This window comes from Ruegeria sp. HKCCD6604 (assembly GCF_013110635.1).
Taxonomy (GTDB): domain Bacteria; phylum Pseudomonadota; class Alphaproteobacteria; order Rhodobacterales; family Rhodobacteraceae; genus Ruegeria.
This window is the reverse complement of record NZ_WVQW01000006.1, coordinates 1-56827: the sequence shown is the minus strand read 5'-3', so window position 1 is coordinate 56827 and position 56827 is coordinate 1. Positions and strand designations below refer to the sequence as shown.

56 protein-coding genes (1 of these 56 cut by a window edge) are annotated in these 56827 nt (G+C 58.8%); 30 read left to right on the top strand and 26 right to left on the bottom strand.

Going from position 1 to position 56827, the window contains the following annotated elements:
• The 3 genes from GS614_RS14635 to miaB form a co-directional block, all read right to left on the bottom strand.
• Positions 1-435, bottom strand: the beginning of a protein-coding gene (locus GS614_RS14635; protein WP_152457164.1) for a PhoH family protein. Its footprint begins 588 nt before the window's first position; the window shows 435 of its 1023 coding nt (coding positions 1-435); its start codon is at positions 433-435; its stop codon lies off the left edge, out of view.
• Between the two features lie 135 nt (positions 436-570).
• The gene (locus GS614_RS14630; protein ID WP_367396956.1) at positions 571-1335 is read right to left on the bottom strand and encodes an outer membrane protein; all 765 of its coding nucleotides are present in this window, start codon (positions 1333-1335) and stop codon (positions 571-573) included.
• Positions 1336-1507: 172 nt separating this feature from the next.
• Positions 1508-2827, bottom strand: a complete 1320-nt coding sequence (miaB, locus tag GS614_RS14625) for a tRNA (N6-isopentenyl adenosine(37)-C2)-methylthiotransferase MiaB (RefSeq protein WP_171726655.1) — start codon at positions 2825-2827, stop codon at positions 1508-1510.
• A gap of 123 nt (positions 2828-2950) precedes the next feature.
• On the opposite strand from miaB, the gene GS614_RS14620 reads away from it, so the two are divergent.
• A complete protein-coding gene (locus GS614_RS14620) occupies positions 2951-3814 on the top strand; it encodes a hypothetical protein (protein ID WP_171726654.1) in 864 nt (287 codons plus the stop codon).
• Here GS614_RS14620 and GS614_RS14615 read toward each other — a convergent pair.
• Positions 3797-4618, bottom strand: a complete 822-nt coding sequence (locus GS614_RS14615) for a phytanoyl-CoA dioxygenase family protein (protein WP_171330052.1) — start codon at positions 4616-4618, stop codon at positions 3797-3799. The genes GS614_RS14620 and GS614_RS14615 overlap by 18 nt on opposite strands.
• Positions 4619-4701: 83 nt before the next feature.
• Here GS614_RS14615 and GS614_RS14610 point away from each other — a divergent pair, with 83 nt between their 5' ends.
• The gene (locus GS614_RS14610) at positions 4702-5598 is read left to right on the top strand and encodes a LysR family transcriptional regulator (RefSeq protein ID WP_171330050.1); all 897 of its coding nucleotides are present in this window, start codon (positions 4702-4704) and stop codon (positions 5596-5598) included.
• A gap of 6 nt (positions 5599-5604) precedes the next feature.
• Here GS614_RS14610 and irrA read toward each other — a convergent pair whose 3' ends face one another.
• Positions 5605-6021 carry an iron response transcriptional regulator IrrA gene (gene irrA / locus GS614_RS14605; protein ID WP_117872833.1) on the bottom strand — a complete coding sequence of 139 codons (417 nt, stop codon included), beginning with the start codon at positions 6019-6021 and terminating at the stop codon, positions 5605-5607.
• Positions 6022-6207: 186 nt separating this feature from the next.
• On the opposite strand from irrA, the gene fabA reads away from it, so the two are divergent.
• The 3 genes from fabA to GS614_RS14590 are packed head-to-tail and all read left to right on the top strand — an operon-like array spanning position 6208 to position 8775.
• Positions 6208-6717: a bifunctional 3-hydroxydecanoyl-ACP dehydratase/trans-2-decenoyl-ACP isomerase gene (gene fabA / locus GS614_RS14600; RefSeq protein ID WP_152457158.1), complete on the top strand. Its 510-nt coding sequence runs from the start codon at positions 6208-6210 to the stop codon at positions 6715-6717.
• Positions 6718-6748: 31 nt separating this feature from the next.
• On the top strand, positions 6749-7978 hold the full coding sequence (gene fabB / locus GS614_RS14595; RefSeq protein WP_171117367.1) for a beta-ketoacyl-ACP synthase I: 1230 nt from the start codon (positions 6749-6751) through the stop codon (positions 7976-7978).
• 5 nt (positions 7979-7983) lie between these two features.
• A complete protein-coding gene (locus GS614_RS14590; RefSeq protein WP_171117365.1) occupies positions 7984-8775 on the top strand; it encodes an enoyl-ACP reductase in 792 nt (263 codons plus the stop codon).
• A gap of 271 nt (positions 8776-9046) precedes the next feature.
• Here the strand turns inward: GS614_RS14590 and GS614_RS14585 are convergent, their stop codons facing one another.
• Positions 9047-9475 (bottom strand): peptidylprolyl isomerase, encoded by a 429-nt coding sequence (locus tag GS614_RS14585; protein WP_171726653.1) that lies wholly within the window; start codon positions 9473-9475, stop codon positions 9047-9049.
• A 126-nt stretch (positions 9476-9601) separates the two neighbouring features.
• Here GS614_RS14585 and GS614_RS14580 point away from each other — a divergent pair, with 126 nt between their 5' ends.
• From GS614_RS14580 to GS614_RS14540, 9 genes are all read left to right on the top strand, one after another.
• Positions 9602-10288 carry a haloacid dehalogenase type II gene (locus GS614_RS14580; RefSeq protein ID WP_171726652.1) on the top strand — a complete coding sequence of 229 codons (687 nt, stop codon included), beginning with the start codon at positions 9602-9604 and terminating at the stop codon, positions 10286-10288.
• Complete coding sequence (locus tag GS614_RS14575) at positions 10288-11118, top strand: alpha/beta fold hydrolase (RefSeq protein WP_171726651.1); 831 nt, start codon at positions 10288-10290, stop codon at positions 11116-11118. Before GS614_RS14580 ends, GS614_RS14575 begins: the two co-directional genes overlap by 1 nt.
• On the top strand, positions 11115-12089 hold the full coding sequence (locus tag GS614_RS14570) for a threonine/serine dehydratase (RefSeq protein ID WP_171726650.1): 975 nt from the start codon (positions 11115-11117) through the stop codon (positions 12087-12089). The genes GS614_RS14575 and GS614_RS14570 overlap by 4 nt, the downstream gene beginning before the upstream one ends.
• 60 nt (positions 12090-12149) lie before the next feature.
• Positions 12150-12938, top strand: coding sequence for a 3-oxoadipate enol-lactonase (gene pcaD / locus GS614_RS14565; RefSeq protein WP_171726649.1), 789 nt, complete (start codon positions 12150-12152; stop codon positions 12936-12938).
• 12 nt (positions 12939-12950) lie between these two features.
• Positions 12951-13664: an alpha/beta fold hydrolase gene (locus tag GS614_RS14560; RefSeq protein WP_171726648.1), complete on the top strand. Its 714-nt coding sequence runs from the start codon at positions 12951-12953 to the stop codon at positions 13662-13664.
• A 100-nt stretch (positions 13665-13764) separates the two neighbouring features.
• Positions 13765-14964, top strand: a complete 1200-nt coding sequence (locus GS614_RS14555; RefSeq protein ID WP_171232641.1) for a TCR/Tet family MFS transporter — start codon at positions 13765-13767, stop codon at positions 14962-14964.
• Between the two features lie 82 nt (positions 14965-15046).
• A complete protein-coding gene (locus GS614_RS14550) occupies positions 15047-16141 on the top strand; it encodes a Zn-dependent alcohol dehydrogenase (protein ID WP_171726647.1) in 1095 nt (364 codons plus the stop codon).
• A 19-nt stretch (positions 16142-16160) separates the two neighbouring features.
• Positions 16161-17393 (top strand): mandelate racemase/muconate lactonizing enzyme family protein, encoded by a 1233-nt coding sequence (locus GS614_RS14545; RefSeq protein ID WP_171726646.1) that lies wholly within the window; start codon positions 16161-16163, stop codon positions 17391-17393.
• Between the two features lie 111 nt (positions 17394-17504).
• On the top strand, positions 17505-17792 hold the full coding sequence (locus tag GS614_RS14540; RefSeq protein ID WP_171726756.1) for a helix-turn-helix transcriptional regulator: 288 nt from the start codon (positions 17505-17507) through the stop codon (positions 17790-17792).
• A 3-nt stretch (positions 17793-17795) separates the two neighbouring features.
• Here the strand turns inward: GS614_RS14540 and GS614_RS14535 are convergent, their stop codons facing one another.
• Positions 17796-20792, bottom strand: coding sequence for a cyclic nucleotide-binding domain-containing protein (locus GS614_RS14535; RefSeq protein WP_171726755.1), 2997 nt, complete (start codon positions 20790-20792; stop codon positions 17796-17798).
• 244 nt (positions 20793-21036) lie between these two features.
• Here GS614_RS14535 and GS614_RS14530 point away from each other — a divergent pair, with 244 nt between their 5' ends.
• Positions 21037-21399: a DUF3307 domain-containing protein gene (locus tag GS614_RS14530; RefSeq protein ID WP_371809406.1), complete on the top strand. Its 363-nt coding sequence runs from the start codon at positions 21037-21039 to the stop codon at positions 21397-21399.
• Here GS614_RS14530 and GS614_RS14525 read toward each other — a convergent pair.
• From GS614_RS14525 to GS614_RS14495, 7 genes are all read right to left on the bottom strand, one after another.
• Positions 21354-22136 carry a hypothetical protein gene (locus tag GS614_RS14525; protein ID WP_171726644.1) on the bottom strand — a complete coding sequence of 261 codons (783 nt, stop codon included), beginning with the start codon at positions 22134-22136 and terminating at the stop codon, positions 21354-21356. The genes GS614_RS14530 and GS614_RS14525 overlap by 46 nt on opposite strands.
• Before the next feature lie 56 nt (positions 22137-22192).
• On the bottom strand, positions 22193-23497 hold the full coding sequence (locus GS614_RS14520; RefSeq protein ID WP_171726643.1) for an FAD-binding oxidoreductase: 1305 nt from the start codon (positions 23495-23497) through the stop codon (positions 22193-22195).
• Positions 23494-24168: a TetR/AcrR family transcriptional regulator gene (locus tag GS614_RS14515; protein ID WP_171170961.1), complete on the bottom strand. Its 675-nt coding sequence runs from the start codon at positions 24166-24168 to the stop codon at positions 23494-23496. Before GS614_RS14515 ends, GS614_RS14520 begins: the two co-directional genes overlap by 4 nt.
• Positions 24169-25713, bottom strand: coding sequence for a trimethylamine methyltransferase family protein (locus GS614_RS14510; RefSeq protein WP_171726642.1), 1545 nt, complete (start codon positions 25711-25713; stop codon positions 24169-24171). It lies immediately after the preceding gene.
• Between the two features lie 2 nt (positions 25714-25715).
• A complete protein-coding gene (locus GS614_RS14505; protein WP_171726641.1) occupies positions 25716-28118 on the bottom strand; it encodes an FAD-dependent oxidoreductase in 2403 nt (800 codons plus the stop codon).
• A gap of 111 nt (positions 28119-28229) precedes the next feature.
• Positions 28230-28859, bottom strand: a complete 630-nt coding sequence (locus tag GS614_RS14500; RefSeq protein ID WP_171117336.1) for a glutathione S-transferase family protein — start codon at positions 28857-28859, stop codon at positions 28230-28232.
• Between the two features lie 18 nt (positions 28860-28877).
• Positions 28878-29399 (bottom strand): class I SAM-dependent methyltransferase, encoded by a 522-nt coding sequence (locus GS614_RS14495; protein ID WP_171616393.1) that lies wholly within the window; start codon positions 29397-29399, stop codon positions 28878-28880.
• A gap of 209 nt (positions 29400-29608) precedes the next feature.
• Between GS614_RS14495 and GS614_RS14490 the strand changes: the two genes are divergently transcribed.
• The 5 genes from GS614_RS14490 to GS614_RS14470 are packed head-to-tail and all read left to right on the top strand — an operon-like array spanning position 29609 to position 36833.
• A complete protein-coding gene (locus tag GS614_RS14490) occupies positions 29609-31381 on the top strand; it encodes an ABC transporter ATP-binding protein (protein WP_171726640.1) in 1773 nt (590 codons plus the stop codon).
• Positions 31374-33287 carry an ABC transporter substrate-binding protein gene (locus GS614_RS14485; RefSeq protein WP_171726639.1) on the top strand — a complete coding sequence of 638 codons (1914 nt, stop codon included), beginning with the start codon at positions 31374-31376 and terminating at the stop codon, positions 33285-33287. The genes GS614_RS14490 and GS614_RS14485 overlap by 8 nt, the downstream gene beginning before the upstream one ends.
• Before the next feature lie 14 nt (positions 33288-33301).
• Positions 33302-34330 carry an ABC transporter permease gene (locus tag GS614_RS14480; RefSeq protein ID WP_152457137.1) on the top strand — a complete coding sequence of 343 codons (1029 nt, stop codon included), beginning with the start codon at positions 33302-33304 and terminating at the stop codon, positions 34328-34330.
• Complete coding sequence (locus GS614_RS14475; RefSeq protein WP_171726638.1) at positions 34327-35481, top strand: ABC transporter permease; 1155 nt, start codon at positions 34327-34329, stop codon at positions 35479-35481. Before GS614_RS14480 ends, GS614_RS14475 begins: the two co-directional genes overlap by 4 nt.
• Positions 35478-36833 (top strand): CoA transferase, encoded by a 1356-nt coding sequence (locus GS614_RS14470; protein ID WP_171726637.1) that lies wholly within the window; start codon positions 35478-35480, stop codon positions 36831-36833. Before GS614_RS14475 ends, GS614_RS14470 begins: the two co-directional genes overlap by 4 nt.
• An 86-nt stretch (positions 36834-36919) precedes the next feature.
• On the opposite strand, the gene GS614_RS14465 is transcribed toward GS614_RS14470, so the two are convergent.
• A complete protein-coding gene (locus GS614_RS14465) occupies positions 36920-39295 on the bottom strand; it encodes a mechanosensitive ion channel family protein (protein ID WP_171726636.1) in 2376 nt (791 codons plus the stop codon).
• Between the two features lie 386 nt (positions 39296-39681).
• On the opposite strand from GS614_RS14465, the gene GS614_RS14460 reads away from it, so the two are divergent.
• The 7 genes from GS614_RS14460 to GS614_RS14430 are packed head-to-tail and all read left to right on the top strand — an operon-like array spanning position 39682 to position 46175.
• Entirely contained in the window at positions 39682-40896 is a 1215-nt protein-coding gene (locus tag GS614_RS14460) for a glycosyltransferase family protein (protein WP_171205574.1), read from the top strand.
• Positions 40893-42140 carry a glycosyltransferase family 4 protein gene (locus tag GS614_RS14455; RefSeq protein ID WP_171726635.1) on the top strand — a complete coding sequence of 416 codons (1248 nt, stop codon included), beginning with the start codon at positions 40893-40895 and terminating at the stop codon, positions 42138-42140. Before GS614_RS14460 ends, GS614_RS14455 begins: the two co-directional genes overlap by 4 nt.
• Positions 42140-43216, top strand: coding sequence for a glycosyltransferase family 4 protein (locus tag GS614_RS14450; protein WP_171726634.1), 1077 nt, complete (start codon positions 42140-42142; stop codon positions 43214-43216). The genes GS614_RS14455 and GS614_RS14450 overlap by 1 nt, the downstream gene beginning before the upstream one ends.
• On the top strand, positions 43213-43797 hold the full coding sequence (locus GS614_RS14445) for a histidine phosphatase family protein (RefSeq protein WP_171726633.1): 585 nt from the start codon (positions 43213-43215) through the stop codon (positions 43795-43797). The genes GS614_RS14450 and GS614_RS14445 overlap by 4 nt, the downstream gene beginning before the upstream one ends.
• Positions 43794-44936: a glycosyltransferase family protein gene (locus tag GS614_RS14440; RefSeq protein ID WP_171726632.1), complete on the top strand. Its 1143-nt coding sequence runs from the start codon at positions 43794-43796 to the stop codon at positions 44934-44936. The genes GS614_RS14445 and GS614_RS14440 overlap by 4 nt, the downstream gene beginning before the upstream one ends.
• Complete coding sequence (locus GS614_RS14435; RefSeq protein WP_171205570.1) at positions 44933-45688, top strand: polysaccharide deacetylase family protein; 756 nt, start codon at positions 44933-44935, stop codon at positions 45686-45688. The genes GS614_RS14440 and GS614_RS14435 overlap by 4 nt, the downstream gene beginning before the upstream one ends.
• Positions 45689-45698: 10 nt before the next feature.
• The gene (locus GS614_RS14430) at positions 45699-46175 is read left to right on the top strand and encodes a class I SAM-dependent methyltransferase (protein ID WP_152457128.1); all 477 of its coding nucleotides are present in this window, start codon (positions 45699-45701) and stop codon (positions 46173-46175) included.
• Here GS614_RS14430 and GS614_RS14425 read toward each other — a convergent pair whose 3' ends face one another.
• Positions 46176-47318 (bottom strand): alpha-D-ribose 1-methylphosphonate 5-triphosphate diphosphatase, encoded by a 1143-nt coding sequence (locus GS614_RS14425; RefSeq protein ID WP_171726754.1) that lies wholly within the window; start codon positions 47316-47318, stop codon positions 46176-46178.
• 52 nt (positions 47319-47370) lie between these two features.
• Between GS614_RS14425 and GS614_RS14420 the strand changes: the two genes are divergently transcribed.
• The gene (locus GS614_RS14420) at positions 47371-48054 is read left to right on the top strand and encodes a DUF1045 domain-containing protein (RefSeq protein WP_171726631.1); all 684 of its coding nucleotides are present in this window, start codon (positions 47371-47373) and stop codon (positions 48052-48054) included.
• Here the strand turns inward: GS614_RS14420 and phnN are convergent.
• Genes phnN through phnG form a run of 8 tightly spaced genes read right to left on the bottom strand, consistent with a single transcriptional unit; the run spans position 48036 to position 53629 of the window.
• Positions 48036-48584, bottom strand: a complete 549-nt coding sequence (phnN, locus tag GS614_RS14415) for a phosphonate metabolism protein/1,5-bisphosphokinase (PRPP-forming) PhnN (RefSeq protein ID WP_171726630.1) — start codon at positions 48582-48584, stop codon at positions 48036-48038. The genes GS614_RS14420 and phnN overlap by 19 nt on opposite strands.
• The gene (gene phnL, locus GS614_RS14410; RefSeq protein ID WP_171726629.1) at positions 48581-49264 is read right to left on the bottom strand and encodes a phosphonate C-P lyase system protein PhnL; all 684 of its coding nucleotides are present in this window, start codon (positions 49262-49264) and stop codon (positions 48581-48583) included. Before phnL ends, phnN begins: the two co-directional genes overlap by 4 nt.
• 22 nt (positions 49265-49286) lie before the next feature.
• Positions 49287-50057: a phosphonate C-P lyase system protein PhnK gene (phnK, locus tag GS614_RS14405; protein ID WP_171726628.1), complete on the bottom strand. Its 771-nt coding sequence runs from the start codon at positions 50055-50057 to the stop codon at positions 49287-49289.
• Complete coding sequence (locus GS614_RS14400) at positions 50054-50914, bottom strand: alpha-D-ribose 1-methylphosphonate 5-phosphate C-P-lyase PhnJ (RefSeq protein WP_171726627.1); 861 nt, start codon at positions 50912-50914, stop codon at positions 50054-50056. The genes phnK and GS614_RS14400 overlap by 4 nt, the downstream gene beginning before the upstream one ends.
• Entirely contained in the window at positions 50911-51507 is a 597-nt protein-coding gene (locus GS614_RS14395) for an HAD family phosphatase (RefSeq protein WP_171363632.1), read from the bottom strand. Before GS614_RS14395 ends, GS614_RS14400 begins: the two co-directional genes overlap by 4 nt.
• On the bottom strand, positions 51504-52592 hold the full coding sequence (locus GS614_RS14390) for a carbon-phosphorus lyase complex subunit PhnI (protein ID WP_171726626.1): 1089 nt from the start codon (positions 52590-52592) through the stop codon (positions 51504-51506). The genes GS614_RS14395 and GS614_RS14390 overlap by 4 nt, the downstream gene beginning before the upstream one ends.
• Before the next feature lie 3 nt (positions 52593-52595).
• Positions 52596-53171, bottom strand: coding sequence for a phosphonate C-P lyase system protein PhnH (gene phnH / locus GS614_RS14385; RefSeq protein WP_171329998.1), 576 nt, complete (start codon positions 53169-53171; stop codon positions 52596-52598).
• Positions 53171-53629, bottom strand: coding sequence for a phosphonate C-P lyase system protein PhnG (phnG, locus tag GS614_RS14380; RefSeq protein ID WP_171232667.1), 459 nt, complete (start codon positions 53627-53629; stop codon positions 53171-53173). Before phnG ends, phnH begins: the two co-directional genes overlap by 1 nt.
• 103 nt (positions 53630-53732) lie before the next feature.
• Between phnG and phnF the strand changes: the two genes are divergently transcribed.
• On the top strand, positions 53733-54443 hold the full coding sequence (phnF, locus tag GS614_RS14375) for a phosphonate metabolism transcriptional regulator PhnF (RefSeq protein ID WP_171726625.1): 711 nt from the start codon (positions 53733-53735) through the stop codon (positions 54441-54443).
• A gap of 169 nt (positions 54444-54612) precedes the next feature.
• Positions 54613-55302, top strand: a complete 690-nt coding sequence (gene rpe, locus GS614_RS14370) for a ribulose-phosphate 3-epimerase (RefSeq protein ID WP_171232669.1) — start codon at positions 54613-54615, stop codon at positions 55300-55302.
• 332 nt (positions 55303-55634) lie between these two features.
• Here rpe and GS614_RS14365 read toward each other — a convergent pair whose 3' ends face one another.
• Both GS614_RS14365 and GS614_RS14360 read right to left on the bottom strand, forming a co-directional pair.
• On the bottom strand, positions 55635-56582 hold the full coding sequence (locus GS614_RS14365) for an aldo/keto reductase (RefSeq protein WP_171363627.1): 948 nt from the start codon (positions 56580-56582) through the stop codon (positions 55635-55637).
• A gap of 177 nt (positions 56583-56759) precedes the next feature.
• Positions 56760-56827: hypothetical protein (locus GS614_RS14360; RefSeq protein ID WP_199491037.1), on the bottom strand; the 68-nt coding region annotated here is incomplete at its 5' end.

Below are 56827 nucleotides of genomic sequence, written 5' to 3'. Positions count from 1 at the left end.
TTGAAACAGTGACTGCACATAAGCCTTCTGGGCGTCCGTGCGCGGTTCCACCAGTTTCTTGCGGGTTTTGATTTCGACTGAACCGCCCTTAAACATTTCCAACTGATCGCCGTCGCGGCTGCCGGTCCCCTGTTCCGAACCACCCATCCGCAGTTCTCGGTCCACGTCCGCGGCCTCGACCTCGCGCCCGCCTTCCAATCGCGTGTAAAGCGATTGAAGCACCTCAATAGCCTGCTTCTGGGCGTCTTCATCGCCCATCACGACAAGCTGATTGCCGCGGCGTACGATCTGGACGGAAAGCTTGCTTTCGATGTCGGTCAGATTGCGGTCGTATTCGCCGCACAGGTCAATCAACAATCGGTTGTCGGGAAACTCTAAAAACGCCTCGCGTTGGGGCATTTCGTCTTGCGGTGGGGTCAGGGCACCGATGGCCAATCCGTTCTCCTGTCTTGGCAGTTCACCCTGAGCGTAGACAACAAATCTCGGTGGGCGCAAGCCACAGTTTCAAAAATAAGCCCACAGATGACAAAAGCGCCGATCATACAAAAGAAAAAGCCTGTCAGACGCGCATCAGAACGTATAGTTCAGCCCGAATCTCAAGCCGCCGTATTTCGGTGTGGACTTCGTGGAAAAGCCCGAACCGAATTGAACGTCTTCGGATTTGAACTGGACGTATTCGTATTCGCCGGTGACCGACCAATTGTCTGTCAGCTTGTGTTCGGCACCGATGCTTGCGGTATATCCGCCCCGCCGATCCGACACCGCAAAATTCTGTGTCGAAGTCCCCGTTGCGATATTGTTGGTTGTCTCAACATCCCCCCACAAGTAACCGACACTGAAAAAGTACAGAACCCGACCGTTTCGACTTGTCAGGCCGCTTCGGTACCTGAGGGACAAAACGTCAGAAACCTCTGTCCCACCCTGAACATCGGCACCAGAGATCTGGGTTCTGACACTATCGTCCAAGGATCCGAAATCATAACTGACTTCAAAACCATAAACGAAATCACGCCCCCACCTTGAAGGCAGAACACCACGCCAGCCACCACGAAAGCCACCGTATGCGCCGGATACGTTCAGGTCGCCAATATCAAACAGCCCGGCGGGCGTTCTCAGACCAAATCGATCGTCCCAGCCAGATGCGTAGCCGCCAGCAATCCCCAGGTAAAATGCACTGACGTCACTGCTGAACTTCTTGGGGCTGATAACGACAGGATCGGTTGTCGTGCCCTTCAGGTCTCCGGCAATCGTCGCGCTGGCAAAAAAAGTGACAACCGAGGCCAAAGGCAAGGTTTTCACTAGGCTCAGGGTCCTGAAGCTGTTCAAGATTGGCACTCGTACCTCCATCACTCCGATCTCGGGATCGGCGAATAATCGTTTTTTTGACGCAAAAACGGCGCCTGAAAAAACATGGCTCCTCTCCGAGCATAGTTCCAAGCAATAAATCAAGGGTAAATTTTCGAAACAAACACCAACTATGGTGTCTGAACGGCGGAATCTTACCGACTCAGAGCAGCTCACCCGCCAAAGAATTGGCGCCCGAGTCGGTGATCCGGACCTCTTTCAGATCACCAACGGCAATCCCGGTGCCCTTCACGTGCACCGAATGCAGATACTCGGATTTTCCGACCATCTGGCCCGGCAGGCGGCCCGGTTTTTCAAACAAAACGCGGACTGTACGACCGACCATACCGTCCTGAATTTCCCTTTGGTGTCTTGTGATAAGGGCCTGAAGGCGCTGCAATCGATCATCCGCCGCAGCCGGATCAACCTGAGCCCGTTCGGCCGCCGGTGTTCCCGGGCGTGTGGAATACTTGAAGGAATAGGCGTAGCCGTATTTGACCTCTTCAACCAAATCCAACGTTGCCTGAAAATCCTCTTCGGTTTCTTCGGGGAAGCCGACGATGAAATCCCCTGACATCACGATATCCGGGCGCGCCGCACGAATGCGTTCGATCAGGCGCAGATAGCTTTCTGCCGTGTGGCTGCGATTCATTCGCTTGAGGATACGGTCCGAGCCCGACTGAACCGGCAGGTGCAGATACGGCATCAGTTTCTCACAGCTGCCATGTGCCTCGATCAGGTCGTCGGCCATGTCATTGGGGTGCGACGTGGTGAAACGAATACGTTCCAGCCCGTCAACCTTGTTCAGTTCCCAGATCAGCCCTGCCAGGGTCATGTCTCCGTCGGGGCCGGCCCCGTGATAGGCGTTCACGTTCTGACCTAGCAGCGTGATCTCGCGCACGCCGCGTTCAACCAGATCATGGGCTTCGCGGATGATGCGATCCGCGGGGCGGCTGACTTCGGCCCCACGCGTATAAGGCACCACGCAGAAGGCGCAGAACTTGTCGCACCCTTCCTGAACAGTCAGAAACGCCGTCGGGCCGCGCTTGGCCTTGGGACGGTTTTTCAGTTTTTCGAACTTGTCTTCCTCGGGGAAATCGGTGTCCAGCGCCTTTTCGCCCGCACGGGTCCTGGCCTCCATCTCGGGCAAACGGTGATAGCTTTGCGGACCGACGACCAGATCGACCAGCGGCTGGCGGCGCATGATTTCTTCACCTTCGGCCTGCGCAACACAGCCTGCCACACCGATCTTCAGGTCAGGCTTTTCGGCCTTCAGACCCTTGAAGCGACCGAGTTCCGAATACACTTTCTCAGCCGCTTTTTCGCGGATGTGACAAGTGTTCAGCAGAATCATGTCGGCATCGTCAGGCGTTTTGGTTTCGACATAGCCCTGCCCGCCCAGCGCCTCGGACATGCGTTCACTGTCATAGACGTTCATCTGACAGCCATAAGTCTTGATAAACAGCTTCTTCGGTTCGGACATGGGACGGGCCTTTGCATTCGCTGGATCGGCGTCATCTATACGCTTCGAACGCCGCTTGCAATGCGGGCGCAATTACCCGAATTTGGCAGGACTTTCCAGCAAGACCGGACCAAAAAGCACCCGATGACGTACGATTCCCTCGACCATTTCCTGAAATCGGGACAGGCCGCACTGGCCAAAGGCCCCGTAGCATTGATTTTTGCCGAGGACGACGTGGAGCTGGCCAGCACGCTGCACCATCATCTAAGGCTCGGCTTCAAATCCGTGATCGTCTTTGCCCCGGACGAGTTTCACCTGACAGAGGACCTGTCCGCCAAGGTACATCGGGTCAATTTGAAATGTGTTCCCCGGCTGGTCGTGTTCGAAACCATAAACAGGATAATTCAGGCCGCACCCGGCATCTGGATGTATTATTGCTACAACGCCGAATACCTATTCTTTCCCTACTGCGAAACGCGCAGCGTGGGCGAGATGCTTGTCTTTCATGGTGAAGAGCGTCGCAATGCGATGCTCAGCTATGTCGTTGACCTATACGCTGAGGATCTGACCGCACATCCCAATGGAGTGGCCCCCGATCAGGCCATGTTCGACAGCGTTGGCTATTATGCCCATACCCGCCACGACCCAAGCGGCCAACCGCTGGACCGTCAGGTGGATCTTTCAGGCGGGTTGCGATGGCGGTTCGAGGACCACATCCCCTACGAACGTCGCAGGATCGACCGCATCGCATTGTTCAAAGCGCAAAAAAACCTGGTGCTGAGACCCGATCACACGTTCAACGAACCGGAATACAATACCTATTCCTGTCCCTGGCATCACAACCTGACGGCCGCCATTTGTTCCTTCCGTGCCGCGAAGGCGCTGAAATCCAATGCAGGGTCAACCTTTGACATCCGAAGCTTTCGCTGGCGCAACTCGGTGCCGTTTGAATGGCAGTCCCGCCAGCTGCTGGATCTCGGGCTGATCGAATCAGGTCAGTGGTTCTGAGCCGGCCTGGCGCTGCAACAAGATCGGAAACCAATCCTCGCGCAGGCGCTGTCCCGGCGTCATGTCATGACCGGGAAACGGGGGCGAGGTTCGGCCGGGGCGCTCTACATACCGGGCATCGTCGCCCACCAGCCGCAGTGAAAAGGCGCGGCGACGGCTGTCCGACTGGTTTCCGCGCGCACCGTGTAGCGTGCGATAGTTGAAAGCAACGGCATCGCCGGGCTCCATCTCGAATTCGACGATCTTCATACCTTCGGCATCCGGATCCGGCACGGGGATGTACTGACCTTCATCCGGGAAAAAGCCGTCCTCGGAAACCCATCGGGTCGGCAGAACTTCTTTCTCCCATCGGTGCGACCCGGCGACACACCGCAGCGTCGCCTGCCTGACCGGATCAAGCGGAGACCAGAAGCTGATCGTCTGCCGCCCCTCGACGAAATAATATGGGCCGTCCTGATGCCACGGTGTCGCCATCGACGTACCGGGTTCCTTGACCAGCACGTGATCGTGAAACATCTGAACGCGTCTCGATTGCATCAGATCCGCGGCAACCTCAGCTGCGGGAGACGTCTCGATCACGTCGCGGAACTGCGGAATCCGAGTCCAATTGCAGTAATCATCAAAGAAACGACCTGTTTCACCCGCCTTCTTGTTTTCCGAGGCATAGGGACCGGGATCGGCCATATTCACGGCCACACCATCGCGCAGTTGATCCACGTGATCCGCAAACAGCCCTTTGACCAGTACGACGCCGTCGGCCTGATAAGTGTCGATCATCTGCTGAGAAACAAGAGGGTGTGGCATCGGAAGCTCCTGAAGTTTTTTTGTTTTTGCCCGGAAAAATGTATTCTGTTCAAATCATATCTTTCAAAGTTATTATTAAGCTCATGTTATATATTTCACTGCGCCAATATGAATATGTCTGTGCAGTCGGGCGTCACGGCAGTTTGTCGGCGGCAGCCCAGCATCTCAATGTTTCGCAACCGGCCTTGTCCACTGCGCTGACGCGTGTTGAAGCCCATTTGGGGTATCCGCTGTTCGTTCGCCGCCGAGGTGCAGCCATGGCACTGACACCCCAGGGACGTGCGTTCATAGACCAGGCCGAGGTCTTGTTGAAAAATGCTGCGCGAATCGAAACGTCCGATACCTCTGCGCCGGGCACCACCAGGCTGAGATTGGGCTGCTTTACGGACCTGGCCCCCTTCCTTTTGGCCCCGGCCCTGCAACTTCTCCGAGACAGGTTCACTGATATCAACCTTACATATGTGGCCGGGTCCTTCGAAGGGCTGCTGAATGGATTGATGGATGGCCAGATTGACATTGCAATCACATACGACCTGACCATGGATGCGGGGTTCGCCCGTACAAAGCTGTTCGACAGCAAACCGAAGGCGTTGATGTCCCCGGATCATCCATTGGCGACAACCACGGAAGTCACCCTTGCGTTGCTGGAGGGTTATCCGCTGATTCTGTCTTCGGAAGGTTTGTCCGCCCAACACATTCTCGGCCTGTTCCGGCAGAACGGGCTGCGCCCTACCGTCGCGCACCGGGCCGCATCCCTTGAAATCCAACGCAGCCTTGCCGCCCATGGTGAGGGAATCGGGATCAGCTATACCAGCCCACCCAGCAGCGTCAGCTATGACAACAAGCATCTGGTCAGCGTACCGATTGCCAATCCGGACACAGCAGAATCCGTCGTTCTGGCACGGCACGGTACAGGGCCCTCTGACACGGTCATAGAAAAGGCCGAACGTGTTTTGGTGGCCGGGCTGACAGGCGTTTAAGGTCTGTTACTTCCTGCGCAAGCGAATGACGACATCGACAGAGGCGATTTCGACACCTTCCGGCGCCTCGGGAAGGCGCTGAATGACCAGCTGATCCGACGGCGCATCACTTAGCCTTGCGTCGTCTTCCCAATAAAAGTGAGGATGATCGTGTGTGTTCGTGTCGAAATAGCTTTTCGATCCGTCCACTGTGATTTCTTGCAGGACGCCTGCATCGCAGAAAGCACGCAGGGTGTTGTAGACCGTTGCCAGAGACACCGCATCCCCATTCGCCTTTGCCGATTCAAAAAGGCTTTCTGCGGTGACATGGCGATGGCGGCCGTCGCCCACCAGAAGCTCGGCCAGCGCCACGCGCTGACGCGTCGGTCGCAAGCCGGCATTCACCAGCCAACCTGTTGCGATTTCGCGGCTCTGAGGTGTCATCGATCCGATACCCGTTATTGCTGCCTATATATATAGGGGCGCATCACCGGCAATTACAAATGAAATTCATTCGCAAGATAAGAACCAACACAACATGATGTGGCGCGCCGCTCTTGCAGGACCTTGCAAACGGGTGTTAGACGAAGCCAGATGAAAAGACAGACCCCCGGCAGGAAAGGTGGCAGAATGGCCCAGTTCCCTAGCAGTTTTGACAAAGATGATCTGCTGAAATGCGCTCGCGGTGAGTTATTTGGCCCCGGCAACGCACAATTGCCCGCCCCACCGATGCTGATGATGGACCGGATCACCGACATCTCTGCCGATGGTGGTCTGCACGGCAAGGGCCATGTGCTGGCCGAATTCGACATCACACCCGACCTTTGGTTCTTTGAGTGCCACTTTCCGGGCAACCCGATCATGCCGGGCTGTCTGGGGCTGGACGGGCTTTGGCAACTGACCGGTTTCAACCTTGGCTGGCGTGGATGGCAGGGGCGCGGCATGGCCGTTGGCGTCGGCGAAGTAAAGCTGACCGGCATGGTGCGCCCGGACCGCAAGATGCTGACGTATAAAATCGATTTCAAAAAAGCGATTCAAACGCGCCGCCTGACAATGGGTGTGGCGGATGGCATTGTCGAAGCCGATGGCGAGATGATTTATGATGTCAAGGACATGAAGGTCGTTCTGTCCGAGGCCTGAGCCTGAACGGTCTGAAACAAGGAGTGCGCACATGCGTCGAGTAGTCGTCACCGGTCTGGGGGTTGTGTCCTCGATCGGGAACAATGCCGAAGAGGTACTGACCTCGCTCAAAGCAGGTAAATCCGGGATCGTGGCCAGCGAACAGATGGCGGAACATGGTTTTCGCAGCCAGATCGCAGGAACGCTCAAGATCGACGTGGCCCAGCATGTGGACAAGCGCACATTGCGCTTCATGGGTCCAGGGGCGGCCTATGCACATATCGCCATGAGCCAGGCGATTGCCGATTCTGGTCTGACCGAAGACCAGATCGTCAATCCACGCACCGGGCTGGTTGCGGGCTCTGGCGGACCTTCGACCAGCGCGATGCTGACGGCGCATCAGACCGTTCTGAAAACGGGCGCGACCAAGCGCATCGGGCCGTTCGCCGTGCCGAAATGCATGTGCTCGACGATCTCGGCCAATCTGGCGACCGCGTTCAAGATCAAGGGCATCAACTATTCGATCACGTCGGCCTGCTCGACCTCGCTGCATTGCATCGGCAACGCGGCAGAACAGATCATGCTTGGCAAGCAGGACGTGATGTTCGCCGGCGGCGGTGAAGAACTGGACTGGACGCTTTCCTGCCTGTTCGATGCAATGGGCGCGATGTCGTCGAAATATAATGACACACCCGACAAAGCCTCGCGCGCGTTCGACGAAAACCGCGATGGTTTCGTGATTTCGGGCGGCGGTGGAATCGTTGTTCTGGAAGAGCTGGACCACGCCCTGGCCCGCGGCGCCAAGATTTATGCTGAAGTTACGGGTTATGCCGCAACTTCAGACGGCCACGACATGGTTGCTCCTTCAGGTGAGGGCGGCGAGCGCGCGATGAGACTTGCTCTGAGTACCCTGCCCGAGGGGCGCAAGGTCGGCTATATCAATGCCCACGGCACCTCGACCCCCGTCGGCGATGTGGGTGAGGTAGAGGCGGTGCGCCGCATCTTTGGCGAAGGCAACGTACCCCCCATCTCCTCGACAAAGTCGATGACAGGCCACGCTCAGGGCGCGGCGGGCGCGCTTGAAACTATTTTCTGCCTGCTGATGCTGGAAAATGATTTCATTACACCATCGATCAATGTCGACACGCTTGCCGAAGGCATTCAGCCCGGTGAAATTGCAACTCAAGTGGTTGAAAACGCAGGACTGGACAGTGTCATGACCAACAGCTTCGGCTTTGGCGGCACAAACGGGTCCATGGTTCTTTCAAAGTATAACGGGTGAAAGTAATGTCGGATCTTCTCAAAGGTAAACGCGGCCTGATCATGGGCGTGGCCAATGACCGCTCGATTGCGTGGGGCATTGCCAAGGCCATGCACGAGGCTGGCGCCGAACTGGCATTCACCTATCAGGGCGAGGCATTCGGAAAGCGGCTGGAGCCGTTGGCTCAGAGCCTGGGCAGCGATTTCATGGTCGATGCGGATGTTACCGACGACGAGTCTCTGGATCGCGCTTTTGGCGAGCTGGCCGAACGTTGGCCCACCATAGATTTCCTGGTCCATGCTATCGCCTATTCGGATAAGTCCGAGTTGACAGGTCGGTTCCTGAATACCACACGGGCGAATTTCAAGCATTCGATGGATGTTTCGGCCTATTCCTTCATCGAGGTCGCGCGTCGCGCCTATCCGATGATGAAAGACAATGGCGGGTCTCTGTTGACCCTGACTTATCAGGGTTCCAACCGGGTTGTGCCCAACTACAACGTGATGGGTGTCGCAAAGGCTGCGCTGGAATCAGCAACGCGCTATCTGGCCAACGATCTTGGCCCCGATGGCATCCGCGTGAATGCGATTTCCCCGGGGCCGATGAGAACCCTTGCCGGTGCAGCCATCGGCGGCGCACGCAAGACCTACAAATTCTGCGATCAGAATGCACCGATGCGCTCTAACGCCACACTTGAAGCTGTCGGCGGAACGGCTGTGTACCTGACGTCAGATGCCGGTGCCTGCACGACGGGTGAGATCATCCGCGTTGACGGTGGTTTCCACGTTCTGGGCATGCCTCAACCCGAATCCATGTGACCATATCTTTCCCTGCCGCTGCCCAGATTTTACCATCATTTAGCGGCAGGTAATCGATATGAGCAAACTTGACCAAATCATTGCAAATAATGCACGCGTGACGCAAAGTCGGCGAAAACCCGGCTTTCTCAGCCAACGGGCCAGGGTGCTATTGCTTACGTTGACTTCGCTGCTGCTGGTGTTTGTCTTCTTTACGCAGCCACAGGTGCGGGCCGCGTTTCACGCTCTGATAGGGTGAGATCCGGGCCGGACATCCGGCCCGAACCATGTCTCAGTTGACTGAAACGACTTCGATCTCGAAAACCAGATCCTGCCCTGCCAGCGGATGATTTGCATCCAGGGTAACGGTGGCGTCGTTTGAATCGACAACCGTTACAGGCACGGCCTGACCTTCTGGCGTTTGCATCTGCAACTGTGTCCCGGGATCCAGGGGGATGTCGTCTGGAATGCCTTCACGGGGAATTTCCTGACGCATCGCCGGGTTGATCGGGCCGTAGGCGTCGGTGCAGGCAATCTCGACCCGCGTCTTGTCCCCGGTGGACAGACCCGGCATGGCACTGTCCAAACCTGGGATGATCTGGCCCGACCCGACCACGAATTCCAGCGGATCACGCCCGTCCGAGCTGTCAAAGACTTTGCCGTCCAGCAACGTCCCGGTGTAGTGGATGCGAACCGTGTCGCCCTGTTTTATTTCAGTCATCGTGGCCTCCGGCCGTTCTAAGGGGTTAAGCAGCCAACCCTAGGGGTTGACACAATGTTGTAAAGCCTCGGCCCTTTCACCCCATTCCCCGATGTGCCAACCTGCGCGCAATCAGAGGAGGATCATATGGCGATCACGACCTGTGTGTTCGACGCCTACGGAACACTGTTCGACGTTGCTGCCGCTGCCCGACAGGCGGCAGACGAGCCGGGTTTCGAAGGCCTGAAAGACAAGTGGACCACAGTTGCGGCGCATTGGCGTCTGAAACAACTGCAATACACATGGCTGCGCGCCGTGGCGGATGCACATGCGGATTTCTGGGACGTCACCCAGGACGGGCTGGATTGGGCTCTGGAGGCCACAGGCCTGCAAGGCGACCCGGACCTGCGCCAACGTCTGCTTGATCTCTATTGGGAATTGCAGGCCTATCCCGAAGTTCCGGCCATGTTGAAAGCCCTCAAGGAAGCCGGGCTGCAAACGGCGATCCTGTCCAACGGGTCGCCACCCATGCTGGATGGAGCCGTGAAATCCGCCGGAATCGGGGATGTATTGGATGATGTGCTGTCGGTCGAAAGCGTCGGCGTCTTCAAACCCCATGCACGCGTCTATGATCTGGTGCAAGACAGGTTTGGCTGCGCACGCGGTGACGTGTTGTTCGTCAGTTCGAATGGCTGGGATGCTGCCGGGGCCAGCGGGTACGGTTTTGTGACCGCATGGGTCAATCGGATTGGTGAACCCATGGACCGCCTTCCCTGGACACCTGCGCATGTGCTGTCTGATCTGACCTCGATTCCCAAACTGGCCGGTCTCTGATGTCAGAGTTCATGACAACGGACGGCAGGCGCATCTATTTCGAAGAGACCGGCACCGGCACGCCGCTTTTGTGTCTGGCCGGTCTGACCCGAAACAGCCGCGATTTTTCGTTTTTTGCGCCACATGCCTCGGGCCTGCGCATGATCGCCATGGATTACAGGGGGCGCGGGCGTTCGGAATACGACCCTGATTTCATGAACTACAATATCTTTCGCGAATCCCATGACGCGATTGAACTGCTCGATCATCTGGGGATCGCGAAAGCAGTTATTCTGGGAACATCGCGCGGCGGACTGATCGCCATGGCGCTGGCCGCAAGCCATCCTGAACGTCTGGCCGCCGTAATTCTGAATGACGTGGGGCCGGTAATCGAGCCGTCAGGTATCGCCAAGATCATGGCCTACGTGGGGGCGCAACCCACGGCCAAAACCTGTGATGAAGCCGCCGCCGCATTGAAACACGTAATGGAGCCGCAATTTCCCGGTGTTCCACTGGAAACCTGGCGCAAACAGGCAGAATTTCAGTATGAAATGCGCAAAGATGGGCTGAAGCTGCGATACGATCCAGCCCTGCGCAAGGCGCTTCTTGAACAAGCTGCAAGCGGGGCAGCCCCTGATCTATGGATGTTCTTCGAAGCCTTGCGCGACATTCCCACCGGTGTGATCCGGGGCGCGAATTCCGATGTTCTGGGCGTGGCCACTCTGGCCGAGATGCACAGTCGCCATCCTGGCCTGATCTCGGTCGAGGTACCGGATCGCGGGCATGTTCCGTTCCTGAACGAACCCCAATCACTGGACCTGATACAGAAGGTATTGAAGAACGCCGCATGAGCACACTTGAGATGATCGAAGCCGCCGCAGACCGGCTGAAAGGACATGTCCGCGAAACACCGATCCTGTCGTCGCCCTTTCTCGACACCCTCGCGGGCCGCCGGATCTGGGTCAAACCGGAATGTCTGCAACATACCGGCAGTTTCAAGTTTCGCGGCGCGTGGTCGGCCATTTCGGCGCTGGATGAGGGCATACGCAAGCGCGGCGTGATCGCATATTCATCGGGCAACCACGCGCAGGGCGTTGCGATGGCCGCTTCGAAGCACGGGATTGCCTCGGTCATCGTCATGCCGTCGGACGCGCCGCAACTCAAGATCGACAATACCCGCGCGCTGGGCGGAGAAGTCGTTTTGTACGATCGCGCGAATGAAGGCCGGGAGGAGATTGGCGAAGCCATCGCGGCAGAGCGTGGTCTGACCCTGATCCGCCCCTATGACGAACCGCAAGTCATTGCGGGGCAAGGCACAACCGGGCTGGAAATCGCCAGGCAGGCAGCGGAACTTGGGGTTTCGCAGGCGGATGTTCTGATCTGTTGCGGCGGCGGAGGTTTGACCTCGGGCATTGCGCTGGCGCTGGAGAAACACGCGCCGAACTTGCGGGCGCGCCCCTGTGAGCCGGAAGGGTTCGATGACGTCAAACGATCCTTGGCGTCAGGTCGCATTCAAAACAACACTGCGGCGTCGGGTAACATATGCGATGCGATCCTGACACCGCAGCCCGGTGATATCACCTTTCCGATCCTCCATCGTCTTTGTGGGCCCGGACTCTCTGTCACCGAAGACGAGGCGTTGCAGGCCATGGCCCATGCCTTTCTGCGCCTCAAGATCGTATTGGAGCCCGGTGGTGCCGTAGCCCTGGCCGCGGCTCTTTTCCGGGGCGACGAGATCGAAGGTGACGATGTGATCGTCGTCACATCGGGTGGGAATGTCGATCCGGGAATATTTGCTAAGGCGTTGGAATTCCTGACCTGACATGGGTGCGAAAGCCGTGCAAATTGCATCTGGACCGCCGTGACGACAAGGACCTTTGTCATGATGATCGCTGATCTGGGCGACTTGAAACTGAACTATCGCATCGACGGCCCCCCTGACGGTGCACCCATTGTGTTTGCCAATTCCCTGGGAACCGACCTGCGTCTTTGGGATGCGGTGCTGCCATACATGCCCGACGGGCTGCGCATCATCCGATATGACAAGCGCGGGCACGGGCAATCCTCGGTGCCCCATGCACCCTATTCGATGGGCGCTTTGGTGCGGGATGCCGAGGCGCTGCTGGATCACCTTCAGGTTCGCGATTGCGTCTTTGTCGGCCTCTCTATTGGCGGGATGATCGCGCAGGGGCTGGCGGTCAAACGCATGGACCAGATTCGTGCGCTGGTGCTGTCGAACACCGCTGCCAAGATCGCCACGCCTTCGATCTGGCAAGAGCGCATTCAGGCGGTGCGTAAGGGCGGGATCGAGACTCTGGCCGATGCCACGATGGAGCGGTGGTTCTCGCGCGAATTCCGCCGCGCCCAAAATCACCTGCCCTGGCGCGATATGATGGTCAGCCAACCAGTCGAAGGGTATCTGGGCTGCTGTGCCGCCATTGCCGGTACCGACTTTTATACCCCCACAAGCGGCCTGCGCCTGCCCACGCTTGGGATTGCGGGCAGCGAAGACGGATCGACCCCGCCCGATCTGGTGCGGGAAACGATTGATCTTGTTCCCGGATCCCGATTTCGGCTGATCCGCCGCGCCGGACATTTGCCTTGCGTTGAGAAACCCGCGGAATACGCAAAAATCCTGACCGGATTTCTGACCGAGATCGGACATGTCTGAAGGAGAATGACAATGACGTCCTTCCTGTTAGTCCATGGCTCGTGTCACGGCGCCTGGTGCTGGCGCGACCTGATCCCCGCTTTGGAAGCCCTGGGCCATACCGCCCGCGCCATCGACATGCCCAGCCATGGTGCAGACCCCACGCCGGTGGCCGACGTCACGCTGGACAGTTGCCGCGATGCCATTTTGAACGCCTGTACACCCGATACGATCGTCGTCGGCCATTCCTGGGCCGGCTTTCCGATCAGCGCAGCGGCCGAGGCGCGCTCGGATGCAATGCGCGCTTTGATTTACCTGTGTGCCTATGTCCCCCGGGATGGTCTTTCGATGGCGGAAATGCGCAGGCGCGGGCCGCGGCAAACCATTGCGCACGCAGTGGAAAAATCTGCGGACGGGCTTTCCTATACCGTGTCCGTGGATGCGATCCCACAGCTGTTTTATCACGATTGCCCGGACGACATCCTGCCATACGCATACGCGCGCCTGTGTCCGCAAGCCATCCTGCCACAAGAAACACCGCTGCCTGTCGGCGCACGCTTTGCCAAGGTCCCCAAGGCCTATATCCGAACAACCGACGACCACACGATACCGACCGAGTACCAGGCAGACATGAGCGCCTGCGTCCCCGAAAACCTTCGACGTACAATCGACAGCTCGCATTCGCCGTTTTTTTCACATCCGCAGGAATTGGCTGAGCTTCTGTCCGAACTGGCGGGCAAACTCTAGCAACCTGCCGCAACGACATGGGGTGTCCGGCGGAACTGTCTCTTTCCTCATTCGTCGGGCATGACTAGGGTGCCGCTCACAACTCATTTGTTCAGGTCCCATGCGTCTGCCGTTTTTCTTCATCCTTGGCATCGTCATGATCGATGCTATGGGCATTGGTCTTGTGATGCCGATCATGCCGCAACTGATTGTCGAGGTTCAGGGCGGCACCCTGGCCAATGCCGCGATCTGGGGCGGTGTGCTGAGCACAGCCTTTGCCGCGATGCAATTCATCTTCGGCCCCATTCTGGGAAACCTTTCCGATGCTTACGGGCGCAGAACGGTATTGCTGGTGTCCTTGTTCGTCATGGCGCTGGACTATGTCGTCATGGCCATGGCGGGCAGCATCTGGCTTTTGCTGGTCGGACGTATCGTCGGCGGCATCACGGCGGCCACCCATTCGACAGCGGCGGCTTTCATGGCCGATGTGTCCGCCCCAAAAGACAAGGCCGCAAATTTCGGCCTTCTGGGCGCGGCATTTGGCGTGGGGTTCGTTCTGGGTCCGGTGATCGGCGGATTGCTAAGCGAATTTGGAACCCGTGCACCATTCTGGGCTGCTGCGGGTTTGGCGGCGCTGACCTTCTGCATCGGATATTTCGTGATGCCCGAAACGGTGACCGATGAAAACAGGCGTGCCTTCAACCTGCGACGTGCGAACCCGGTGAACTCGCTTCGCGCCATAGCATCATTGCCCGGCATCCAGCCGATGCTGTGGGTCTATTTCCTGTATTCGGTTTCAATCTACGTCTATCCGGCCATCTGGTCCTATTTCACGACCGAGCGCTTCGGTTGGTCCGCGCAGATGATCGGCCTGTCGCTTGGAATCTATGGTATCGGCATGGCCGTCGTGCAAGGCGGTCTGATCCGCCCGGCCATCCGGCTTTTGGGCGAGCGGGCAACAATCATCTATGGCATGATCTTTGAAATCATAAGCTTCGCCATTCTGGCCTTTCTGACCAACGGCCTGATCGCACTGCTTCTCATTCCGATTACCGCCATTGGGGCGGTCATCACGCCCGCCCTTCAGGCGATGATGTCACGGGCCACACCAGACTCTCAGCAAGGTGAATTGCAAGGTGTCCTGACTGCGTTGCATGCGCTTTCGATGGTGATCTCACCGTTGGTGATGACCAGCGTATTCGCGCAGTTCATTCGACCTGACACCCCGCTCTACCTGCCCGGCGCCCCTTTTCTGCTGGCACTCTTGTTGATGCTGGCAGGGTTCCTTCTGTTCAGACGGTCCCGGCCTGTCGTAGCGTAACAACGACACGCAAATGGCGGTTTCTGCCTTGCGAGCCGCCTTTTCCCGCGCCACCGTGAACCCAACGGGAGTGAGGGACAACATGCAAAAAATCAAAGCCGCAGTCTGCCGGGCATTTGGCGAGCCACTGGTGATCGAAGACGTTCATCTGGGCCCCCCTGACACGGGCGAGGTCGAGGTGACACTGGATGCCGTGGCCATCTGCCATTCGGACATTTCCTATGCCGAAGGCGCATGGGGAGGGTTCCTGCCAGCCGTTTACGGGCACGAAGCCGCAGGCGTGATCACCGCAGTCGGAGAGGCGGCCGGGGATTTCAAGGTCGGCGACCCTGTGGTGGTGACCCTGATCCGCGCCTGCGGGTCTTGCCCTGCTTGCGCAGGCGGGCAACCGACAATTTGCGAAACACCCTACGACACTGTCAAAGGTCCATTGAAAACAGGCGATGGCGGCCCGCTCGAACAGGCGATGGCATGCGGGGCCTTTGCCGAAAAGGTCGTGGTAAGCCACCGCCAGATCGTCAAAATCCCGGATGACCTGCCCAAGGAACTGGCCAGCCTGCTGTCCTGCGGTGTGATCACCGGGGTCGGCGCTGCAGTGAATGCGGCAGGCGTGCGCCCCGGTCAGGACGTGGTGGTCATTGGGGCCGGCGGTGTCGGCCTGAACGCAATTCAAGGCGCGCGGATTGCAGGCGCCCGGCGGATCGTGGCCGTGGACATGACCGAAGAAAAGCTTGAGGTCGCCAAAGAGTTCGGCGCAACCCACGGCGTTTTGGCCAGCTTGGATCAACCTTGGAAAGCTGCATACAGGGCGCTGGGTGGACGCGGTGCCGATGCCGTTCTGATCACTGTCGGCGCGGTTCCCGCTTATGATCAGGCTCCGCGCTATCTTGGGCGCGGCGGCAAGGCGATCGTGATCGGGATGCCACATTCCGGTGACATGGCCAGCTATGAACCTGTTGTATTGGCAGCCCTGGGTCAGGGTGTCGTCGGGTCGAAAATGGGCGACGTGGTCATTCAGCGCGACATACCCTGGATGGTGGACCTGTATAAGCAGGGGCGGTTGAAACTGGACGAGCTGATCTCGGGCCGCTGGTCTCTGGATCAGATCAACGAGGCCATCGCCGACACCAAAACCGGATCGGCCAAGCGAAATGTGATCCTGTTCGACAGGACCTGACCCACCAAAAGGATTTGGGATGAAACTTCAGGATCTCGACGTCATCGTCACCGCCCCGCCCGCTCCTGGCTGGGGAGGGCGATACTGGATACTTGTCAAAGTGACGACCGATACCGGCATCACGGGATGGGGTGAATGTTATGCCTCGTCGGTGGGCCCCGAAGCGATGCGTCATGTCATTCAGGACGTGTTCGACCGGCATATGTTAGGAGAAAACCCCGAAAACATTGAACTCATGTTCCGCCGCGCCTATTCCAGCGGCTTTACGCAGCGCCCGGACCTGACGGTGATGGGCGCATTCTCGGGGTTGGAAATCGCCTGCTGGGACATTCTGGGCAAAGATCGCGACAGGCCGGTGCATGCGCTGCTGGGCGGCAGGATGAATGACCGGATCCGGGCCTATACTTACCTGTACCCCCTGCCCCAGCACAACCTGAACGATTTCTGGACCTCTGCCGAACAGGCCGGTGAAACGGCGGCGGAAATGGTAAAACGTGGCTACACCGCCGTGAAATTCGACCCGGCCGGCCCCTATACCATCCGCGGCGGGCACATGCCCGCGATGAACGACATTTCCATGTCCGTCGCCTTCTGCAAGGCGATCCGCGAGGCCGTGGGGGACAGGGCCGATCTGCTGTTCGGTACCCATGGCCAGTTCAACACGGCCGGTGCAATTCGTCTGGGGCAGGCGTTGGAACCGTACCAACCTCTGTGGTTCGAAGAACCTACGCCGCCGGACAATATCGAAGACATGGCCCGCGTCGCGCGCAATGTACGCATTCCGGTTGCAACCGGAGAGCGGATGACCACAAAGGCCGAATTCGGAGCCGTCCTGCGCGCCGGAGCCGCCGAAATCCTGCAACCGGCCCTGGGACGCGCAGGCGGAATCTGGGAGATGAAGAAAGTCGCCGCCATGGCCGAGGTCTTCAACGCGCAGATGGCTCCGCACCTGTATGCCGGTCCGGTGGAATGGGCCGCCAATATTCATCTGGCGGCGTCCATTCCCAACCTGCTGCTTCTGGAAACCATCGAAACACCGTTCCACGATCAACTGATCAAGGGCTCGATCCGGGTCGAGAATGGCTTTGTCGCCGCCCCGGATGCTCCGGGCCTTGGGATCGATGTCGATGAAGACCTGGCCCGCGCGCACCCATATGACGGAGACGGTTTGCATCTGCAAATGCAGGAAGACCCATGCGATTACGTTGAAGGCAACGCTTTTCAAGGGGGCGCCCCGGCAACCGAGGGGTGACAATATCAATGGCCTTGATGCATATTGGCATCACAAACGCGATATGACGGTCTGAAAGTGGCACTTAACGAAACCGAACCTCAGGAACACCCAACAGACGCTCTGCCGGACATGAAAGACAATGCTGTACGCGCGGCTGCGTTTCTTAAAACACTGGCGCATGAGGGGCGCCTGATGATCTTGTGCCATCTTGGTGGTGGTGAAAAATCCGTTGGCCAACTTGAAGAGCTGCTTCAGCTGCGGCAGGCCGCAGTCAGCCAGATGCTGGCGCGCCTGCGCGAGGAAGAGTTGGTCTCGACGCGTCGGGAAGGCAAAACGATCTATTATTCATTGCGCGACGGCGCCACGGAAAAAGTGATCCGTCTGCTTTATGATTTGTTCTGCAACACGGACTGCTGATCGCTAATTGGACACATAGCCGGCGATCACCTGCAACAGCTTGAATGCGGTCGCCGCGTCGTTTTCCACAACGGCAAGGAATTCTTCTTCACCGATCCGCAAACAGGAAAGCTGGGTTTCCGCCACCATGCTCAGCGCACGTGGTTCTTTTCTGATCAGGCCCAGCTCTCCGACCAAAGCACCAGGCCCAACTTTGGTGATCAATTGGTCAGGCCCCTGTTCTTGCGGCAGATACAAACCTGCTTCGCCCTCCAGCACCACATAGGCACCGTCGGTGGGTTGGTCATCTTTCAAGAACACCACCTGCCCCGGCTCGGCATCAAACCAGCGCGCACCAAAGGCCAGCAGGCGCAGCTGACGCCGATCCAGGCCCGAAAACAACGGGGTTTGTTCCAGAGCACGCAGTTTCCGCGTCAAATCCGCCGATGCTGCACTGTCTTCCTCCACCTCTACAGGCCCTCCGTCCGAGACCACACGACCTTGCCGGATTTCCACATACATGTCGAATGCACCGGGGTTTTCGAACTGATCATTCAGATAGACGACGGTGGTGTGCGGCAGCAGTTCACGGAGCCGTTTATAGACCGCCACCTGCGTTTTCATGTCGTAGCTGGCCAGCGCATTTTCCAGAATCAGGATGTCGGGTTTCTTGATCGTCGCACGGGTAAAGGCCAAGGGTTCGGCAAATACCGCCGGAAGATTCTGACCGCCCAAAGCAACCTGCACATCATAGATCAGCTCTGTGACCAATGGGCGCGCGCCGTTTTCAGCCAACACATCGACAATCACCTTGCGGGCTTCGTCCGACCGGGAACCGCCAATCTGGCTGACTTTTCCGAACAGCGCATTTTCCATGACCGTCAATCCGGGCGCAAAGACGTTCGGATCCAATGGAACGAAGACGTCTTGCAAACGCTCCATCAGTTTCTCGGAATGGCTGTGCCGGAGTTCGAGGATGCGATCCTTCAGTTCATCCGTGAACGCAGGTCCGATCTGTTCGGCAGAGATCACAAATGGCACCGCCAACATGTTGGCAAGCTGTTCGTCATCCAGCCCGTTCGAACCTTCTTTGCGGGTCTGGTCCACCAGATCCACTGCAATTTCATAGGTTTTTGCATCAAGACCAAGCTTTTGAAACAACGGGTGGTCGGTTCCATCGATCCCGAAGATCTGGCGCAGCATGTCGATCACATCGCGTGTCAACGCGATCAATGTCTCGTCCAGCCCCAGTTCACGCAACTGTCCGAGAAAGACCTTTTGCTGCGCAAGCAAAGCCTGTGTCACAGGAACACGTGGCGTTGCGAAAAGCAGGTTTTCAGCCACAGGCAGGGCCGCGTTGTAGGTGTTCCGGTCAAAGACAAGCGCCTGTTGTTCCAGCCCGGCATCCCGAACGGCCTGCTGCACGACCGGGCGCAGCTCGATCAGTTTCTTTGCCAGTTCACAATGCTCGGCCGCATCGAAACTCTGTTCGGCGCCTCGTTGGAACAGCGCTGCGCCAAACCCCATTCCATCAATCAACTGCAACCACCAGGCACGCAGTTCTGCGGCGTCCTGAAAGCCGGCCAGAGTTGGGTCCAACCATTCCGCCCTGAACGGATCGGCACTGTTGCCCGCCCTCAGAGTTTCAAGAAAATCCGGATCGTCCGGCGGGTCAGTCAGCGGTTTGAACCGCATCGGCATCATCACGTTGTCGCCCAGCGTACCCTGAAACATGACAGGGCGTGATGTGACATACCCGATACGCGCGGCGACAACCGCCTGATGCACCTCGGCCAGTTTCAGATCCCCGATCCGAACCTGGCCAGCACTTGGACGTATTTCCCGTGTCAGCAATTCGCCGATGGCGCGTCGATCTTCCTCGCTGGGGGCGGCGATCCCAATTGTCTTTCCGGCAGGAAAACTGAGGTCCAGATCATCAAGCACCTGATTGCCATCCATGTCGCGCACCGAAACGTGATCCAGCACGATGTCGCCGTTCAGGTGCGGCCACTCGGTAGGTTCACCTTCAAACAAGGTTTCATCATGCATTCCGGCCGGGGCAAAACGGTCAAGAACCACATCCCAGCGCAGCGACATGTCCTGGGTCTGGTTGTAATAGGTCAGCAGTTCCTTCCAAGGTGAGCTGAGATCCTTGTACGCAGCCAATGCGGCAACCAGCGCCCCCAGTGAAACCGAGCCCTGAAGCACCAACAGACCACCAACCAGATAGAACATGAACGGTGTAAGCTGCGAGATGAAGTTGTTCAGGAATTTCATGAAAAACTTCTTTTGATAGATCTCGAAACGGATGCCGAACAGGCGTCCCAATTGCTCTGAGATCATCGACCGGCGAAAACGCCAGCCGCCATTGGTCCGCAGGGTGGACGCGCCCGCTGCGTTCTCGCCGATCTGCGCCGCCAGAACCCGAACCTCCTGAATGCGTTTTTTGTTCAGCAGGTTGATCTGGCGTTGCAGCTTGGGGATCAACCAGGCCTGCAAGGGTATCAGCGCCACCGCGGCCAGCCCGAACCAGACGCTTTGCAGGAACAGGAAGGAAAGTATGGTGATCATTTGGCCGGCCTGAAGAACCGGCTGGCTGATCGCATCGCCCATCAGGCCGCCCATCGGCTCGCTTTCGGCGGTGATCATTGACACCATTTCACCTTGGCTGACACGCTCGAAATAGGGTTGAGGAAAGCGCAGCGCCCGGCTGATCAACTGATAGCGGAAGCGCCGCAGCATCCGCTCACTCAGCACGCCTTTCATGGTGTTGATGCGCATTTTCATCAGGCCGTGGCACAGCACAGCCGCCAGAAAGGCAAAGCACAGAACAATCAGAAAATTGGTCTGCGACAAGGAATAGCCCCAGACCGTTACCTCAGTGGTGGACGACCCGATCGCGTCATTGATTATTCGTTTTGGCAGCTCAAGTGTGAGGTACAGCAAAGGAAACAACGTCGCCGTCACGGCCAGCAGGATCAGCTGTTCGCGTTTGGAGTATTTCCAGATAAAGCGGAAAATCGTGCGTTCTATGGAACCTGCCCCTGCTGCTGACCGACGACGCGGATTGAACGTAATGCATGCAATTTCAACAGCATGAATCAAATACCATCCAGACAGGATAAGCAAATTTTTCCCTTTTGGAAAATTTCTTGACCGTATGTGAACTAGTTCATTTACGCGCGCCCGTTTTATTGCCTAATGTTGGCTTGAGAACGATATCGGGAGGGTTCTTTTGACTGCCAGTATTGGCGCAGTGTTTCTTATGCTTTGTCTTTTGCTGATCAAGCATATGTTCGCTGACTATTACCTCCAGACACCGAAGATGCTTTCCGGCCGGGGTGAGTATTTTCATTTGGGACGCGCGCAACATGCCGCTGTGCATGTTGTGGGTTCTGTCGTCGTTTTTTTGGTGTTCGGCGCGCCGCTGCTTTTTATTCTGATCGTCGCGGCGCTGGAATGGTTCATCCATTTCAATATCGATTTCGTCAAGGCCAGCTATTCAGACAAAAAGCGGCTTGAGCCAACGCAACCCGCGTTTTGGCGCGCCGCCGGTTTGGATCAGTTGATGCACAACCTGACTTATGTTGCGATGGTTTGGGCCTGGGTTACTTTCGCCGCCGTCTGACCGTGCCTGGCCGCGTTTTCCGATACGGCTAGCTGATAGGCCCTTAGCCACATCCGATCCAATACATCAATCTCATCAGGGTCGAACCGGTGTTCAACTTCCCAATACCGGCCCGAAGCAACATAGTATCCAAGTTCATCTTCAATTTGCCGCACATTGTGCATGGCAGTTACAACGGGAAGCGGTACGGTCGTCAGGTCAGATATGTTGACGGACGGAAATACAAGCCGGCTTGGCGCGCTGGACAACCGCACGGTTCTGCACCCCTGTGCGGCTGCGTAGAGCCCCAGGCGGGCGGATTTCCCTTCAAGCGAACGCAGTGTCACGTCCTCTCGCAAAGGGTCCGCAGTGCCATTTCCGTAAAAATGTGTTCGTCCCGATCCTGAATACATCATGTCGCAACCGGAAAAAGCCAGAACATCCGGCTTCAGGGCTGACAAAGCCCAATAGCCTGCCGTGAAAGCCATCGTTCCGCCGGCATAGACGAACCCGCCATAGTCATTTTGTCTTGGGACGTATTCGTCGGCAGTGACTATGTGTTGAGTACCAAGAACTTTATCAGGGCGGCGCTCTGCCGGGAAGTCTTCGGGATGGATCAGGTAATCCCAGTCTTCTCGGATGCGCCATGCGTTGTTGATGGCGACGATATGTGTGAAAGGCGTGCGCGACCATGCCCGCGCCGCCAGCGCCGATGGGGCGCTGCCAAGGATCAATACGGTGGTCTTTGGGTCGGTCATAGTGAGGCCACGCTTGTTGACAGCCCCACATGACATAGACCTATTGCGAACCGCGGCTAGCCCAGAACCGAGAAACTGCTTTCCTCATTGATCGGGCGTTTGCGTGAGTAGAAACCCACGTCGATTGTCCGCTTGATGTATGGCAATTCAAACTGCAAAGGGTTCGCGTCGTGATCGGCGCCGTTTTCACAGTAATCGATCAGTGCCGCCATCATCTTGCCCGCAATCGGCGCATTCTTGTACTGGTTTCCGCTGGAACCACAAGCCATGTAGAACCCCGGCAGGCTGGATTTGTCATAGATCGGAATCCAGTCGGTAGACGCATCATACAGGTCAACCACGCCCCGCGTTTTTGAAGGAATGCCAAGGCTGGGCACACGCTGCGCGTACCGCATGGCCTGTGTGGTCCATTGGTCGGTGAATTCCCGATTGTAGTTCACATCGTCCTCGCACCACTGATGCGGATCACATTCCGGGTCTTCCGATCCGACAAGGATGTGATTGCCGTGTTCCGGGCGGCAATAGCAGGCGATGTCACTGTCCGAAACGATGGTTCCGTCGTGTTCAAAATCGAAGCCTTCGGGGGCGGGAACATGCACGACCTCCTGCCGCAAGGGCCGGGTTTTGATGGTCATATCGTCCAGAACGCCGGCCATCTTGTTGATGATCGACGAACCAGGTCCCGCAACATTGACAACGACCTTGGCGTGGATTTCCTCGCCCGAAGCCAGCTTGACGCCGGAAACGCGCCCGCCCTCGGTCAGAATCTCCGTGACTTCAGCGCCGGTTCGCACCTCGGCCCCGTGCAGCTTCGCAGCATCCATCAGGTTCTGCGCCGACAGGGCCGGGTCGGTGACATAGCCCGCCTGCGGCCAGTACACCCCGCCCGTCATTTTGCGCCCGTTGGGCTGGCCGAATTCCGGATCGTCCATGCGCCGCGCCGGGGCAAAGCTGTCCAGCGAATAGACCGGCAAGCGGTCCAGCACTTTTTCACCTGACCATTCCTCGAACGGGCAATCCAGCTCGGACGAATTGCGCATGTGCTTCTCCAGCATCCCGTTCGCCTCGGTCTTCATGACCAGACAGCCGGTTTCGCGGAACTGCGCAAGGTTGGCGTCTTGCGGCAAGCCAAGATACTCGGCCCAGTCGCGCCAGTAGTGGTAGCCTTCCCAGGCAAACGCGGTTCCATCGAATGTGGAATAATGCATCCGGATAATTGCGCAGGACCCCGCGGTAGAACCGTGCCCGACCTGAGAATTCCGGTCCAATGACAGGGTTTTCCAACCTGCCTTGGACATCTCGAACGCAATGGCCGCGCCGATCACGCCAGTACCGATGATGATTGCGTCTGGTTGGCTCATGTCTGGTTTCCTTTCCAAAAGCGCAGGGAATACGCGCTGAATTCTTCAACTTCCTCGGGTTTCGGCTCGACACCTGTGAAGGCGTAAAGGTAATGCGGCACCATCGACAGCCGCATCTCGATAGGTTCGTTCAATTGCGCCAGATCATAACCGATCTGCATGTAATACAGCACGCGCGCCCGGGTTTCGGCTTCGATCTCGGAATAGCCGTAGCGGGCGAACATGGCGTGCAGCGCTTCCAGCCTGCGGGCGTCCGACTGGTCCAGAATACGCCGCACCTTGCCTGATTTTCGCGCCCAGTCACGTACGGCAAAGTCCAGCGCAGTATCGAACAGATCGGTGTTCACCACGCACCGATGAACGTTGCAGACGGCCGCCGTTATCGTCTCGGCTGGTGCTTCGGCCTGCGCGACCAAGGCGGCGGTGTTGGTGGCCTGCCAGCGCGCCAGCAATGCATCCAGCAACTCTTGCCGGGATTTGAAGTACCAATAGAACGACGACCGCGATACTGCCATCCGTTCGGCCAGGTTCAGGACCTTGATCTGGTCCACCCCGTCCGAAATCAGCACATCCATCGCCACGTTCAGCCAGTCGTCGCGCGTGACCTTGATGTTGCCGATCAATGGTTCGGCCTCGGGGTCATCGCGATGAAGGATCGGTTTCGGGCTCATTCAACTCTCCGGTGGGGCACCGCCCTCGGCGGTACGACGGGCAATGAACTCATGTAAATCACCTGTCCGATCATTGTCGACAGCGGGCGCCCGGAAGTCGTTCAAAATGCCTTTCCAAACATCCGTTGCCCGATGGTTCGCGTCCACCGACCCGCGTTCGGCCCAGGTGCCGAAATTGGCGTAGTCATGGACATGCGGTTGATAGAACTCAGTATTATAGCGCTCCATCGTCTGGCTTGATGCAAAGAAGTGGCCACTGGGTTCAACCTCACTCAATGCAGTTTCAAACCCGATCTCGGACGGCCCTGCCTGAACGCCCGCGCACAGTTCGGCGACCATGTTCAGCACTTCTGCATCGCAGACCAGCTTTTCGAAGGAAACCGTCAACCCGCCTTCCAACCAGCCTGCGGAGTGGATGATCACCGTTGCACCGGCCATAATGCATCCCCAAAGGCCAAACTGGTTCTCGTTTGCGGCCTGTACGTCGTTGGTGTTTGACGCCGATCCGGCAGCCGACCGCCAGGGCAAACCAAGATGCCGCGCCAGTTGGCCCGCAGCCAGTGATGCCTGAAAGTGCGAGGGCGTGCCAAAGGCGGGCGCGCCGGACTTCATGTCCACGTTACTGGTGAACGTGCCATAGCAGACCGGAGCACCAGGATTGGCAAGTTGGGTCAAAGTCAGCGCGGCAAGGGCCTCGGCATGGGACAAGGTGATCGCCCCGGCCACGGTGATCGGTGCCATCGCGCCCATCAGGGTAAAGGGTGTGATGATCGACATCTGACCGTGGCGGGCAAAGTCGATCAGACCTTGTGCCATGGGGATATCCAATGTGCGCGGGCTGTTGGTGTTGATGATCGTATAGCAATGCGCGTTGCCCCGGAACGCATCATCCGAAAGACCGCGGGCCGTGGTCAGCATCTCAAAGCAGTCCATCACTTGCGGGGTTCCACGCGAAAAGAAGAACGGAAACTTGTCCGTCAGTTCCATCTGGGCCCGAGTCGTGAAGTAATGGCGCAGATGGGTCGGCACATCCTGCGGCTCGACCTGCGGCGAGATCATCTGGAACACGTCGAAATGATGGGTGAGCTTCAGAAACTCCAGATAATCCTGACCCGTCGCCGGGCGCCGACCACGTTCAAGGTCGGTTGCGTTCGGCGCGCCGGCTCCGGGTTGAAACACCAGCGAGCCCAGTTCGAGCGTAAAATCGCGACGCCGCGAGCCGGCGCGACAGGCGATGGATTTGGGCGCTGACGCGACTGCGGCTTCAACCATCTCGCGCCCGACAAACACCATCTCAGTGTCTTCATCCACCCGCGCGCCGCCCTGTTTAAACAGTTTCCGCGCCTCGGGAAGCAGGGTCTTTACCCCCAACTCTTCCAGTGTCCGCAAGGCGGTGTCATGCATATCCGCGATTTGATCGGCCGGGAACACTTCCATCTGTGGGAAAGGGTTCCTGAGCTGGCGATAGTTCACATCGCGACCGGGCTGCGGGGCGGCTTCAGCCCCCCGCCCCCGCCGTCGGCGCCCGCGCTCCGCAGCAGTCATGATCAGCCTCGCATCGCTTTGCCTTCGGGGTCATAAGGTGACGGCGCAATCACGCGCGCCGGGCGTTCAACCCCCACCACGTGGACGGACAGTTCCGTGCCCGGTTCCGCCTTGTCCCGATCGATCAGGGCCATCGCCAGTGACTTGCCGGTGTAGTGCCCGTAGCCGCCCGAGGTTACGAACCCAACGCGTTCGCCATTGGCCCAGACCGGTTCGTATCCGCTGGCATCTGCGTCCAGAGCATCGATTTCCAATGTCGCCTGAATTTGCGCGGGGCCGTTGCCGTCACGTTCGGCAAGCGCGCCCGCCTTTCCAACAAAGTCCTTGTCCCAGGCGATCCAGCGATCCATTCCGGTCATGCCCGGTGTATAGGCTTGCGTGAATTCCGCCGACCAGATGCCAAAGCTTTTTTCAAGCCGTGTTGACAGCATCGCGTTGAAGCCGCATTCGCGGATGCCTTCCTCGGCCCCTGCTTCCAACAGGATGCGGCGCAGCTTGATATGGTCGCCATAGCGGCAGTTGATCTCGTAGCCCTTTTCTCCGGTCACCGACATGCGGGCGACGCGGGCGCGCACGAGGCCGATATCGAAATCGCCGCAACCCATGAACTTCAAGCCCGAGATATCCTGTTCCGCCAGTTTTTCCACAACCGCCTGTGACTTCGGCCCGACCACGGCAAAGCCGCAATATTCCTCGCCCAAATCACGGATATTGACGCCATCCATCATGTGATCGTCGAACCAGCGCATATGCCAGGCCCGCAGGTAATAGCTGCCCATGATCCACCAGGTCCCGTCGCCCCAGTTCAGCACCGTCAGATCGCCCTTCAGCCGCCCATCCTCACCCAACATCGGGGCCAGTTTCGCACGACCCGGGCCGGGGAGCTTGGAGGCCATTACCATATCCAGCCAGGCTTCCGCGTTCGGACCGGAAACCTCGAACCGAGAAAAGCCCGAAATATCCAGCAAGCACGCACCTTCGCGGATCACTTTGCATTCCTCGGCCACGATGTCATGCGCGTTCGAACGCTTGAGCGTCGGCGTTTCCTCGAACCCTTTCGGCGCGAAATAAAGCGGTACTTCAAGATCCCAGCTGACGCCCCATTTGCAACCCGCCTCGGTCATTGCATCATGCGCCGGTACCATTTTCAGCGGCCGTCCGGCGGGCAGTTGCTCGTTCGGATAGGTCATCACGAAGCGGCGGGAATAGAACTGCCCGGTCGTCTCGCGGATATAGCGCTTGTTCTGGGCATAGTCGCCATAGCGCGCCACATCCATCGGCCAGGCGTCGGCCTCGGGCTCGCCATGGATCATCCATTCGGCCAGCGTCTTGCCGACGCCGCCGCCTTGCAGAAACCCGGCCATCACCGCGCAGGCGGTCCAATAGCCGCGCTTGCCCGGCACCGGACCGACCAGAGGGTTGCCGTCGGGCGAGAAGGTGAACGCGCCGTTCACCCATGTCTTGATGCCCACGTTCTGGATCGCCGGATAGCGTTCGAACCCCAACGTCAGTTCGTTTTCGATGCGGTCCAGCTGCTCCTGGAATAGCTCTTCGCCATAATTCCACGGCGCGCCGTCCATGGCCCAGTGTTCGTGATCGACCTCGTAGATGCCCACCAGAACGCCCTTCTGGTCCTGCCGCATATAGGTGAAGCCCTCAAGATCCACGGTCATCGGCATCTCGAAATCAGCCGCTGCGACCTCGGGCACCGTGTCGGTGATCAGGTAATGGTGTTTCAGCGGAGAAACCGGCAGTTCGACCCCTGCCATGCGCCCCACCTGCTTGGCCCACAGGCCGGCGGCGTTGACCACATGTTCGCAAGTGATCGTGCCCCTGTCGGTCACCACCTGCCAGCCATCCGCCGTCTGGATCAGTTCCTCGACCTTGGTTTCCTCATAGTATTCCGCCCCGCGCTTTTTCGCGGCTGTGGCATAGGCCTGCACGGTGCCTGTGGTGTCGATATAGCCTTCGCGGTCGGCCCACATCGCGCCCAGAATGCCATCGGTGGACATGATCGGGCAGCGTTTCTGCGCCTCTTCAGGGCTCAGCAGTTCACAGTCATCAATGCCGATGGACTGGAAGATACGGTAATTGGCCTGCAACCACTCCCACCGCTCGGGGGTTCCCGCCAGCGTCAGACCACCGGTCATGTGCAGGCCGATATTCTGGCCTGATTCCTTCTCGATCTCGCTGAGCAGATCAATCGTATAGGCCTGCAAAGACGCCATGTTCGGATCGGCATTCAAAGCATGAATGCCTCCCGCTGCGTGCCAGGACGACCCAGACGCCAGCCGCCGCCGCTCCAACATGACGACATCCGACCAGCCAAACTTGGCCAGGTGATACAGAACCGAGGCCCCGACAACGCCTCCTCCGATGACCACGACGCGATATTGGGATTTCATCCCGACCTCCCCTGAACAGAATCTGAGGAGACGCTAGTGGCACTGTTCACATCTGTCTAGACATTTCTGTACAGTGCCGATCACAACGCAACACGGCACGGTTCGGCAGGTTTACAGACTTGCGCTTGGACGAGATTGGATGGCTCGAAACCACGCCAGGGTGGCCGCGTTGTCTTCCGGGATACGCATCTTGATGACGCGGGCGAAATCGACAAAAACGAAAGCCGAGATATCCGCCAGGGAAAACACGTCACTGGCCACAAAAGGGCTTTCCGTCAGACGTGATTCCAGCATTTCAAAGAAGGATGCCACACGCTCGCGCCCGCGCTGTGCAAGTTCGGGAATCTGCGCATGATTGGAAGGGCCTGGAATGGCGCGATCCTTGAAGGCAGGATGTCCATTGCGCAGAGCCTCGGCAATCGGTGCCCCGCCCTGATGTTCGACGATCGCGTTCCACATCAGAACCAATCCTTTTTCCTCGGGGGTTCGGCCCATCAAAGGCGGTTCGGGAAACCGTGCCTCCAGAAATGCCGCAATGCCCAGATTTTCTGTCAGAACGGTTCCGTCATCCGTTACCAGAACCGGGATCGTGGCCCGTGGGTTCACGGCGCGAAAGGCTTCGCTCAATTGTTCACCTTTCGCAATCGAGACCTCATGCGTTTCGATATCCAATCCTTTTTCGGCAATGAACATCCGCGCACGACGGGGGTTTGGAGCAGTGGAGCAATCGTAAAAAATCATGCCGTTACTCCTTTTCGGTCAGCGGCGATATATGAAACAGCGCCCTTCGACGGCGCCTTCGGGCAACGGCATCTCGGTCAGCCCTTCGAAATACATCCGATCACTTGAGACCATCAGCCCGCCCGGAGCAAGCAAAGGCTCGATGAGCGGAGATACAAACCGCGCGAATTTGTCATTCTTTTCGCGATTGTGCCCACCAAGATCCGCGTGGATCAGGCTGGCTGACGCGCCGAACCGCTCAACCGATGCAGGCAGGGTATCCCGCACATCGCCCAGAATCACGTGATCTTCGGGCGGGGTCGAGTCGGGGTGCGAAGCCACCGCGCGTTCGAACACATAGACCGGGCGGCCATCCATGTGCTGCACAAGATGGTGATATGTACGCCCGTTGCCCAAACCCAATTCGAACACCGGACCCGCCATGCCCGCAGTGAGCCGGATTGCGTGATCCAGACAAGCGCGCTGTGACACCATGCGATCAATGAACAGATCCAGACGGCTTTGATTCTCGGACACCGGAAAATATCTCCTTGATACCATTCGAGAGCATAAATGCGCCCGATGCCGCCCTTGATGACAAAATCTCAAGACTTTGTGTAGCGACGATGCCCATAGTTTCACGATTTCGCGACATTTCGGCCCAAGAACGGGTTTGACTAGACGGGCGGAACCGCGCGACACTGAACAAAAAATCACGGGGAGTTGAAGTAACCGATGTCATCGAACGGTCAAACGGGTGGAAAACCCGCATGAGCGCGTTGTTGTCCGTAAGAGACCTCAGCATCGGCTTTGGTACGGGCAATTCCGTGGTCACGGATGTGAACTTCGATGTCCAAGCCGGACAGACGCTTGCCCTGGTCGGTGAATCGGGATCGGGAAAAACAATCACATGCCGCGCAGCCTTACGTATCCTGCCCCGCACGGCGCAGATTCGAAGCGGTACGATTACCCTAAACGATTCCAAGGGGATGTGCGAGCTCACCACGGTTTCCGAACGTAAGCTGCGCGACGTCCGCGGCAATCGGGTTTCAATGATCTTTCAGGAGCCCATGAGATCGCTGTCCCCGCTGCACAAGATTGGCAATCAGGTCAGCGAGGTTTTGTGGCTACATCGTGGGCTGTCCGAGTCCGCGGCACGCAAAAAGGTCCTGACGCAATTCGAACGCGTCGGGTTCCCTGATCCACAGCGCGCCTATGACTCCTACCCTTTCGAGTTGTCCGGCGGTATGCGCCAACGTGCCATGATCGCCATGGCCATGGTGTCCAAACCAGAATTGCTGATCGCGGACGAACCGACCACCGCACTGGATGTGACCACGCAGGCGCAGGTTCTGGGCCTGATCAAGGAATTGCAGCGTGAAACCGGCATGGCGCTCATTCTGGTGACTCATGATCTGGGTGTCGTCGCCAACATGGCCGAGCAGGTCGTCGTCATGCACAAGGGACGTATCATGGAGGCCGGCCCCGCCGCCCCGATCCTGACCGCGCCCGCACACCAGTATACCAAGCAGCTGTTTGATGCCGCGCCGGAAATACCGGATCAGGACGCGGTGGGTATACCGATGCCCGACACGGATCTGATCCTTCAGATGAAGGATGTGTCCAAGACCTACACCATGCGGTCCAGCAAAGGATGGCAGTCTGACAAAGCAATCTATGCCTGCCGAGGAGTCGACCTGAACCTGGCGCGCGGCAAGACTTTGGCAATTGTCGGTGAAAGCGGATCGGGAAAGACAACGGCGGCCCGCATCGCCTTGGGGGCTGAATTGCCCGACCCCGGTGGTGAAGTCCTGTTTCGTACCGCCCCCGATGCCGACCCGATCACGGTGCACAACATGACCCGAGCCCAGCGCACAGCGTTTCAGCGCAAGGCACAGATGGTTTTTCAGGACCCTTACAGTTCGCTCAGCCCCCGGATGCGCATCCAGGACGCCATGACCGAACCACTGGAAATCCACCGCATCGGCACAACAGCCGAACAGCGCGACAAAGCCGCCGAGATGTTGCAGCGCGTCGGCCTGACGGGTGATATGCTCAAACGCTATCCGCACGCGTTTTCCGGAGGGCAGCGACAGCGCCTTTCAGTGGCGCGGGCCATGATGCTGGACCCGCAGTTGATCGTGTGCGACGAACCGACCTCGGCATTGGACGTGTCTGTTCAGGAACAAATCCTGACCTTGCTGGAAAACCTGCAAGACAGCCTGAACCTGTCCTACCTGTTCATCTCACATGATCTGGCCGTTGTCGCACGGATCGCTGACGAAGTTGCTGTCATGAGGCGGGGTCTGATCGTCGAACAGGCACCGCCCGAAACTCTTTTCTACAATCCGCGCCATCCATACACCAAGGCGCTGATTGCCGCTCAACCCGAACCCGACATCAATCGCCCGATTGACCTTCAATTGGTTTCTCTGGGTGCCGGCGCGCCGGACAGTTGGGATGAAGCCTTTCGTTTCTCGGACACCGTGATACCCTCACTGGTGGAATTGGAACCGGGCCATAAGGTACGTTGCCATGTTTAATACCATTCGCCCTCTGCTGCTGGCTGCTATGCTGGCGTTTTCAGGGATCCTGCCCGCGGCGGCAGATACAATCCCAACACCTCAGGAAAGCGCCTTCTGGAGCGCCGAGGTTGAAAGCGGCAATCTTCCGCCAGTGCAGGAGCGTTTGCCCAAGGACCCTCTGATTGTGGATATGGCCGCAAAAGGAAGAGAATTCGGGAAACCGGGTGGCACTCTGCGCACTATGGTCACGCGATCCAAAGATATCCGGCAGATGGTTGTCTACGGCTATGCAAGGCTGGTTGGGTTCAACCAAGATTACGAATTGGTACCCGACCTGCTGGCCTCGTATGAAAACGAGGGCAATCGCAAATTCACCCTGAAACTGCGCGAAGGACACAAGTGGTCGGACGGCTCACCCTTTACCTCGGAAGACTTCCGCTATTGGTGGGAAGACGTCGCCAGCAACGAGTTGCTCAGCCCGTCAGGCCCACCCGATTTTCTGATCGTCGAAGGTAAATTGCCCACGGTCACGTTTCCCGATGAGACCACCGTGATCTTCGAATGGGACGACCCGAACCCGAACTTCCTGCAATCTCTGGCACAAGCACGACCGCCGTTTATTTACCGGCCGGCCGCGTTTCTGAAACAGTATCACGAGAAATACGCGGACGCGGAAGAGCTTGCCTTTCAGGTTGAAGATGCCCGGGTCAAAAGCTGGGCGGCGCTGCACAACAAGCTGGATAATCTTTACAAGTTCGACAACCACGAACTTCCCACGTTGCAGCCATGGCTGAACGCCAGTTCGGGCAAGAAAATCCGTCACAACTTTGTGCGCAACCCCTATTATCACCGGATCGACAGCAAGGGGGTGCAACTTCCCTATATTGACGTGGTCGAGATGGAGATCGTCGCCCCCGGTCTTGTTGCCGCCAAGACCAACGCCGGTGAAAGCGACCTGCAAGGCCGTGGCCTTGCCTTCCGAGACGCGTCGATCCTCAAGAAAGGCGAAGCACAAGGCGGATACAAAACGCTGTTGTGGAAAACCGGCGTGGCCTCGCAGATCGCGATCTACCCGAACCTGAACTTTTCTGATGATGTCTGGCGCGATGTACTGAGGGACGTTCGCGTGCGGCGCGCCTTGTCGCTGGCCATCGACCGGCAGACCATCAACCAGGCGCTTTACTTCAAACTCGCACACCCCGCCGCGAACTCGGTTCTTCCCGCCTCGCCCTTCTACAGTGAAGAAAACGCTGCGGCCTGGGCGCAATACGATGTTGATCAGGCCAATGCGCTTTTGGATGAGGCTGGTCTGGATCAGCGCGACAAGAACGGCATTCGCCTGTTGCCTGACGGTCGCCCAATGGAGCTGGTAATCGAAACCGCAGGTGAGCGGCAGGAAGTCGAAAACGCGCTTCAGATCGTAACCGATACCTGGCGTGAAATCGGTGTCAAACTGGTCATGCGCCCGCTGGACAGGGACATCCTACGCAACCGCGTGTTCGCGGGCAATTCGATGGCGTCCGTCTGGTTCGGTTGGGATGATGGTATTCCGCAGGCGCATACGTCCCCGGCTTATCTGGCCCCGACAGATCAGGTGTTCCTGGCCTGGCCAAAATGGGGGCAGCACTATCAGACCGGTGGCGAAGCGGGTGAAGCCCCCGACATGTCAGAGGCGCAGCGCCTGATGGAATTGGCGCATGAATGGCAAATCGCCACGACCGATGAAGAACGCGCGGCTGTCTGGACCGAGATGTTGAAAATCCATGCCGATCAGGTCTATGCCATAGGCATCCTGAACGGCGCCCCCCAGCCCATTGTGGTGTCAAACCGCCTGCGAAATGTTCCGGAACAGGCTATGTGGGCCTGGGAACCCGGTGCACATTTCGGCATTCACCGCCCGGACGAGTTCTTTTTCGCCGATTGAGCAGGAGCAGCTAAATGATCATGCTGCGCTACGTGGTGTATCGCTTTTTCACGATGCTGCTGACTTTGTTGGTGGTCTCGGTTCTGGTTTTTGTAATCATCAACCTTCCGCCCGGCGACTATCTGAGCAACCAGATCGCTGAACTTCAGGCCTCGGGCCAGTCGGCAGGTGTCGCAAAGGCAGAGTTCCTGCGCGCTGAATACGCTCTGGACCGTCCGATGTGGGAACAATACCTGATCTGGATGGGATTCTGGCCCGGACCGCACGGGTTTTCGGGGTTGATCCAGGGCAATTACGGGTGGTCCTTTGAATTCGACCGTCCCGTTTCCGAAATCGTCGGCGACACGCTTTGGTTGACGGTTGTGGTCAATCTGGCTGCGATCCTGTTTGTTTATGCCGTCGCATTGCCGCTGGGCGTTATCGCCGCCGCGCGGTCCCGGACATGGATCGACTATACCTCGGCCTTCGTAGGATATCTGGGGCTGGCAACGCCGAACTTTTTGCTGGCGCTGATCCTGTTCTACTATGGCCACCAGTATTTCAACCTGCCGATCGGGGGCTTGATGGATCCGAGTTTCGAAGGCCAGCCGATGAGTTGGGAGAAACTGAAATCCATCCTCATCCACCTGATCGTACCGACCTTCGTCATCGGCACTTCAGGCGCATCGGCGATGATGCAGCGTCTGCGCGCGAACATGCTGGACGAACTCGGCAAACCCTATGTGGAAACCGCCATCGCGAAGGGCATGGCCCCGTCACGGATGCTGACCAAGTATCCGCTGCGGGTGGCCTTCAACCCCTTTGTCGCCGATATAGGCAACCTGCTGCCGTCGATGGTGTCCGGCTCGGTTCTGGTATCGGTCGTTCTGGGCCTGCAAACCATTGGCCCTACTCTGCTGACTGCTTTGAAGACGCAGGATCAATTCCTGTCCGCGTTCATCCTGATGTTCGTCGCCCTGCTGACGCTGATCGGCACGATGATTTCTGATATCCTGCTGGTGATGCTGGATCCGCGCATTCGGTATGAGGGGCGCGAGGCATGACTGATCGTCCTGACAACCGCTATGTCGATGATGCGCCGTTTGATCCGCAGGCCTCGATTCAGCAGCTGGAACGCGCCGATCTGGATGCCCCCAACTGGGTTCTGGTCTGGCGCAAGTTCAAAACCCACAAGCTGGGCCTGATCTCGGGCATTTTCCTGCTGGTTTGCTATCTAATGCTGCCCTTTGCCGGGTTTATTGCGCCTTACGGGCCAAATGACCGAAACGGAGAGCACCTGTACGCGCCACCACAATCGGTAAACTGGTTTCACGAGGGTGAGTTCATCGGCCCACATGTCTATCCGATCGTCGCCGAGGCGGACCTTGAAACCTTCCAATGGAAGTTTGTCCCCGACACGGAAGACCCGCGCCCGATCCGGTTCTTCTGCGAAGGCTCTGAATACAAGCTGGCCGGTTTCATACCGTCGGAAACACACCTGTTCTGCCCGCCAGAGGGGACAACGCTGTTCCTGTGGGGATCCGACCGTCTGGGCCGAGACATCTTCAGCCGTATTCTCTATGGCGCGCAACTGTCTTTGACGGTGGGTCTGATCGGTATCTCGGTGTCCTTCTTTCTTGGCATCCTGTTCGGTTCGATGGCCGGCTATTTCGGCGGGCGTATCGACTGGACCATCAACCGCGTCATCGAAATCCTGCGTTCGTTGCCGGAACTGCCGCTGTGGCTGGCCCTTTCCGCCGCCGTGCCTTCGAACTGGAGCCCGGTCGCGGTGTTCTTCATCATTTCGATCATTCTGGGCATCTTGGACTGGCCGGGCCTGGCGCGCTCGGTTCGCGCGAAGTTCCTGTCTTTGCGGGAAGAGGAATATGTCAGAGCCGCCGAGATGATGGGGGCAAGTTCTGGCCGTGTGATCCGCAAGCACCTGCTGCCCAACTTCATGTCGCACCTGATTGCATCGGCCACATTGTCGATCCCTGCCATGATCCTGGGGGAAACGGCGCTCAGTTTTCTTGGCCTCGGCCTGCGCGCACCCGCAGTCAGTTGGGGCGTGATGCTGAATGACGCGCAGAACCTCGCGTCGATCGAGATCTATCCCTGGACGGCAATCCCGATGCTGCCGATCATTGTCGTGGTATTGGCGTTCAACTTCCTTGGTGACGGGCTGCGCGACAGTCTCGACCCCTATCAGCAATGAGTCTGCTGGCCACGCTTCCCGCTGCCGGCAGCTATCACAGGGTCGGTGCCGGTGTTCTGCCAAGCGCCTTTGCCGTTTCCGAACTGGCCACCGCCAGTTTCGCAGCCGTGGGGCGGGAAATGGCCCGGCTGATCCAGGCGATCAACCTGTCCACGAACGCACCCGAAGTCTCGATCGATCATCGGCTGGCATCTCTGTGGTTCGGCTATTCCTTCAAACCGGAAGGTTGGGACATGCCCAGTTTGTGGGACGCGGTCGCGGGCGACTACAAAGCCGCTGATGGCTGGATCAGGCTGCACACAAACCTGCCCCGCCATCGCTCTGCCGCGTTGAAAGTCCTTGCCACCCAGCCAGAGCGTGAAGCCGTGGCAAAAGCCGTCAGGTCTTGGTCAGTATCGGATCTGGAAACGGCGGTTGTTGCCGAAGGTGGGGTGGCCGCTGCCATGCGCAGCCGGACGGAATGGCTTGATCACCCACAAGGCCGCGCCGTGTCGCGCGACCCTTTGATCGGATGGCAGGGACCGCGCTATGTCAATCTGCGCGACAGACCTCGGGCCACCGCTGACCGGCCTCTGGCCGGGTTGCGGGTGCTGGATCTGACGCGCGTTCTGGCCGGCCCGGTTTCTACCCGAACGCTTGCAGGGTTCGGAGCCGAGGTCTTGCGCATCGATCCGCCTGGCTGGGATGAACCGGGGGTGATCCCCGACATATCGCTGGGAAAGCGCTGCGCCTATCTTGATCTGAAATCCGAAACCGGCCTTGAACGATTGCATGGGTTGCTGGCTCAAGCGGATGTGTTCGTACACGGGTATCGACCCGGCGCGCTGGAGGCACTGGGTCTGACCCGGGCCAAACGTGACGAGCTGGCTCCGAACCGGATCGAAGTCACGCTGGATGCCTATGGCTGGCAAGGTCCATGGTCGACCCGGCGCGGGTTTGACAGCCTTGTCCAGATGAGCGCGGGTATCGCCCATGCCGGGATGGGGTGGGCGAACGCGGACAAGCCGACCCCGTTGCCGGTTCAGGCTCTGGACCACGCGACCGGCTATCTGATGGCGGCTGCCGTCCTGTCCGCACTGGCCGAGGCCGCATCAGGCAATTCCATCATGCACGCGCATCTCTCTCTGGCGCGCACCGCCGAACTTCTGGCCGTGCTCGGCAAAGACGAAGCACAATCCGCGCCCATCACCCCGGCAACAACGGATTACGGCACGGCGACGGAGGCGTCCGGCTGGGGGCCGGGCCATCGCCTCAACCCTGCGCTGAGGGTCGGCGAAGCGACGATGCGCTGGGATTTGCCTGCGTCGAAACTGGGCAGTTCGGAACCTGTCTGGCCACTCGACGCCTACTGACCATCCGCCGCGCGAGACGCGCGGCCGGGCCCAACGCATTGGGTGGCGTCTCGTAAGAGACGCAGTCCAAAGCGACGGGAGCGCCCCTATCGATCATCGCCCCCAGGGCCGATATCGTCCAGGTAATCCTCATCGATCGCCGCCTGCACCGCGCCTGTTACCGCCTCACGCTGTTTCGGCGTCAAGTCATCGGCCTCTTTGCCGTCCGCCAACCTCACGGTGACTTCGCGATGCGCGAATTTGATGCCTTCCCGCGCGAACAGCTCGCGAATTTCCTGATAGACCCTCTTGCGTACCAGCCACTGATCGCCCGGTTTGGTCATGAACTTGACCCGGATGATCATCGCTGAATCCTGCATTTCGATCACACCCTGAGACTTCAGCGGCTGTATGAAGTTTTCGCCGATCACAGGATCGCTCAGCAATTCCTGCCCCAGCTTCTTGATCAGCTTTCGCACCTTTTCCACGTCAGTGTCATAGGTCACGCGCAGCGGCAGTTTCATGATCACCCAGTCACGGGAATAGTTCGTCAGAACCTTGATTTCGCCAAAAGGAATCGTGTTCAGCGCGCCAAGATGGTGACGCAGCTGGAAGGACCGGACCGAGATTTTCTCGACCGTTCCCTTGACGTCTCCGATATCGATGTACTCACCCTTCCGAAAGGCATCATCCATCAGGAAAAACGCCCCGGAAAAGATGTCCCGCACCAGTGTTTGAGATCCGAAACCGACAGCCAGACCAACCACACCGGCACCGGCAAACAGCGGGCTGACATTGATACCAAGTTCCATGAGAACGATCAGCATGATGGTCACGACCACAACGGCCAGAATTGCGCCGCGGAACAATGGCAGCAGCGTCGCCAGCCGGCTTTGCCCGCCTTCCCCGCCCTCATCGCCCAGTTCGGCCTCGGTGCCATCATCGACTTCTTCCGCTATCTTGCTGTCGATCCAGATGCGAAAGAAATGAAACAGGATGTAGCCGATGAAAATGATGACCATTACATCCAGCACGCGTGCAACTGGCAGGTCCTCGCTCCAGTCCGCATCGGGATACCAAATCACCACAAGGGCGTAGACACCAATCACAAAGGCCAGAATTCCGGCCACCCGGCGCGCCAGATCCTCATAGGTCAGAAGATACTGTTTGCGCTGTTCTGCCTCGGGCGTTTCCACGGGCTCGGCATCCGCTTCGGCAGCGGCGGTTTCTTCGTTTATCTCGTTGATCTTGCGCGAACGGTCAAAATACCGCTCCAGCACGTAGTTCATCGCACCATAGGCAACGACGACGGACATGAAGATCATATAGCTGCTTGCGATCAGCGGCAGCGGCGTTGGGTTCTCCAGTGCAAGATCAACCGCCAGACGGAACCAGCTGAACACGACATAGACGATCAGTGCAGGTGCCCAGCCGAAGGATACGAACCGCAACAACCACGAGACCTGATCCGGCGCTCTGCCGCCCCGGATTGCATTTGAAATGGCCCGGGCATTGAACAGGATCATCAGAATATTGCCGAAAGCGCCCACCATTGTCAGGCAGCCATAGACCATGGCGTAGACGTTGTAGTTCAGCCCGAAATCCGCAACCCAGGTCGAAAACAGAACAACCGTGATGTCATAGGTCGCGAGTGCCGAAGCCCACAGATACAGCCGCTTGGCGTCCCGGTCCGAGAACGGTGGCAGCCGGTATTGGCTCAGGTAAGGTGACAGAACCATCCGCCACAGATCGGACACCGTGCGCGACAGGAAGAACGCCGTGAAGATCGCCGTGACCGTGAACTGGATCGAGATATCGTCAGCTTCACCAAAAAACAGGTATCCGACGATCAGGGCCATGAGCATGGCAAATATCGTCGCTCCGATCCCCATCAGGAACCGGAACAGAAGGAAGGGCATCTTTTCTCGGTAACCCTGCGGTTCATCCTTGATCCGCGCCACGACCCAGCGGCGCGCGATGCGTTTCCCGTATATCTCGATAGACAGCCAGCGGCCCAACAACAGGAACAGAATGTTCCAGCCCAGAACTTCCACATAGGTCTGAATGCGACCGTCCGGACTGGTCTGGCGCAGGATATACTTCACTTCGAACACCGAATACGGCAGCGCCTCAAGCCGTGATTGCATGGACTCACGGAATTTCGAGAACCGCTCCTGCGCCTTCATCAGCTGCGATCCCTCACCCATGGGATTGTTCGAATCGCCCGCCGCATCATTCGTGCCCGCATCCGTGCCGCCTGCCGTTGTCACAACCTGCCCGGCGCTGTCGATGACGATCACACTGGCCCCGGCTTCGCTGGCGGCGCGAATTGCGGCAGCCAAGTCGCTTTCCTGCGTAGACGCAGACGAACTGTCCGCGTTGTATCCCGGAATCAAGGATGTTTGCGCTGAAACGCTGACCGGAAGCGCCAGTACAAAAGCCCACAAAGCCAGAAGTGTTGCGGCCAGAAAGGTATGTTTCATGGGGTTTTGCATCCAGTTTTTCCGATAGCGGTCAGATTACAGAAGGGTTTCAGGCAGTTCAAACACTCGGGCGCACCCTGCTCAATATCGTGTCCGGGCGTGTTCTTGGCGCACTGCCTGATTCCGGATGTTTTCAAACTGGCGAAAATTGAATATGAACGGGATCTGTAGGCCCTGCCCCTTTGCCAGTTCACCGGTTCTTTTGCGATCCCCCTCAAGCCTTGGTGCGACATGACGCGAAACCGTCAATATGCTGTTGCCAAATCGCAATGCTTGGAACATTTGCGGAAGAGCAATTCCTCCTTTGGCAAGCGTGACGGGGATATATACAGTAACGCTTGCAAACGCGCGGATTTCGAACCGGGATCAAGAAGACAGGCAACACTATGAGCCTAGGCAAAACCAATTCCAAACCGGGCCGCGCACCGCGTATCCTGTTTTACAGTCACGACACGTTCGGGCTGGGCCATCTTCGCCGGTCTCGGGCTTTGGCGGCCGCGATCACGCAGGCGGACCAAAGCGCATCCGCGCTGATCCTGACGGGATCACCCGTGGCCGGACGGTTTACCTTTCCCCGTCGCGTTGACCACGTGCGCCTGCCCGGTGTCACCAAACGCGCAGACGGGTCTTATGCTGCACGCACGATCGGGATGGGCATCGAAGAAGTGACCGAGTTGCGGTCGGGTCTGATTCAAACCGCTGTTCAGCAGTTCGACCCTGATGTGCTGATCGTCGACAAGGAACCGACGGGGTTCCGGGGTGAGCTGCTGCCGACACTGAACCACCTGCAACAGAACTGCGGAACCAAAATGGTGCTTGGGTTGCGCGATGTTCTGGATGAACCCGAAGTCCTGGCCGCCGAGTGGGCGCGCAAGGAAGCGGTTGAAGCCACCGAACGGTTTTATCACGAAATCTGGGTTTACGGTTTGCAGTCGATTTACGACCCGACAAAGGGGTTGCCGCTGAGCGCCGCGGCACAGTCCCGCATCCACTGGACGGGATATCTGCGCCGCGATCTTGGTCCGGTCGGCGAGCCTCCGCAACAACCCTATATCCTGATCACGCCCGGCGGCGGCGGCGACGGCAAGGCGATGGTCAACCTCGTCCTGTCTGCCTATGAAAAAGATCCAAACCTGTCGCCGCGGGCGGTTTTGGTCTATGGCCCCTTCCTGTCCGGTGAGTTGCGCGAAGATTTCGAAACCCGCGTTGCCGCATTGAACGGTCGCGTCACCGCCGTTGGGTTCGAATCCCAGATCGAAACGCTGTTTGCAGGGGCCGAAGGCGTCGTCTGCATGGGCGGCTACAACACGTTCTGCGAGGTTCTTTCCTTTGACAAACGCGCTGTCATCGTCCCGCGTACCACGCCTCGTCTGGAACAGTGGATACGGGCCTCGCGCGCAGAAGGGCTGGGCCTTGTCCGAATGCTGGATGAAAAGCGGGATGGCTTGACGCCGGACGCGATGATCCGCGCCATTCGGGAATTGCCGTACCAATCCCTGCCGTCGCAGGCGATACAAAGCGGATTGCTGGACGGGCTGGACTATGTCACCGACCGCATCGAAAGCCTGCTGACCTGGGAACAGGAACGAGCCACCGGATGACCTCAGATTCTCCTCGATTGGCGGTTGTGGTCAAAGGCTGGCCACGACTGTCCGAAACGTTCATTGCGCAGGAACTTGTCGCCTTGCAGGAGGCCGGGCATCGCTTTGACATCTGGTCTTTGCGGCACCCGACCGATACGAAACGCCATCCCTTGCACGACCGGTTCACAGGACAGGTCCGATACCTGCCGGAGTATCTTCATGACGAACCCAAACGGGTCTGGGCGGCACGGGCCCTGGCCCAAACGCTTCCCGGTTACGACAGGTCCTATCGGATCTGGCGTCAGGACTTGAAGCGCGACCAGACACCCAATCGCATCCGACGGTTTGGGCAAGCCTGCGTTCTGGCCGCGGAATTGCCTGCCCGGACGCAAGGGTTGTACGCTCACTTCATGCACACGCCGTCATCCGTTGCCCGTTACGCCGCCATCATGCGCGGATTGCCGTGGAGTTTTTCGGCTCATGCCAAGGATATCTGGACGTCGCCGGATTGGGAAAAACGTGAAAAGCTGCAAGCCGCATCCTACGGGGCCACGTTTGGTGCCACCTGCACAGCCATCGGAGCGGAACATCTGCGCAGCCTGGCCGATGACCCCAAGCGCGTGGACCTGATCTATCACGGTTTGGACCTGTCTCGCTTTCCCAAGCCTCCGACGCGAAAGCTGCGTGCTGTGAATGATCCTTTTCACATGATTTCCGTCGGGCGGCTGGTCGAGAAAAAAGGCTTCGATCATCTGATCGCGGCGTTTGCATTGCTGCCCGATGACCTGAACTGGCACTGGACCCATATCGGCGGCGGCGCATTGGGTGACGCTTTGCGGGCACAGGCGAACGCAGCCGGCATTGCGAACCGGATCACCTGGAAAGGGGCTTGCGACCAGCCCCAGGTCATCGCAGCAATGCGTGATGCCGACCTGTTCGTTCTGCCCAGCCGCATCGCGAAGGACGGAGACCGCGACGGGTTGCCGAATGTGTTGATGGAAGCCGCGTCTCAGTTGTTGCCAATCCTGTCGACACCGGTCTCGGCGATCCCCGAGTTTATCGAAACCGGAACACATGGGGTTCTGTCCGATGACGCCCCCTCTGCACTTGCGGATGCCGTCGAACGTTTGTCAGCCAATCCGCAGCAAGCGTCACAGATAGCGCATGCGGCCTATGATCGCCTGATCGCCGAGTTCCGGATGGCCCCTGGCATCGCACGGCTGTCGGAACGCCTCAACTCCATGTGCATGGAAAACGCGTAATGGCGCGGGTCGCGTTTTATGCCCCGATGAAATCTCCTGACAGCCCGAAACCTTCGGGCGACCGTGAAATGGCCCGGAATCTGATGCAAGCGCTGACGGCTGAGGGTGATACGGTCGATCTGGCGACCGACTTGCGCATTTATGACAAAGGCGGCGACGAAGACCTGCAACATGCCCTGAGGCGCGCGGCAGAAGATGAAGCGAAACGACTTGTCTCTGACTTGCCATCAGATACCGATTTGTGGGTGACCTACCACAATTATTACAAGGCACCTGACCTGCTGGGTCCTTGGGTTTGCAAGGCGCGTGGCATTCCCTATGTGCAACTGGAAAGCACCCGCGCATCCAGTCGGTTAAACGGACCGTGGGCTGAGTTCGCCAGGGCGGCGCATCAGGCCTGCAACGCAGCGGATGTGATCTTTTATCATACAGCCAACGACCTGATCACTTTGCAGCGGGATCGCTTTGGCGATCAGGCTTTGGTCGAATTGCCTCCGTTCCTGCCCATCTCGGATCTGCCTCCGGCCGCCACAGGTGGCGCACCCATGCTGACCGTCGGCATGATGCGGCATGGGGACAAGCTGGCGTCTTATCAGATATTGTCCGAGGCCCTGGCGCATTTGACCGTGGACTGGCACCTGAACATTGCAGGAGACGGCCCAGCGCACAGGCAGGTTGAGGCGCTGATGGCGCCGTTCGGACAGCGGGTGCGTTTTCTGGGTCAGCTTGACCGGGAAGAACTGCAACGCGTCTATCAACAATCATCTCTGCTTGCATGGCCCGGAGTGAACGAGGCTTACGGCATGATTTACCTCGAGGCGCAGGCTGCGGGATTGCCTGTGGTCGCTCAGGATCGGCCCGGCGTACGCGATGTTCTGTCCCCGGCGGCCTATCCATCCGTCGAAAGTGGCGCCAGGGGATTTGCGGATGGCATGCAGGCCCTTTTGTCGGATTCCACGCTGCGCCACACTCTGGGCGCTGCGGCACGCAACTACGTGGCAGAGCGCCACCTGATGCCACAGGCGACCGAGCGCTTGTGGGCAACCCTCCGACCCCTGCTGAAGGACGTATCATGACCCGGCTTGCACTGCTCCGCCACGGGCACACCCATTGGAACCGCGCGGGACAAATCCAAGGGCGCAGCGACATACCGCTGGACGATGACGCCCGAGCCGAATTGGCGGGCTATGGATTGCCGCAGGACTGGGCCAAGGCTGACATCTGGTCCAGCCCCCTGCACCGCGCCAGTGAGACGGCGCAAATCGTGACCGGCCGCGACCCGAAAACCGCGGACGCGTTGACCGAGATGAACTGGGGCGATTGGGAAGGTCAGCGCGGGGTCGACCTGATCGCGGACGCATCCAGCGGATATCGTCATATCGAGCATTGGGGCTGGGATTTCCGCCCACCAAACGGGGAAAGCCCGGCCGAGGTTCGGGACAGGCTTCGCCCCTGGCTGTCCGCGCTGCGGCAGGATACGGTCGCGGTCTGCCATATCGGTATCATGCGGGTCATTCTGGCTTGGGCATGGGGTTGGAATTTCGAAGGACCTGCCCCCTTTAAGATCAAACGCAATCGGCTGTATATCGTCGACATGAAGACCATGACCGCCGACGCCGACCCCGTTCGCCTGATCAAATACGAGGCCCCGCAATGAAGGTGATGATCATCGTCACGCACCTGTTGGGCACCGGGCATCTCAGCCGGGCGCTGACATTGGGGCGGGCCTTTCGGGATGATGGCCACGACGTCATGGTCGTGACGGGTGGCGTGCCCGCGCCGCAATTGGACAGCACGGGCATGACCCTGTTCGGCTTGCCGCCGCTCAGATCAGACGGAACCAACTTCACCCGTTTGCTGACCGAAAGCGGCGACGAGGCTGACGCGGCCTATCACGCCACGCGCGAGGCCGCCCTGGTGCAGGCGGTGAACAGCTTCCAGCCGCAGATCCTGATCACCGAACTTTACCCCTTTGGTCGCCGATCACTGTCGGCCGAGTTCGATGCGGCCCTGAATGCGGCAAGCGCGTTGCCTGAGCGTCCCGTCATTCTCGGATCGGTCCGCGACATTCTGGCTCCGCCCTCCAAACCCGCCAAGGCCGAGCGCGCGGATGAAATCGTGTCTCGGTATTATGACGGCATTCTGGTTCATTCGACCGAAAGCGTTACGCCCCTGTCGGTCAGCTGGCCGGTGTCGGACCGATTGGCCAAGCGACTTTACTACACCGGCTTTGTGGCGCCTGCATTGCCCCAACCTCACCCCGAAGCGGCGGGCCAGGATGAAATCCTGGTCAGCGCTGGCGGCGGATCCGTCGGGCAACCGATCTTTCGCGCTGCCATCGAGGCCGCCCGAAAGATGCCCAACAGGCGCTGGCGCCTGCTGATCGGTGGAACGGATGCAAAGGCTCGGATCGCGGAATTGTCCCGGATGGCCGAAGGTGCTTCGGTTGTTCTGGAACCGGTGCGGCCGGATTTCCGCCAGATGCTGCCCCTGGCAGCGGCATCGGTAAGCATGTGCGGCTACAACACTGCCATGGATATCCTTCAAAGTGGCACCCCCGCCGTGTTTGTGCCTTTCGACGACGGCAAAGAGGTGGAACAAGGGCTGCGCGGGCAAAGCCTGTCCGATCTGCCCGCAATCGAAGTTCTGGAAAGCAGAGCGTTGAGCGGGGCGACATTGGCTCGGGCGGTGGAGCGTGTCGTGGCCGACGGCCCCCGTGTACAACAGGATTTCGGTTTTGACGGGGCCATCCAATCCGTCCACATCGCCAAGCGCCTGCTGGAGCAGCGCACATGAACCCCGACTGGCGCCCACTTGACGTCGAGTTGAACCATTGGCGTGCCGAAAGCTTGCCCTTGCCTGTGTGGTGGCGCGATGATGATGCCATTGCGCCAACACCGCAATTGGACCGCCTTTCCGAGCTGGCCGACAAACTGGGCCTGCCCGTGCATCTGGCCGTCATTCCACGCGACGCGACGCCCGCGCTGGCGGAATACGTTGCCGCGCGCGCGTCTCTTGTTCCGGTCGTACACGGGTGGGCGCATACAAACCATGCGCCCCGCGGCGAGAAGAAGGCCGAGTTTCGGCTCGACCGTCCGCTGGACGTGATGGTGACGGATGCGCAGGCCGGGATGGCGCGTCTTCGGTCCGTGTTTGGTGACAATATGCGACAGATGTTCGTGCCCCCCTGGAATCGCATTGCACCCGAGATGGCCAAGCAGTTGCCAAAGCTGGGATACCGCATCCTGTCCACCGCAACGCCCCGCAAATCACGTCTGACCGCACCGGGGCTTGAGCAGATCAATACCCACCTTGATCCGATCGACTGGCGCGGGTCGCGTGGCCTGATCTCACCCGACGCCCTGATCGCACAGACTGCTGGTCTTCTGCGAGATCGACGCGAAGGCCGTTCAGACAACACCGAGCCCTTTGGCATATTGACCCATCATCTGGTCCATGATCAGGGCATCTGGACCTTTACCGAGGCCCTTCTGAGCAAACTGCTGAGCGGGCCCGCCACAGCCTGGGTCGCGCCACAGAACGAATGAGGACATCACCATGAGCCGATTGGATTCCATGCTGCGCCGACTGACGGCCCAACGCGACGGATTGAACTGGGCGGCCGAGCGGATCAGTGGCCAGCCGGGGGATGTGCTGGATATGGGCCTGGGCAATGGCCGCACCTATGACCACCTGCGTGAAATCCTGCCAGAGCGCCGGATCTGGGTGATGGACCGGGTCCTGCAATGCCATCCGGACAGCACCCCCCCGGCCGAGGATTTCCTGCAAGGTGAGGCCGAACCGATGCTGCTCAGACTGGCGGCCGACGGGCATAGGATCGCGCTGGCGCATTACGATTTCGGACGCGGCATCAAGCACGAGGACGTCGCCGAAGCAGAGCGTCTCAGCCCGCTGATCGCGAAAGTCATGCAGCCCGGAGGGTTGTTGATTTCAGGCCAGCCCCTGGTCGGCTTTGCCCAGATCCAGGGGCCCAAGACAATCGCCCCGGACCGTTACCTGTTCTACACGGCCTGATCACGCCACGCGTCGACCGCGCACCCAGACCGAACTCGGGACGGGTACACCCGCGCGCATCCGGAAGCGGATGACATCGGCGCGGGCGTCGGCGCGCAACTCGCCCCGCTCCTCCAACCCTGCGGCCCGAGCCGGGGCCAGCGTTACCGTCTTCATCCCCCGCGCCAGGTCGCCCCAGATCTCGCCCAGCCTAACCGCCGAAAGCAACAAGGCCGACGGCACATAATCCGAAGACAGGATGTCCAGATACCCAAGCTGGGCCAGCTCACAGGCCGCAACATTGCCAGAATGCGATCCCCCACGGATTATGTTCGGCGCACCCATCATGATCTGAATGTCGTTTTCGTGGCAGGCGCGTGCCGCCTCGACGGTCGTGGGGAACTCGGCCAGACGGATATCGTGACCTGCGGACACTTTCACCTGATCTTCAGTCGTGTCGTCATGGCTGGCCAATACTGCTCCGAAACGGCGGGCAGCTTTGACAGCTTCGACCTCGTGCAGTGCGCCATTGCGATCTCGAAGCCCTTTCAATTGCGCCACGTGCTGAAAGAACGTGTCATCATCCATGGCATATTTGCCCTTCAGAAAGGTCTCCAGCTTGCCCATATCTCGAAACTGACGCTGACCGGGTGTGTGATCCATTATGGACACAATGCCAACCCTGTCTTCCGGTCCAAATTCGCTCAGCTCTTCAACCAGAGTTTCCGAACACACCTCGGCCCGCAAGTGCAGAAAGTGGCTGATCTTGAGCGCATCCTGTTCGCGCAGATCCCACAACTCCTGCGACAGGCCGCGGGCGTATTTCCCATACCGCCGCGCGCCCGACGGGATCGATCCAACCCGCATGGCATCGAACACTGTCGTGATCCCGGCGCCGGCCAATTCCGCATCATGCGCAAGAATTGCAGCGGCATGGGGCCAGTTCACCTGTGGGCGCGGTTGAATGTGACGTTCAAGGTTGTCGGTGTGCAACTCGACAAGCCCTGGGCTGAGATAGTCGCCTTCGCAATCTATCGCGCCCGCGGGAACCCTGTTTCCGGTGTCGATTTCAGCGATGGCCTCACCCACAATCCGGACAGTGCCGGTTACGGTTTCATTCGGCAATACAAGCGTGGCATTGGCAAGGATCAAGTCTTCTGTCATCTGAACTTCACGCATGTTGAGACCGAGGAAGGCCACGCAAAAGGAGGCCGATATGACATTCACGCGATACGCGATCTATTTTGCGCCGCCCGCGGGAAAGGAATGGGCGAAATTTGCAACCAGCTGGCTGGGTTGGGACATGGAGGCGGGAAAGCCGGTTGCCCATCCGATTGTCGAAGGCATCGACGTTGCCGCCGTCACGGAGGTGCCGCGCAAGTACGGGCTGCACGCGACACTGAAGCCACCGTTCAGACTGCGCGACGGCAAAACGTACGAAGCCCTGCAAAAGGCTTGCAGCTCGCTCGCCTCCCGCCAACCACCTGTGTCGCTGGATGGCCTCGAGATCGCCCGGTTTGGCCGCTTTCTGGCCCTGCGCCCGCTGGGTGAGACGCGGGCACTGAATGCGCTTGCCGCGGCCTGTGTTCGGGAACTGGACAGTTTTCGTGCGCCCACCTCCGAGGCCGAACTGGCCCGACGCCGCGCCGCCGGGTTGACCCCAGAGCAAGACGCCAACCTGGTTCAGTGGGGCTATCCTTACGTACTGGACGCGTTCCGCTTTCACATCACGCTGAGCGGCAAGCTGGACAAACCGACCCTGAGAGCAACTCGGAACGCGCTGCAAACCCATCTGGTCCCACTGCTGCCGCAGCCCTTCCAGATCACGGATCTGGCCCTTACGGGCGAGGCTGAGGACGGGCGCTTCCACCTTATCCATCGCTACAGGCTTTCCGGTTGAAGACGCGACAGGATTTCGGCAACCGTATCTTCCATCGCACCGGAGTTGTCGATTTCCACGACCTGGTTCAAACCGTTGGGCAAAGACGTTTGGGCCCGGTCCAGACGCCGCGTCTGTTCCGCCTTGCTTTCCCGCCCTCTTAAGGACAGGCGTTCGGACAGAACCTCGGGCTTTGCCGTCAGGGAAATCACGATCAGATCACCAAACACCTCCTGCGCCTGAAGCAACACCGTTCGTGACAGGTTGACCAGAACCGCCTCGGCCACCTGCCGCTGCCGCGTGATCGTCTTCGGCACGCTGTAATACAGCCCATGCGCATGCCAACTCAGCGCAAACGCACCATCCCGTTCCATTCGCTGAAATGTATCGACCGAGACCCGGTCGAAATCTTCGCCGTCTTCGCCTTCGGGACGGGTAATCACCCGCCGCTGCCGATGAACACCCGGCGCCCGGGCCACCAGCGCGTTCATTACGCTGTCCTTTCCGACCCCCGAAGGACCCACGACCGCTATGACCGGAGCAAGCGTCATGCAGCCATCTCCGGCGTGAAGTCCGAGACATCGACCTCGCGGTCACAGACCCGTTCGCGTGCGTCGAGATCATGAAAAATCCCGACAATCGTCACGCCCTTGTTCTTGGCCTCTTCGATCAGGGACAAAACGGTTTCCCGGTTCTGCGCATCCAGGCTTGCGGTCGGTTCATCCAACAGCATTGCCGGATATTCATGCGCAAAGCCCCGCGCAATGTTCACTCTCTGCTTTTCGCCGCCCGAGAAGGTCGTCGGGCTGAGGGTCCACAGACGTTCGGGAATATTCAGCCGTTTCAGCAACCCGGCTGCCCTGTCCATTGCCACTTGCCTGTCACAGCCCACGGCCAGCAGCGGCTCTGCCACAACGTCCAACGCCGACACCCGAGGCACGACCCGCAGGAACTGGCTGACATAGCCCAAGGTGTCACGACGCAGCAACAAGATCTGCCGCGGTTCAGCCCTGGCCACGTCCAACCCGGCAACCAGCACCTGACCCGAGGCCGCCAGATAGTTGCCGTAGATCACTCGCATCAGCGTGGATTTGCCTGCACCCGACGGCCCGGTCAGGGCGACGCACTCACCCGGCTCCGCTTTCAGAGACGCGCCTTTCACCACCGGGATCGTGGCGCCGCCCTGATTGTGCAGGGTGAAGCTTTTGCTGACATCAACAAGTTCAATCATCGCTTCATCTTTCCCCAAAGCCTCAAACCTGCAAAACGCTGGACACCAGCAACTGCGTATAGGCATGTTGCGGGTCGTCCAGTACCTGATCCGTCAGCCCGGCCTCGACCACGCGACCGCTTTTCATCACCATCAACCGATCCGCCAGCAGACGCACCACGGCAAGATCATGGGTGACGATGATCGCACTCAACCTCATCTCACGCACGAGTCCACGCAACAAATCCAGTAAACGCGCCTGCACCGACACATCCAGACCACCGGTCGGTTCGTCCATGAACACCAGCCGAGGACCTGTCACCAGATTGCGCGCGATCTGCAAACGCTGCTGCATCCCGCCCGAAAACGCGCTGGGGCGGTCATCGACGCGGCTCTCGTCAATTTCGACCCGGCCCAGCCAGTCAATGGCCTTGCCCCGAATGCTGCCATAATGGCGTCCGCCGACGGCCATCAGCCGCTCGCCGATGTTGCCTCCGGCGCTGACAGACATCCGCAATCCGTCGCGCGCGTGTTGGTGGACAAAGGCCCAATCGGTGCGACTCAGCATCCGGCGCTCTGGCTCGGACATTGTGACCGTATCGACCGGGCCGTCTGCACGGGTATCAAAGATCACCTGCCCGGCATCCGGCTTCAGAAGGCCGGCCATACAGTTGAGCAAGGTCGACTTGCCCGACCCACTTTCACCAACGATTCCCATCACTTCTCCGGGGAAGATATCAAAATTCACATCCGCGCATCTGATCCGGCGGCCATAGCTTTTTTCAATGCCTTTGACTTGCAACAGAGGGGTCATTGCGCGTTCTCTTCAGCCAATCGATCCGCGTAACCCGCCTCGCGGCGTGACCGGCAGTAATCCGTGTCGGAACAGACAAACATCCGGTTGCCCGCGTCATCCGTGATGACCTCGTCCAGATAGCTGTCTTCGGCCCCGCACAGGTCGCAGGGATGATCGGCCTTGGAAGCCTCGAACGGGTAGTCCTCGAAATCGAGGCTCACGACTCTGGTATGCGGAGGCACCGCGTAAATCCGCTGCTCGCGCCCGGCGCCAAACAGCTGGATCGCGTCCATCTCAAGCTTTGGATTGTCGAATTTCGGAATTGGGGACGGGTCCATGACATAGCGTCCAGCCACGTTCACCGGATAGGCATAAGCGGTCGAAATCGCCCCGTGCTGGCTGATATCCTCGTACAATTTTACATGCATCAGCCCGTATTCCTCAAGACTGTGCATCTTGCGCGTCTCGGTCTCGCGCGGTTCCAGAAAGCGCAGAGGTTCCGGAATCGGAACCTGATAAACGATGATCTGGTCTTCGCGCAGTTTTGCCTCGGGGATGCGGTGGCGGGTCTGAATGATTGTGGCCAGTTCCGTCTTTTCCGTGGTGGCGACCCCTGCGGTGTTTTCAAAGAACTTGCGGATGGATACGGCGTTGGTGGTGTCGTCTGCGCCCTGATCGATCACCTTGAACGTATCCTCGGGCGTCAACGTCGCGGCTGAAACCTGTACGCCGCCGGTACCCCAGCCATAGGGCATCGGCATCTCGCGGCTAGCAAACGGCACCTGATACCCTGGTGTGGCCAGACCTTTGAGGATCGCCCGCCGGATCATCCGCTTGGTTTGTTCGTCCAGATAGGCGAAATTGTACGCGCTCATAAGCAGCCTCTTTCGATGAGGGCATGTTCCAGCGCGTGCGGCGCGGTGAAGTGGATCCCATCCATGCCCACAGCACGCGCGCCTTCGACATTGTGCGGCCCGTCATCGATGAAAATGCAGTTCTCGGGTGAAAGCCCGGCCCGCTTGCACAGCAGATGGAAAATCTCTGGCTGAGGCTTCAAAAGCTTCTCCTTCCCCGACACGACGGTGACACCAAACACTTCGCCCAATTCGGGATGTGCCCCCACGCCGACAGGCCAGGTTTCCGCTGACCAATTGGTGATCGCGTGAACCGGAGTGCCCTGCTCTTTCAACCGATAGAGCACCTGCCAGCTTCCCTCGATCTTTTGCGGAACGGTTCTGGCATAACGTTCAACGTAAAAACTGAGGCGCTGCCGATCTTCCGCATTTTCCAGTTCAGCGGCCAGATCGGCGAACATCTCTCCTCCATCGGCCCGCAGGTTGCGTTCGGGGAAATTGATGCGCGTCAGGAACTCTGCCACCGCCTCGCGGCTGCCCATCTCCTCCAGCCATGCCAGATGCGGATCCCATTTGACCAGCACGTTTCCGATATCAAAAACGACGGCTTTCATTCCATGGCCTCCTCTGACATGCGCTCTTCGGCCTTTCGACGCAGTTTGCGGACCAGTTCCAGCTCGGACTGGAAATCGACGTAATGCGGCAGCTTGATATGTTCGAGAAAGCCGGTGGCCTGAATGTTGTCCGCATGGCTCAGGACAAATTCTTCATCCTGCGCGGGCGCACCCACGGTGTCTTCACCCAACTCTTCCCACCGCAAGGCCCTATCGACCAGCGCCATCGCGATGGATTTTCGTTCAGACTGGCCAAAGACCAGCCCATATCCCCGCGTGAACTGCGGCGGTTCCGTTTTCGAACCGGTGAACTGGTTCACCGTTTCACATTCGGTCAGCTCGACCTCGCCAATGTCGATGGCAAAGCCCAACTCGGGGATGTCCAGCTCAACCACGACCTTGCCGATACGCAATTCTCCGACAAAGGCGTGGTTGCGGGCGTAACCGCGCTGGGTCGAATAAGCCATGCCCAGCACAAAGCCCTCATCCCCACGAGTCAGCGACTGAAGGCGCACCGGGCGGGTGGACGGGAACTCCATCGGTTCACGGGTCAGATCGCCCGGAACGTCATCGCGGGCAGGTTCATCCTGAATGATACCCTCGCCTTTCAGGAATGCGGTAATATGTGGCATCGGTTCCAGCCGCACAGGGCCTTCAGGCGCCTTTGGAACTTCGCCCTCGGCCGCCAGCTTGAAATCCAGCAATCGGTGGGTGTAGTCGAAGGTTGGCCCCAGAACCTGACCACCGGGGGCATCTTTGAACGTGGCCGAGATCCGGCGATCACAGGCCATGTCGCCGGTTTTGACGGGGTTGGAACAGCCGAAACGAGGCAGGGTCGTGCGGTAAGCGCGGACGAGGAAAATCGCCTCGATCAGATCGCCGCGCGCCTGTTTGATCGCGAGCTCAGCAAGGTCGGGATCGTATAACGACCCTTCGGCCATGACCCGGTTCACCGCAAGGCTCAACTGTTCACGGATCTGCGCGAGGCTCAGTTCCGCGACATCTGTCGCACCACGGCGTTCTTCGGCAAGCCACGCATGGGCATTCTCGATGGCTTTTTCGCCCCCTTTGACCGCGACGTACATGGCTTACCCCCTGGACCTGATTTGCGTGCTACGCGGCAGAGCTGCGACCGCCTCACCGCAGGTGAAGAAAAAATCACACCCCAAAGGGTAAAGCAGCGCATTGTTCTGAAGAGCCGGAACATCCGGCAGAGAAAGCCGCGCCGTGTCCCGGATGCCGGGGCCGCTCAGAACCGCACCGTTCTGCTCCAGGCGCGTGCATTCCACAACAAGTGTCGCGGACCGGTCCGGGTATTCCGGCGTCCCGATACGATAGGTGTTTAGCGGCGCCAGTGCATCCCACGTACCAAGGGCAAAATCAGCCTCTTCCGCCGCCACCATCGGTGCACCCGTGTGAAAGGTCAGCCATTCGCGCACCATATCGGTGTCGGCTTCACCCGCCAGATGAACGTTTGTCTCGGCGTCGCAAAGCGTCAGGAGCAGCGCGCCGGCCGCAACGGACAAGGGCGCAGGTGGTTCACAGCCAGTCAGGGCGCGGATTTCACCCGGACGCGCCATGACAGTCATGGCCGCGCGGAATGCATGTGCCGCGTCGAAAGGTGCGTCTTGAAAGCCCCCCGAGAACCGCATTTGATCAGGCATCAATCTTCCCCCCGAGCCAGCGTGAAAAACTCGACCTTGGTGGCCGCTGCCTTTGCGGCGCGCGCTGTCTTGATCGACTGCATTTGCAGCCTCAGCGGATCAAGCAGCCGTTCCTGCAAATCATCAGCAGCGGCCGTCTGCATCATCGCATCAATCAATGCCGCCGCTTCTGCCTTGGATTTCGACCTGCCCTGAACATATCCGTGACCGACCGTACCATCCTGCAACACGACCGAGCAGCGCGTAACGGTCATTTCGCCCAGGTTGAACAAAGCGCCGGTTCCTCCGATGCGGCCAAGCACCATGACACCACCCACTTCGGGCCCGCGCAGCCATTCGAAACTCGGGCAGTCCTGAATGCCGTCCCACAGCGTCATCAGGGCGGTGTCCGGCGCGCGCGCCAGCAGACCCATCCATTCCTTCCGTGCCTTGATCCCGATTTCCGTCTGGTTTGCCATCAAAGCCTCTTGGACAGGTTGTCCACATGAACTATACAACTAGACAAATGTTAACTGACAGGTTGTCAAAACGCAATCTGCGACCGTTTGAAGGTTTGGTGAAATGAGCAAAACGCCGATCTGGAAAAGTATTGCCCTGCGCCTGACCTCGGACATTGCCGAGGGGCGCTATCAAACCGGAGATCGCCTGCCGACCGAAGCCCAGCTGGCCGCCACCTATGGCGTCAACCGCCACACGGTACGGCGCGCTTTGGCTGACATGTCTGATCAGGGTCTGGTTCACGCTCGGCGCGGTGCGGGCGTTTTTGTTGCGGCACGGCCAACAGATTATCCGATCGGCAAAAGGGTGCGCTATCACAAGAACATCTCGGCCAGCGGCAAGATACCGGGCAAGAAAATCCTGGCTTTGACCACGCGCGTCGCCGATGAAGCCGAAGCCGAAGCTCTGGGCCTGAACAAGGGTGATCCAGTGCACGTCTATGACGGATTGTCCCTGGCGGATGGGCAGCCCATAGCCCTGTTTCAGAGCGTTTTCCCGGCGGAACGGTTTCCTGAAATCTTGCAGACATTGACCGAAACCCAATCCGTCACCAAAGCGCTGCAAGCCTGCGGCGTCAGGGATTACGTCCGCGTGTCGACTCGCCTGACCGCGCGCGGGGCGACCGCAACGCAGGCGCTGCAACTTCAATTGTCTGAAGGTGCTCCTGTTCTCTTCTCGGTCGGCGTCAATGCCGACCCGGATGGACGGCCAGTCGAGTACGGCCGCACGGTTTTCGCGGGTGAGCGTGTAACGCTGACCCTGAACGAGGCATAAGCCAACAAAGGTTCTCAGCCGCATCCGACCGCCGGTCCCACGTCTCAGCCCATTGGGTCATATGCCGCGCGGTGAGAGTTTTGTGGCAACACATCGTTTGCGGGGGCTATCCATCCCACCGGCTCAGGGGTATACGCATCCGCGACTCTTCAGCTGATACGAGGCCACCATGAGCTTTGACCGCACCATCAAGATCGCGCCGTCTATCCTGTCCGCCGATTTCGCCAATTTCGGACAGGAAATTCAGGCCATCGAAGCGCAGGGCGCCGACTGGGTTCATGTTGACGTGATGGATGGCCATTTCGTTCCAAACCTGACCTTTGGCCCTCCAGCCGTGAAAGCCTTTCGCCCGCATGTGAAAACGGTGATGGACGTTCACCTGATGATCACGCCGGTCGATCCCTACATCCAGGCCTATGCCGATGCCGGAGCGGACATTCTGACCGCACATGTCGAGGCTGGCCCTCATACCCATCGCACCTTGCAGGCCATTCGCGGCGCCGGAATGAAAGCCGGCGTTGCCCTGAACCCCGGCACCCCTGCCGAAGCGGTCGAGCATCTGATGGACCTCACGGATCTGGTTTGCGTGATGACCGTGAACCCCGGCTTTGGGGGCCAGAAATTCATCGACATGACCGGCAAGGTCAAAAAACTGCGTCAGATGATCGGTGATCGTCCGGTGCATATCGAGATTGACGGTGGCGTCGACCCGAAAACCGCTCCGCTTGTGGCAGCGGCAGGTGCGGATGTGCTGGTGGCCGGTTCCGCGGTATTCAAGGGCGGATCGGTTTCAACCCCACAGATCTACGGAGACAACATCCGTGCCGTCCGGGCAGCTGCTGAATCAGCACTGTCCTGATTTGCAATCACCGGCGGCTGTCAGCAAGACTGTCAGCCGCCGGTATGGATCGCAGCGCTTGTCAAACAAGGACTTAAGCCCGCGCGGAACGCGCCCAAATAAGGCGCTCTGCCCGTTTCCTTGACTTTGCGGTTGAGAGGATGACAGACGCGCATCACCACCCTTCATCAAACCCAATTGGCGGGAAACATCCCACCTTGACGTTCTTGTTGAGAACCCGCGTGTATTGGTGAGGTTCGCAGGACTTGGCAGGGGGCGAAATGCGACCAGGACCCCAATACGGTTTGTAAAATGGGTGATGAGCCACCGCGCAACGTAAAAACCGATAGACCCTACCCAGTTTCAGGATCGTTTTGGGATTGACCCAGTTCCGCCAACTCGCTCCAAACCGCATCCGGAATAGCCCAGTTGGCCCATTCGAATGTTTGGTCCACATGTTGCGGCCATGTCGCCCCGCAGATTGTTGAAGCAATGTCTGCGTTCTTGACTGAGAACTGCAACGCAAGCGCCCCCAACGGTACATCGTAACGAGAACAGATACTCTCAACTGCACGAACCGGGCCCAGAACGGCTTCGGTCGCCTGCTGATAGACGTAATAATGATGAGCAGAACTTCCCTTGGCCAGAATGCCTCCGGAATAGGGCGCCGCATTCAGAACCGCCACACCATTGGACCGCGCAAGCTCGATCATTGGAGCGGAGTTCACGTTGACCACTGTATGCCTGTTGTGTGTCAGAAGGACGTCAAACTCACGATCACGCAGCATCGGCATCAGGACGTCAATCCGGCCGCCTGCAAGCCCCACTGCCTTCGCCAGACCTTCTTCCTTGATCCGGAACAGCTCATCAAGTGCACCGCCGGTGCCGGTCACCTCTGAAATATCTGCAGCGTATTCGGGGTCATGTAGATGGAGAATATCCACCTGTTCCACCCCGAGGGCCTGAAGACTTGCTTCAAGTGACCTTCGCGCTTGTGTCGCATCAAACCTGTTGCTCTCCATGTCCCGGTCCAGTTTCGTGGACAGAACCCGGCCTTCAGGCCACCCCCCCAGTTCACGAATGACTTGCCCGATACGCTCTTCACTTCGACCCATCGCGTACCCACGCGCTGTGTCAATGAAGCCATCCGGGCGCTGGAGAATTGCCCTTATTGTGTCCAGCGCACGGCCTTCGTCTACCTCGTAACCATATATCTGAGGTATGCTTCCCAGACCTGTTGAACCGAACCCTATTTGCGGCAGCCTGACTCCAGTCCGGCCGATTTCAACATGCTTGGTCATCCCACCATCCTCCCCTACAGGACATTTCTGACTGCAATTTTGTCGAGGGTCGCCGTTCAACGCAAGCTTGGCGTATTGGCTTGCTATCTCGAAATCGAGACAAGCATGGCATTTGAATCCTAACAAAAAGGGCGCCCCGCGGGACGCCCTTTCCGTCTGATCATTCGCTTGCGCGAATTATTCGATGATTTTCGACACAACGCCGGCGCCGACGGTGCGGCCGCCTTCGCGGATGGCGAAACGCA

Excerpts from the sequence above, each read along its gene's own strand:
- GS614_RS14560 (WP_171726648.1), top strand. The coding sequence starts at position 12,951 with ATGACGTCCTTCCTGTTAGTCCATGGCTCGTGTCACGGCGCCTGGTGC.
- fabB (WP_171117367.1), top strand. The coding sequence starts at position 6,749 with ATGCGTCGAGTAGTCGTCACCGGTCTGGGGGTTGTGTCCTCGATCGGG.
- GS614_RS14420 (WP_171726631.1), top strand. The coding sequence starts at position 47,371 with ATGACATTCACGCGATACGCGATCTATTTTGCGCCGCCCGCGGGAAAG.
- phnG (WP_171232667.1), bottom strand. The coding sequence starts at position 53,629 with ATGGCAAACCAGACGGAAATCGGGATCAAGGCACGGAAGGAATGGATG.
- GS614_RS14495 (WP_171616393.1), bottom strand. The coding sequence starts at position 29,399 with ATGGTATCAAGGAGATATTTTCCGGTGTCCGAGAATCAAAGCCGTCTG.
- GS614_RS14615 (WP_171330052.1), bottom strand. The coding sequence starts at position 4,618 with ATGCCACACCCTCTTGTTTCTCAGCAGATGATCGACACTTATCAGGCC.
- fabA (WP_152457158.1), top strand. The coding sequence starts at position 6,208 with ATGGCCCAGTTCCCTAGCAGTTTTGACAAAGATGATCTGCTGAAATGC.
- GS614_RS14505 (WP_171726641.1), bottom strand. The coding sequence starts at position 28,118 with ATGAAATCCCAATATCGCGTCGTGGTCATCGGAGGAGGCGTTGTCGGG.
- GS614_RS14545 (WP_171726646.1), top strand. The coding sequence starts at position 16,161 with ATGAAACTTCAGGATCTCGACGTCATCGTCACCGCCCCGCCCGCTCCT.
- GS614_RS14465 (WP_171726636.1), bottom strand. The coding sequence starts at position 39,295 with ATGAAACATACCTTTCTGGCCGCAACACTTCTGGCTTTGTGGGCTTTT.
- phnF (WP_171726625.1), top strand. The coding sequence starts at position 53,733 with ATGAGCAAAACGCCGATCTGGAAAAGTATTGCCCTGCGCCTGACCTCG.
- phnH (WP_171329998.1), bottom strand. The coding sequence starts at position 53,171 with ATGCCTGATCAAATGCGGTTCTCGGGGGGCTTTCAAGACGCACCTTTC.
- GS614_RS14365 (WP_171363627.1), bottom strand. The coding sequence starts at position 56,582 with ATGACCAAGCATGTTGAAATCGGCCGGACTGGAGTCAGGCTGCCGCAA.
- GS614_RS14460 (WP_171205574.1), top strand. The coding sequence starts at position 39,682 with ATGAGCCTAGGCAAAACCAATTCCAAACCGGGCCGCGCACCGCGTATC.
- GS614_RS14570 (WP_171726650.1), top strand. The coding sequence starts at position 11,115 with ATGAGCACACTTGAGATGATCGAAGCCGCCGCAGACCGGCTGAAAGGA.
- GS614_RS14590 (WP_171117365.1), top strand. The coding sequence starts at position 7,984 with ATGTCGGATCTTCTCAAAGGTAAACGCGGCCTGATCATGGGCGTGGCC.
- GS614_RS14620 (WP_171726654.1), top strand. The coding sequence starts at position 2,951 with ATGACGTACGATTCCCTCGACCATTTCCTGAAATCGGGACAGGCCGCA.
- GS614_RS14450 (WP_171726634.1), top strand. The coding sequence starts at position 42,140 with ATGGCGCGGGTCGCGTTTTATGCCCCGATGAAATCTCCTGACAGCCCG.
- GS614_RS14540 (WP_171726756.1), top strand. The coding sequence starts at position 17,505 with ATGAAAGACAATGCTGTACGCGCGGCTGCGTTTCTTAAAACACTGGCG.
- GS614_RS14400 (WP_171726627.1), bottom strand. The coding sequence starts at position 50,914 with ATGAGCGCGTACAATTTCGCCTATCTGGACGAACAAACCAAGCGGATG.
- rpe (WP_171232669.1), top strand. The coding sequence starts at position 54,613 with ATGAGCTTTGACCGCACCATCAAGATCGCGCCGTCTATCCTGTCCGCC.
- miaB (WP_171726655.1), bottom strand. The coding sequence starts at position 2,827 with ATGTCCGAACCGAAGAAGCTGTTTATCAAGACTTATGGCTGTCAGATG.
- GS614_RS14435 (WP_171205570.1), top strand. The coding sequence starts at position 44,933 with ATGAACCCCGACTGGCGCCCACTTGACGTCGAGTTGAACCATTGGCGT.
- GS614_RS14555 (WP_171232641.1), top strand. The coding sequence starts at position 13,765 with ATGCGTCTGCCGTTTTTCTTCATCCTTGGCATCGTCATGATCGATGCT.
- GS614_RS14480 (WP_152457137.1), top strand. The coding sequence starts at position 33,302 with ATGATCATGCTGCGCTACGTGGTGTATCGCTTTTTCACGATGCTGCTG.
- irrA (WP_117872833.1), bottom strand. The coding sequence starts at position 6,021 with ATGACACCTCAGAGCCGCGAAATCGCAACAGGTTGGCTGGTGAATGCC.
- pcaD (WP_171726649.1), top strand. The coding sequence starts at position 12,150 with ATGATGATCGCTGATCTGGGCGACTTGAAACTGAACTATCGCATCGAC.
- GS614_RS14580 (WP_171726652.1), top strand. The coding sequence starts at position 9,602 with ATGGCGATCACGACCTGTGTGTTCGACGCCTACGGAACACTGTTCGAC.
- GS614_RS14455 (WP_171726635.1), top strand. The coding sequence starts at position 40,893 with ATGACCTCAGATTCTCCTCGATTGGCGGTTGTGGTCAAAGGCTGGCCA.
- GS614_RS14430 (WP_152457128.1), top strand. The coding sequence starts at position 45,699 with ATGAGCCGATTGGATTCCATGCTGCGCCGACTGACGGCCCAACGCGAC.
- GS614_RS14475 (WP_171726638.1), top strand. The coding sequence starts at position 34,327 with ATGACTGATCGTCCTGACAACCGCTATGTCGATGATGCGCCGTTTGAT.
- GS614_RS14515 (WP_171170961.1), bottom strand. The coding sequence starts at position 24,168 with ATGAGCCCGAAACCGATCCTTCATCGCGATGACCCCGAGGCCGAACCA.
- GS614_RS14485 (WP_171726639.1), top strand. The coding sequence starts at position 31,374 with ATGTTTAATACCATTCGCCCTCTGCTGCTGGCTGCTATGCTGGCGTTT.
- GS614_RS14470 (WP_171726637.1), top strand. The coding sequence starts at position 35,478 with ATGAGTCTGCTGGCCACGCTTCCCGCTGCCGGCAGCTATCACAGGGTC.
- phnK (WP_171726628.1), bottom strand. The coding sequence starts at position 50,057 with ATGACCCCTCTGTTGCAAGTCAAAGGCATTGAAAAAAGCTATGGCCGC.
- GS614_RS14500 (WP_171117336.1), bottom strand. The coding sequence starts at position 28,859 with ATGATTTTTTACGATTGCTCCACTGCTCCAAACCCCCGTCGTGCGCGG.
- GS614_RS14550 (WP_171726647.1), top strand. The coding sequence starts at position 15,047 with ATGCAAAAAATCAAAGCCGCAGTCTGCCGGGCATTTGGCGAGCCACTG.
- GS614_RS14585 (WP_171726653.1), bottom strand. The coding sequence starts at position 9,475 with ATGACTGAAATAAAACAGGGCGACACGGTTCGCATCCACTACACCGGG.
- GS614_RS14395 (WP_171363632.1), bottom strand. The coding sequence starts at position 51,507 with ATGAAAGCCGTCGTTTTTGATATCGGAAACGTGCTGGTCAAATGGGAT.
- GS614_RS14490 (WP_171726640.1), top strand. The coding sequence starts at position 29,609 with ATGAGCGCGTTGTTGTCCGTAAGAGACCTCAGCATCGGCTTTGGTACG.
- GS614_RS14425 (WP_171726754.1), bottom strand. The coding sequence starts at position 47,318 with ATGACAGAAGACTTGATCCTTGCCAATGCCACGCTTGTATTGCCGAAT.
- GS614_RS14390 (WP_171726626.1), bottom strand. The coding sequence starts at position 52,592 with ATGTACGTCGCGGTCAAAGGGGGCGAAAAAGCCATCGAGAATGCCCAT.
- GS614_RS14445 (WP_171726633.1), top strand. The coding sequence starts at position 43,213 with ATGACCCGGCTTGCACTGCTCCGCCACGGGCACACCCATTGGAACCGC.
- GS614_RS14510 (WP_171726642.1), bottom strand. The coding sequence starts at position 25,713 with ATGACTGCTGCGGAGCGCGGGCGCCGACGGCGGGGGCGGGGGGCTGAA.
- phnN (WP_171726630.1), bottom strand. The coding sequence starts at position 48,584 with ATGACGCTTGCTCCGGTCATAGCGGTCGTGGGTCCTTCGGGGGTCGGA.
- GS614_RS14530 (WP_371809406.1), top strand. The coding sequence starts at position 21,037 with ATGCTTTGTCTTTTGCTGATCAAGCATATGTTCGCTGACTATTACCTC.
- GS614_RS14520 (WP_171726643.1), bottom strand. The coding sequence starts at position 23,497 with ATGAGCCAACCAGACGCAATCATCATCGGTACTGGCGTGATCGGCGCG.
- GS614_RS14525 (WP_171726644.1), bottom strand. The coding sequence starts at position 22,136 with ATGACCGACCCAAAGACCACCGTATTGATCCTTGGCAGCGCCCCATCG.
- GS614_RS14440 (WP_171726632.1), top strand. The coding sequence starts at position 43,794 with ATGAAGGTGATGATCATCGTCACGCACCTGTTGGGCACCGGGCATCTC.
- GS614_RS14610 (WP_171330050.1), top strand. The coding sequence starts at position 4,702 with ATGTTATATATTTCACTGCGCCAATATGAATATGTCTGTGCAGTCGGG.
- GS614_RS14575 (WP_171726651.1), top strand. The coding sequence starts at position 10,288 with ATGTCAGAGTTCATGACAACGGACGGCAGGCGCATCTATTTCGAAGAG.
- phnL (WP_171726629.1), bottom strand. The coding sequence starts at position 49,264 with ATGATTGAACTTGTTGATGTCAGCAAAAGCTTCACCCTGCACAATCAG.